The organism is Nitratidesulfovibrio sp. 1201_IL3209, assembly GCF_036763125.1.
GTDB lineage: Bacteria > Desulfobacterota > Desulfovibrionia > Desulfovibrionales > Desulfovibrionaceae > Cupidesulfovibrio.
Genome location: NZ_JBAIYT010000035.1, coordinates 1 through 40441, shown reverse-complemented (window position 1 = coordinate 40441; position 40441 = coordinate 1). Strand labels below are relative to the sequence as shown.

The 40441-nt window shown below is 66.5% G+C and carries 32 protein-coding genes, 1 tRNA gene, 1 other RNA gene and 3 pseudogenes; 27 read left to right on the top strand and 10 right to left on the bottom strand.

Annotation, left to right across the window (positions count from 1 at the left end; all coding sequences use genetic code 11):
- Positions 1–128 precede the first annotated feature (128 nt).
- The 4 genes and pseudogenes from tsaD to V6B97_RS14395 form a co-directional block, all read left to right on the top strand.
- Positions 129–1271, top strand: a pseudogene (tsaD, locus tag V6B97_RS14410) (tRNA (adenosine(37)-N6)-threonylcarbamoyltransferase complex transferase subunit TsaD); the annotation flags it as partial.
- Between the two features lie 328 nt (positions 1272–1599).
- Entirely contained in the window at positions 1600–1923 is a 324-nt protein-coding gene (trxA, locus tag V6B97_RS14405; RefSeq protein ID WP_309541912.1) for a thioredoxin, read from the top strand.
- Between the two features lies 1 nt (position 1924).
- The gene (locus V6B97_RS14400; RefSeq protein WP_333507206.1) at positions 1925–2848 is read left to right on the top strand and encodes an NAD(P)/FAD-dependent oxidoreductase; all 924 of its coding nucleotides are present in this window, start codon (positions 1925–1927) and stop codon (positions 2846–2848) included.
- Positions 2841–3581: an outer membrane protein assembly factor BamD gene (locus V6B97_RS14395; protein ID WP_333507205.1), complete on the top strand. Its 741-nt coding sequence runs from the start codon at positions 2841–2843 to the stop codon at positions 3579–3581. The genes V6B97_RS14400 and V6B97_RS14395 overlap by 8 nt, the downstream gene beginning before the upstream one ends.
- Positions 3582–3713: 132 nt before the next feature.
- Here V6B97_RS14395 and V6B97_RS14390 read toward each other — a convergent pair whose 3' ends face one another.
- Together V6B97_RS14390 and V6B97_RS14385 are read right to left on the bottom strand one after the other, a co-directional pair.
- Positions 3714–4316: a MarC family protein gene (locus V6B97_RS14390; RefSeq protein WP_333507204.1), complete on the bottom strand. Its 603-nt coding sequence runs from the start codon at positions 4314–4316 to the stop codon at positions 3714–3716.
- Positions 4317–4464: 148 nt separating this feature from the next.
- Positions 4465–5277: an SDR family NAD(P)-dependent oxidoreductase gene (locus tag V6B97_RS14385; protein ID WP_333507203.1), complete on the bottom strand. Its 813-nt coding sequence runs from the start codon at positions 5275–5277 to the stop codon at positions 4465–4467.
- A 408-nt stretch (positions 5278–5685) separates the two neighbouring features.
- Here V6B97_RS14385 and V6B97_RS14380 point away from each other — a divergent pair, with 408 nt between their 5' ends.
- From V6B97_RS14380 to V6B97_RS14340, 9 genes are all read left to right on the top strand, one after another.
- Positions 5686–6447, top strand: a complete 762-nt coding sequence (locus V6B97_RS14380) for a (Fe-S)-binding protein (RefSeq protein ID WP_333507202.1) — start codon at positions 5686–5688, stop codon at positions 6445–6447.
- Positions 6440–7867 (top strand): LutB/LldF family L-lactate oxidation iron-sulfur protein, encoded by a 1428-nt coding sequence (locus tag V6B97_RS14375; RefSeq protein ID WP_333507201.1) that lies wholly within the window; start codon positions 6440–6442, stop codon positions 7865–7867. Before V6B97_RS14380 ends, V6B97_RS14375 begins: the two co-directional genes overlap by 8 nt.
- Positions 7860–8516 (top strand): LutC/YkgG family protein, encoded by a 657-nt coding sequence (locus V6B97_RS14370; RefSeq protein WP_333507200.1) that lies wholly within the window; start codon positions 7860–7862, stop codon positions 8514–8516. Before V6B97_RS14375 ends, V6B97_RS14370 begins: the two co-directional genes overlap by 8 nt.
- 116 nt (positions 8517–8632) lie before the next feature.
- Positions 8633–8956 carry a DUF1653 domain-containing protein gene (locus V6B97_RS14365; protein WP_333507199.1) on the top strand — a complete coding sequence of 108 codons (324 nt, stop codon included), beginning with the start codon at positions 8633–8635 and terminating at the stop codon, positions 8954–8956.
- A 256-nt stretch (positions 8957–9212) separates the two neighbouring features.
- Positions 9213–10664, top strand: a complete 1452-nt coding sequence (locus V6B97_RS14360) for a cation-efflux pump (RefSeq protein WP_333507198.1) — start codon at positions 9213–9215, stop codon at positions 10662–10664.
- A gap of 521 nt (positions 10665–11185) precedes the next feature.
- A complete protein-coding gene (locus V6B97_RS14355) occupies positions 11186–13882 on the top strand; it encodes a hypothetical protein (RefSeq protein WP_333507197.1) in 2697 nt (898 codons plus the stop codon).
- 353 nt (positions 13883–14235) lie between these two features.
- Entirely contained in the window at positions 14236–14892 is a 657-nt protein-coding gene (locus tag V6B97_RS14350; protein WP_333507196.1) for a carbonic anhydrase, read from the top strand.
- Positions 14893–15254: 362 nt separating this feature from the next.
- The gene (locus tag V6B97_RS14345) at positions 15255–16469 is read left to right on the top strand and encodes a hypothetical protein (protein ID WP_333507195.1); all 1215 of its coding nucleotides are present in this window, start codon (positions 15255–15257) and stop codon (positions 16467–16469) included.
- Positions 16470–16720: 251 nt separating this feature from the next.
- Positions 16721–19108: an ATP-binding protein gene (locus tag V6B97_RS14340; RefSeq protein WP_333507194.1), complete on the top strand. Its 2388-nt coding sequence runs from the start codon at positions 16721–16723 to the stop codon at positions 19106–19108.
- A 185-nt stretch (positions 19109–19293) separates the two neighbouring features.
- Here the strand turns inward: V6B97_RS14340 and ssrA are convergent.
- Positions 19294–19646: a transfer-messenger RNA gene (gene ssrA / locus V6B97_RS14335) on the bottom strand.
- 237 nt (positions 19647–19883) lie between these two features.
- Complete coding sequence (locus V6B97_RS14330; RefSeq protein WP_333507193.1) at positions 19884–20510, bottom strand: hypothetical protein; 627 nt, start codon at positions 20508–20510, stop codon at positions 19884–19886.
- A gap of 228 nt (positions 20511–20738) precedes the next feature.
- Here V6B97_RS14330 and V6B97_RS14325 point away from each other — a divergent pair, with 228 nt between their 5' ends.
- Positions 20739–21149: a hypothetical protein gene (locus V6B97_RS14325; protein WP_333507192.1), complete on the top strand. Its 411-nt coding sequence runs from the start codon at positions 20739–20741 to the stop codon at positions 21147–21149.
- Between the two features lie 61 nt (positions 21150–21210).
- Here V6B97_RS14325 and V6B97_RS14320 read toward each other — a convergent pair whose 3' ends face one another.
- On the bottom strand, positions 21211–21405 hold the full coding sequence (locus V6B97_RS14320) for a hypothetical protein (protein WP_333507191.1): 195 nt from the start codon (positions 21403–21405) through the stop codon (positions 21211–21213).
- Between the two features lie 338 nt (positions 21406–21743).
- Here V6B97_RS14320 and greA point away from each other — a divergent pair, with 338 nt between their 5' ends.
- The gene (gene greA / locus V6B97_RS14315; protein WP_333507190.1) at positions 21744–22226 is read left to right on the top strand and encodes a transcription elongation factor GreA; all 483 of its coding nucleotides are present in this window, start codon (positions 21744–21746) and stop codon (positions 22224–22226) included.
- A 207-nt stretch (positions 22227–22433) separates the two neighbouring features.
- Positions 22434–23117, top strand: coding sequence for a phosphate signaling complex protein PhoU (gene phoU / locus V6B97_RS14310; RefSeq protein WP_333507189.1), 684 nt, complete (start codon positions 22434–22436; stop codon positions 23115–23117).
- A gap of 541 nt (positions 23118–23658) precedes the next feature.
- On the opposite strand, the gene V6B97_RS14305 is transcribed toward phoU, so the two are convergent.
- Together V6B97_RS14305 and V6B97_RS14300 are read right to left on the bottom strand one after the other, a co-directional pair.
- Positions 23659–23735, bottom strand: a tRNA-Met gene (locus tag V6B97_RS14305).
- Between the two features lie 148 nt (positions 23736–23883).
- Entirely contained in the window at positions 23884–24681 is a 798-nt protein-coding gene (locus tag V6B97_RS14300) for an undecaprenyl-diphosphate phosphatase (RefSeq protein WP_333507188.1), read from the bottom strand.
- 482 nt (positions 24682–25163) lie between these two features.
- Here V6B97_RS14300 and V6B97_RS14295 point away from each other — a divergent pair, with 482 nt between their 5' ends.
- The 3 genes from V6B97_RS14295 to V6B97_RS14285 are packed head-to-tail and all read left to right on the top strand — an operon-like array spanning position 25164 to position 27635.
- Positions 25164–25361 carry a hypothetical protein gene (locus V6B97_RS14295; protein WP_333507186.1) on the top strand — a complete coding sequence of 66 codons (198 nt, stop codon included), beginning with the start codon at positions 25164–25166 and terminating at the stop codon, positions 25359–25361.
- A 28-nt stretch (positions 25362–25389) separates the two neighbouring features.
- Positions 25390–26553: an LPS export ABC transporter permease LptF gene (lptF, locus tag V6B97_RS14290; protein WP_333507208.1), complete on the top strand. Its 1164-nt coding sequence runs from the start codon at positions 25390–25392 to the stop codon at positions 26551–26553.
- Positions 26550–27635, top strand: coding sequence for an LptF/LptG family permease (locus tag V6B97_RS14285; protein ID WP_333507185.1), 1086 nt, complete (start codon positions 26550–26552; stop codon positions 27633–27635). The genes lptF and V6B97_RS14285 overlap by 4 nt, the downstream gene beginning before the upstream one ends.
- Before the next feature lie 318 nt (positions 27636–27953).
- On the opposite strand, the pseudogene yihA reads toward V6B97_RS14285, so the two are convergent.
- Positions 27954–28532 (bottom strand): annotated as a pseudogene (gene yihA / locus V6B97_RS14280) (ribosome biogenesis GTP-binding protein YihA/YsxC); the annotation flags it as partial.
- Between the two features lie 277 nt (positions 28533–28809).
- Between yihA and V6B97_RS14275 the strand changes: the two are divergent.
- The 4 genes from V6B97_RS14275 (at position 28810) to lolA (ending at position 33728) form a co-directional block, all read left to right on the top strand.
- Entirely contained in the window at positions 28810–29298 is a 489-nt protein-coding gene (locus V6B97_RS14275) for a type II 3-dehydroquinate dehydratase (protein ID WP_333507183.1), read from the top strand.
- A 38-nt stretch (positions 29299–29336) separates the two neighbouring features.
- Positions 29337–29894 carry an elongation factor P gene (efp, locus tag V6B97_RS14270; protein ID WP_333507182.1) on the top strand — a complete coding sequence of 186 codons (558 nt, stop codon included), beginning with the start codon at positions 29337–29339 and terminating at the stop codon, positions 29892–29894.
- A gap of 278 nt (positions 29895–30172) precedes the next feature.
- Positions 30173–32791, top strand: coding sequence for a DNA translocase FtsK (locus V6B97_RS14265; protein ID WP_333507181.1), 2619 nt, complete (start codon positions 30173–30175; stop codon positions 32789–32791).
- Positions 32792–33026: 235 nt separating this feature from the next.
- A complete protein-coding gene (gene lolA, locus V6B97_RS14260; protein WP_333507179.1) occupies positions 33027–33728 on the top strand; it encodes an outer membrane lipoprotein chaperone LolA in 702 nt (233 codons plus the stop codon).
- Between the two features lie 170 nt (positions 33729–33898).
- Here lolA and V6B97_RS14255 read toward each other — a convergent pair whose 3' ends face one another.
- Positions 33899–34654, bottom strand: a complete 756-nt coding sequence (locus V6B97_RS14255; RefSeq protein WP_442935495.1) for a pseudouridine synthase — start codon at positions 34652–34654, stop codon at positions 33899–33901.
- A gap of 480 nt (positions 34655–35134) precedes the next feature.
- Positions 35135–35776, bottom strand: a complete 642-nt coding sequence (gene yedF, locus V6B97_RS14250; RefSeq protein WP_333507177.1) for a sulfurtransferase-like selenium metabolism protein YedF — start codon at positions 35774–35776, stop codon at positions 35135–35137.
- Positions 35777–35887: 111 nt separating this feature from the next.
- On the opposite strand from yedF, the gene V6B97_RS14245 reads away from it, so the two are divergent.
- The 4 genes and pseudogenes from V6B97_RS14245 to V6B97_RS14230 all read left to right on the top strand — a co-directional run.
- Positions 35888–37705: an ABC transporter ATP-binding protein gene (locus V6B97_RS14245; protein ID WP_333507176.1), complete on the top strand. Its 1818-nt coding sequence runs from the start codon at positions 35888–35890 to the stop codon at positions 37703–37705.
- Positions 37702–38355, top strand: coding sequence for a lysophospholipid acyltransferase family protein (locus V6B97_RS14240; protein WP_333507175.1), 654 nt, complete (start codon positions 37702–37704; stop codon positions 38353–38355). The genes V6B97_RS14245 and V6B97_RS14240 overlap by 4 nt, the downstream gene beginning before the upstream one ends.
- A 65-nt stretch (positions 38356–38420) precedes the next feature.
- Complete coding sequence (locus tag V6B97_RS14235) at positions 38421–39296, top strand: lysophospholipid acyltransferase family protein (protein ID WP_333507174.1); 876 nt, start codon at positions 38421–38423, stop codon at positions 39294–39296.
- A 1060-nt stretch (positions 39297–40356) separates the two neighbouring features.
- Positions 40357–40441: pseudogene (locus tag V6B97_RS14230) on the top strand (IS1595 family transposase); the annotation flags it as partial.

Genomic DNA, 40441 nt, shown 5'->3' with positions numbered 1-40441 from the left:
GCGGGTGGCTGCACCCCCTTGCCCAAAGGGGGTCCCACCGTCCCCCAAACCCCCTCCCACCTCCCCAAAACGTTTTCATTGGGTTGTGCGGGAAAATTCCCATCGCAATCTGTCAGGCTGGCAATTCCATGCTCTGTCTCGGCATAGAAACCTCGTGCGATGAAACCGCGCTGGCGCTGGTGCGCGACGGCGTGGTCGTGGCCGACGTCATGTCCTCGCAGGCCGACGTGCACGCCCTGTTCGGCGGGGTGGTGCCGGAACTGGCCTCGCGCGAGCATTACCGGCTCATCGGCGCCCTGTGCGACGAAGTGCTGCGCCGCGCGGGCGTGACCGCCGCCGACATCGACGTGGTGGCCGTGGCGCGCGGGCCGGGCCTGCTGGGCAGCCTGCTGGTGGGCATGGGCTTCGCCAAGGGGTTGGCGCTGGCCACCGGCGCGCGGCTGGTGGGGGTCAACCACCTGCACGCCCACCTGCTGGCGGCGGGCATCGCCAATGAGTTGCCGTACCCCGCGCTGGGCCTGCTGGTGTCCGGCGGGCATACCCACATCTACCGCATGGAATCGCCCCGGCACATGCCGCTGCTGGGCCGCACCCTGGACGACGCGGCGGGCGAGGCCTTCGACAAGGTGGCCAAGCAACTCGGCCTTGCCTATCCCGGCGGGCGCACCATCGACGACCTGGGGCGCAAGGGCAGGGTGAACCCGGCCATGTTCCCCCGGCCCTACGTGGACAACGACAACCTGGATTTCAGCTTCAGCGGCCTGAAGACCGCCGCCGGGCTGGCGGTGCAGGCCAACCCCGCCCTGGCCGATGCCGCGCGCGCCGTGGCCCATGGTTTCGTCCCCGGCGCTTCTGATGACGCTCCTGATGACGCGCCCGTTCCCGCCCTGCGCGACCTGTACGACCTGTGCGCCTCGTTCAACCATGCCGTGGCCGACACCCTGCGCATCAAGCTGGAGCGCGCCCTGGTGCGCGAAAACGGACCGTTGCCCGGCACGCCCGCCGTCCCGGCCAAAAAGAAGCGGAAGAAGGGCGGGGCAGTGGCGGCTGACGCCGGGGCGACCGCCGGGCAGGCCGTTTCCGGCCGGGATGCCGGGGCGGCGCGCGAACCCGTGCGGGCGCTGGTGGCCGCCGGAGGCGTGGCCGCCAACTCGTACGTGCGCGCGGCCCTGGCGGATCTTGCCCGGCGCGCGGGCCTGCCGCTGCTTTTGCCGTCGCCCGCCCTGTGCACCGACAACGGCGTCATGGTGGCCCACGCGGGCTGGCGCCTGGCGTCCCTCGGGCTGGGCCACGGCCTCGCGCTGGAAACCATCCCGCGCGGGCGGACGATTCCCGATGATTTCACCATGTTCCGGAGTATATAGAAGCGGGGTGTCCGCGCCGTCGTGCTTGACACGCCAGCAGCGCCCTACTATTTCTTCATAGGTTGGCAGGAGGCGGGGCAACCGCCGGGGCGACGCCGTGCGCGGTGCGCCGCGCAGCCCCCGCGAAACGTCGTTCCTGCCCATGCCGTTACCGGGTCCTGTCCGTATCGAGACCGGGCATTGACCGTCTCGTGTGCGGTCGCCGCATCGCATATATGACCAAAAGGAGTGCACCATGGCCGTTCAGATCACCGACGCCAACTTCGAAGCCAACGTCCTCAAATCCTCCCTTCCCGTGCTGATCGACTTCTGGGCTCCCTGGTGCGGTCCGTGTCGCGCGATGGGTCCCGTCATCGACGAACTGGCCGCCGAATACGACGGCAAGGTCCTCATCGCCAAGATGAACGTGGACGAAAACCCGGCCACCCCCTCCAAGTACGGCATCCGTGCCATCCCCACCCTGATCCTGTTCAAGGGCGGCGAAGTGGTCGAGCAGATCACCGGCGCCGTGTCCAAGAGCAGCATCAAGGACATGATCGCGCAGAAGGCCCTTGGCTAACATGAAGACATACGACGCCATCGTCATTGGAGGAGGGCCGGCCGGCATGACGGCCGCCCTCTATCTTTTGCGTTCCGGCGTAAGCGTCGCCTTCGTCGAAAAGCTGTCTCCCGGCGGCCAGGTGCTCATGACCGCCGAGATAGAGAACTACCCCGGCTTTCCCAAGGGCATCCAGGGGTGGGAACTGGCGGACCTGTTCGCCGCCCACCTCGAACGCTACCCCCACGACAAGTACAACGACGCGGTGACCGCGTTCGAACCCGCGCCCGGCGCCAACCGCGTGCGCGTGGGCGACGAGTGGATCATCGGCAAGACCGTGGTGGTCTGCTCGGGCGCCCGCTACAAGAAGCTGGGCCTGCCGGACGAAGACCGCCTGATCGGCAAGGGCATCTCGTACTGCGCCCTGTGCGACGGCAACTTCTTTCGCGGACAGAAGGTCGGCGTGGTGGGCGGCGGCAACTCCGCCCTCGAGGAATCGCTGTACCTCGCCAAGCTGGTGGCCAACCTGCGCCTGATCCATCGCCGCGACGAGTTCCGCGGCTGCAAGTGCTACCAGGAAAAGGTGCAGTCCGCGCCCAACATCGACATCGAGTATTCTTCCGTCGTCAGGAAGCTGCACGGCGACAACGCCCTCACCGGCGTCACCCTGGCGGACGTGAAGACGGGCGAAGAACGCTTCCTGCCGCTGGACGGGCTGTTCATCTTCATCGGCTTCGAACCCGTGGGCGACTTTCTGCCCGACGGCATCGACAAGGACCCGCAGGGCTTCGTCATCACCGATACCGAAATGCGCACCAGCCTGCCGGGTGTCTTCGCCGCCGGGGACATCCGGGCGAAGTCCTGCCGTCAGGTGACCACCGCCGTCGGTGACGGGGCCACTGCCGCAACAGCAGCCTTCACCTACCTGGAACAGCTCGATGCGTAACGCCCTTTCCCGTATCCTGGCCGTCGTGCCCCCGTTGCTGCTGGTGCTGCTGCTCTCGGGGTGCGGCATCATCGACTACTTCTACCTGCCCCCGCCGGAAGAAACCGCACAGGAACTGTTCGAGTCCGGCAACGACGCCATGCGCGAAAAACGCTACGGCGAAGCGGCGGAATCCTTCAGCAAGCTGAAGGAGCAGTTCCCGTTCAGCCCCTACACCATCGAGGCCGAACTTTCGCTGGCCGACGCCCACTTCCTGGACGAGGACTACCTGCTGGCCGGCGAAGCCTACAAGGAATTCGAAACCCTGCACCCCCGGCACGAGGCCATTCCCTACGTGCTGTACCAGGTGGGGCAGTCGCGCCAGAAGGCCTTCCTGTCCATCGACCGGCCCACCACGGGCCTGACGGAAGCCATCCAGTACTACCAGCGCCTGCGCGAAAGCTATCCCGGCACCGAATACGCCGAGAAGGCCAAGCAGCACATCGCCGAATGCCGCCGCCTGCTCGCCGAGCGCGAACTGTACATCGGCGACTTCTTCTGGCGTGCCGAGCGCTATGGCGCCGCTTGGCGCCGCTACGTGTACGTGGTGGAGAACTTCCCGGAAATCGAGGACCTGCGCGAACACGCCGAAGCCAAGGCCAAAGTTGCCTACCTCAAGTACCGCCAGCAGCAGTCGCAGCAGGTGCACGAGCAGCGCGAAGGCTCGTGGAGGCGCTGGTTCAACTGGCTGTAGGCTTCACGGTACCGCACGCAGCATGATGCATGAGGGCGGCCCCCCGCGAGGGAGGCCGCCCTTTCGTCTGTCTGGCGGCCGGTGAAGCCGCGCCGTGTGGCTGCGGGCCTGCGGGGCGCACGGGTCCACGGATCAGTTCAGGAACCCGCGCACGCCGGTGAACACGATCTGCGCGGACAGGGCGGCCAGGATCAGCCCGGTGATCTTGCTGAGGATGGAAATGCCGGTGCGGCCCAGCAGCTTTTCGATGGCCGGGCCGATGTACAGGAGCACCGCCACGCACAGCACGGCCGCCAGCAGGCCCAGGCTGGCCACCACCCGTTCCAGCGGGCCCTGCACCGTGGCGCCCATGACCATCAGGGCCCCGATGGTGGCGGGCCCCACGGTGATGGGGATGGCCAGCGGCACCACGCTGATGTCGCCGGTCACCTCCTGCACGCGCGAGGGCTGCGGGTCGCGCACCAGGGCCACGGCGGACAGGAACAGCAGCGAGCCGGACCCGATGCGGAAGGCATCCAGGGTGATGCCGAACAGGGTGAAGATGTACTCGCCGAAGAAGTACAGGCACATGCACACGGCGTACACGGCCATGCCCACGCGCACGGCCAGCCGTCGCTGCGTCTGCGGCGTCATGTCCCGGGTCATGGTCAGGAACATGGTCAGCACGAAGAACGGCGTCAGCAGAAAGAACATCTTGACGAGGGTGGTCACGAACAGGTTGACGATGGCGCTCATGGATGCCGCTCCGATGGGGTGGCAGGGTGTGCGTGCCGGGCGCCCCGCCGTGGCTGGCACGGCGGGGTGGGGCAGGCGGATTGTACAGCGCGGGCGGTTCGCCGGGAAGGGGGGATATCCGGGCGACCGCCCGGAGTTTCGGACGGTGCTAGGCGCGGTGCACGGGCAGCGCGCCGAAGGACTGGCTGGTGGGCATGACCTCGATGCGGCTCACGTTGACGTGGGCCGGGCAGGACACGGCCCAGGCGATGGCGTCGGCGATGTCCTGGGGGCGCAGGGCGGCCGCGCCCTCGTACAGTTTGGCGGCGCGGTCGGCATCACCGCCAAAGCGGACCACGGAAAACTCGCTTTCCGCCAGCCCCGGCTCGATGTTGGTCACGCGCACGCCGGTGCCGTGCAGGTCGGCCCGCAGGCCGCGCGAGAACTGCATGACGAACGCCTTGGTGCCGCCATACACGTTGGCCCCGGGGTAGGCATAGGTGCCGGTGATGGACCCCAGGTTGACCACGTGGCCGCGCCCCCGCTCCACCATGCCGGGCAGCAGGGCGCGGGTGACATGCAGCAGGCCCTTGATGTTGGTGTCCACCATGGTGGTCCAGTCGTCCAGGCTGCACCGGTGGGCGGGCTCCAGCCCAAGGGCCAGGCCCGCATTGTTCACCAGCACGTCCACGGCGCGCCACGCCTCGGGCAGGTTCGACGCATCGGAAAGGGCGGCCTGCACCGCCTCCGCGTCGCGCACGTCGAAGCACAGCGGCAGGCAGTTGCCGTCCCCCAGTTCCGCCGCCAGCGCGTCAAGCCGGTCCTGACGCCGCCCGGTGGCGATGATGCGCCAGCCGTCGGCGGCGAAGCGGCGCGCGGTGGCCGCGCCGAACCCGGCGGTGGCCCCGGTGATGCAGACGATGCGCCCGCCGGATGCGGGCCGGACAGGTGCGGGGCGGGTGGTGGCGGCAGTGGCGGTCATGGTCATATCCTGTGGGCTGTGGTGTTCCTGAAGGGGCCGGAATGCCCACGATTCCGGGGCGGTGCGGCCCATGCCGGGCCATGCCCCCCAAAAAAAGAGGGGGACGGCGGCACGGAGGCGCATACTAGCCCCGGCGCGCCCGTCAGGCAAGCCGTTCGTCCGCACAAACGGTGGCACGCACCCGGCCGAAGGTCCGCACGGATTCGTTGCATGCGCCGCACGTGCATATCGACATGGAACGCGCCCCCGTGCTAGGCTTTGCACAAACACCGCCGCATTCCGGTGCGGCGGCCCAGCGGTGCCGGTGCGCCTTCCGGCGCCGATGCCTCTTCCGGCCGCGAGCGGCCGTACAGGACCATCCCCGCGCCGTCCCCGGCGCACGTCCAACCGCAACCTAGGAAGGCACACATGGCCCATACGTTCACCTATCCCCGCGACGTGAAAACCGTCTACTACTTCGGCACCTGCCTCGTGGACATGTCGTTCCCGCAGGCGGGCATGGCGGGCATTCACCTGCTGCGCCGCGCCGGGGTGGAAGTGGTCTTTCCGCAGGAACAGTCGTGCTGCGGCCAGCCCGCGTACAATTCCGGCTTCCTCGAAGAGGCCAGGGCCGTGGCCAGGGCGCAGATCAAGGCGTTTTCGAAAGCCGACTGGCCCATCGTGGTGCCCTCGGGTTCGTGCGCGGGCATGATGCGCCACCACTACCCGGAGATGTTCGCCAACGACCCGGAATACTTCGACGTGCGCAAATTTTCCGAACGGGTCTTCGAACTGGGCGATTTTCTGCACAACGCCCTGCACGTGCGGTACGAAGACAAGGGCAAGCCGGTGAAGGTCACCTGGCATTCCTCGTGCCACGCCATGCGCGAAATGGGGGCCACGGCTGCGGCCAAGGCGCTCATCGGCCAGCTGTCCAACGTGGAGCTGGTGGAGATCGAGCGCGAATACGAATGTTGCGGCTTCGGCGGCACGTTCTCCATCAAGCAGCCGGAAATCTCGGCCGCCATGGTGGCCGACAAGGTGGAGGACATCCGGGCCACCGGCGCCTCGGCCATCCTCTCCGGCGACTGCGGCTGTCTCATGAACATCGGCGGGGCCATGGAACGCACCGGCGTGCCCGTGGCGCCCCGACACCTTGCCGAATTCATATGGGAGCGCATCAATGGGTAGCCAGCACCTCGACTTCACGGCCAACGTCACCGAGGCCCTTGCCGACCGCCAGTTGCGCGCCAACTTCAAGTCGGCCCTCACCGGTCTGATGAAAAAGCGCGTGGCCGTGCTGCCAGACGCCGAAGAAATCGAACGCATGCGCGACGACGCCGAGGCGGCCAAGCGCAACGCGCTCGCCAAGCTGCCGGAACTGCTGGAACGGCTGGAACGCAAGTGTACGGAAAACGGCATCATCGTGCACTGGGCCGAAACCACGGCAGAAGCCAACGACATCATTCTGGGCATCATGCGCAGCCACGACGCCACCAGGCTGGTGAAGGGCAAGTCCATGGTCTCGGAAGAGATGCACCTGAACCACTTTCTCGAAACCCACGGCATCGAGGCCTTGGAGACGGACCTTGGCGAGTTCATCATCCAGTTGAACCACGAGCCGCCCTCGCACATCATCGTGCCCGCCGTGCACAAGAACCGCCAGCAGGTGGGGCGCATCTTCGCCGACAACCTGGAAGGCATTCCCTACACCGACGTGGTGGAAGAACTGAACGCCATCGCCCGCAAGACCCTGCGCGAAAAGTTCCGCACCGGGCACGTGGGCCTTTCGGGCGTGAACTTCGCCGTGGCCGAGACGGGCACCCTGGTGCTGGTGGAGAACGAGGGCAACGGCCGCATGTGCACCACGGTGCCGCCGGTGCACGTGGCCGTCATGGGCCTGGAAAAGGTGGTGGAATCGCTGTCCGACCTGCCGCCCCTGCTGCGCCTGCTCACGGCATCGGCCACGGGCCAGCTGGTCACCACCTACGTCAACTGCATCACCAGCCCCCGCAAGGAAGGCGAAAGGGACGGCCCCAAGGAAATCCACCTGGTCATCCTGGACAACGGCCGCTCCAGGATGCTGGCCGACGCCCAGTTGCGCCGCACCTTGCAGTGCATCCGCTGCGGCACCTGCCTGAACCATTGTCCGGTATACATCCGCATCGGCGGGCACGCCTACGGTTCGGTGTATCCCGGCCCCATCGGCAAGATCCTCACCCCGCAGATCGACGGGCTGGCGGAGAAGGGCGTGCTGGCCACCGCATCCAGCCTGTGCAACGCCTGCGAAGAGGTGTGCCCAGTGCGCATCCCCATTCCGGGCATCATCCGGCGCATGCGCACGGAAGCCTATGACGAAAAGGGCGACGGCGTGGTCAAGGATCACGGCGCCAAGAAGAACCTGCTGGAAACCCTGGTCTGGAAGGGCTGGGAACTGACCTACCGCATCCCCGCGCTGAACAGGTTCGTGGTGTCCATGCTGGGCAAATTCGGCGACAAGCTGCCCAACGTCGGCCCGCTGAAGGCCTGGACCAGCGTGCGCACCGCGCCGCGCTTCGCGCCCAAGAGCCTGCATCAACTCGCCAAGGAAGAGGGGATCCGCCATGAGTAGCACCGCCCGCGATCGCATCTTCGCGCGCCTGCACGCGGCGCGCACCACCGTTTCGCCCTACGTGCCGCAGGGCGGCAGTTGGCAGGCCCCCATGCTGGACAAGGCCCAGCGCATCGAACTGCTGAAGAAGCGCATGGAAGCCGTGCGCTCGGAAGTGCACGTGGTGCCCGAGGCGGAATGGCCCGCCAAGCTGCTAGAAGTGCTGAAGGCCCGCGAACCGAAAACCATGGCTTACGGCCACGACGCGTGGTTCGGCGGCACCCTGCGTTCCAAGGTGAAGGGCAAGGGGCTGCCCAAGCTGGTGCCCTACGGCGAAAACGTGGAAGCCTTCCGCGACGAACTGTTCGGCATCGACGTGGGCATAACCTCGACCCTGGGCGGCATTGCCGAGAACGGCACGCTCATCGTCTGGCCCACGCCGCAGGAACCGCGCCTGCTCTCGCTGGTGCCCACGGTGCATGTCGCGCTGCTGAAGGCCGACGCCATCTACAGCACCCTTGCCGAGGCCATGCGCGAGATGCGCTGGGCCGAGAACATGCCCACCAACGCGCTGCTCATCTCCGGCCCGTCCAAGACGGCGGACATCGAGATGACCCTGGCCTTCGGGGTGCATGGGCCCAAGGAAGTGATCGTGCTGGTGCTCGATTAGCCGAAAGCACGCACCGCACGTAACGACGCCATAACCAGCGCGCCGGGAAGGGGGATTCCCTTTTCCCGGCGCGCCGCGCATGGTGCGGCGGAGCATCCGCCGCAAAAGAGGGAAACATGCCGGAGAACGCCATCCCGAGCGGCCATGCCGCCGACCACCATTCCTTTTACGGGCACGCCTTCTACAGGCATTTCAAGGGCCGCTACTATCAGGTGGTGGGCGAGGCGTTGGACACGGCCACCGAGGGCAGGGTGGTGGTCTACCGCACCCTGTACCCGTCGGGCCATGCGCTGTTCACCCGCTCGTACGACGAATTCCACGGCTGGAAGGAAAACGCCGACGGGCAGCGCGTGCGCCGCTTCACGCCGGTAGGCTATGCCGACCTTCCCGCTGACGCCCGCGCCCACGTCATTGCCGCGCTGGACCTGACGGCCGGATAGACAGCCTTTTCGGCCAGGCATCCCCCGCCCCGTTGCCACGCCCGCCTGAAGTCGATGTTCATCATCAATGACGGCGGGATGCGCTCTTTGCTGGTCACGCCGGAATGGCCGTGATAGGATATCGTGCGCCTGTTCCCCGGTCATTGCCAGGGCGGCCCCCGTGCCGCTGCGGCAACAGCGGGAGAGAAGGCGCACGCCCTGCACGTCTGCATGGCGTGCGGAACCGCATCCGCAACGCACGGTCCCCGGAGGCGTCATGCAACCCCACGACTACGAAACCGCCCTGCGCGAAAAGAACGCCGCCGCCCTGTCATCGGTGCTGGCCGCCGTGCTGCTGACCTCGCTCAAACTGGTGGTGGGCGTCTCCACCAACAGCCTCGGCATCCTGTCGGAGGCGGCCCACAGCGGGCTGGACCTGGTGGCCGCCGCCGTCACGTGGTTCGCGGTGCGCATTTCGTCCCGCCCGCCCGACGCGCGCCACCCCTACGGCCACGGCAAGGTCGAGAACCTTTCCGCCCTGGTGGAAACGCTGCTGCTGCTGGTCACCTGCGGGTGGATCGTGTGGGAGGCCATGCACCGGCTGTTCGTGGAGCCGGAAACGGTGGTGCCGTCGGTTTGGGGGCTCGGGGTCATGGTTGTGTCCATCGTGGTGGACATCTCGCGTTCGCGCATGCTGCGCCGCGTGGCCAAAAAGTACAACAGCCAGGCCCTGGAGGCCGACGCGCTGCACTTTTCCACCGACATCTGGTCGTCCGCCGTGGTCATCGTGGGCCTGCTGGCCCTGCTGGCGGCGGACCTGCTGCCGGAAGGCTCGGCCCTGCGGCCCCTGCTGGAGCGCGCCGACGCCGTGGCCGCCCTTGCGGTGTGCGCCATCGTGGTGCACGTCAGCCTGGGCCTTGGCCGCCGGGCCGTGGACGCCCTGCTGGACGGCGGCGACGCAGGGCTTGCCGGGCGCATCGAGGCGGCCGTGGCCGCGCAACCCGGCGTGGTGCGGGTGGACCGCACCCGCGTGCGCGAAAGCGGGCCGCACGCCTTCGTGGACATGACCGTCATCGTGGCGGCCGGACTGTCGCTGGAGGCGGCCCACGAGATCACCCGGCAGGCGGAAGCCGCCGTGCGCAAGGTGGCCCCCGGCGCGGACGTGACCATCCATTTCGAGCCGCAGCAGGCGGCGGAGCGGGACGTGACGGCCCGCATCCGCTGCGTGGCCGCGGCCCACGCGCTGCCGGTGCACGCCGTGGAGGTCATCGACGCCCAGCCCGATGCCGCAGCCCCGCACGACCTGATGGTGGAACTTCATGTGGAGCTTGAAGGCCGGATGCCCCTGGCCGACGCGCACGCCCGGGTCACCGCCTTCGAGGAGGCCCTGCGCGCCGAACTGGGGCCGCTGCACGTGACCACGCACATCGAGCCCGCACAGGATACCGCCGTCACGGCCGGGCAGACGCCGTCGCGGATGATGGAATCGCCGCGCATCCAGGCCGCCGTGCAGGCCGCCACCGATGCCGAACCCGGCGTGCGCGACTGCCACCACGTGCACATCCGCAGGCACGGCGAGGACGTGTCCCTCAGCTTCCACTGTCGCATGGCCCCGGAAACCCCGGTCAGCGAGGCGCACCGCGTGTCCGCCGCCATGGAGGCCCGGCTGCGCGCCAGCCTGCCCGAACTGCGCCGGGTGGTGGTGCACATGGAGCCGGAGGGGGAGTAGGCGGACAGTCCGCCCCCTTCTCCAGTTGTCCGGGGTTCAATTCCCTCCTCAAATCAAGCCGCGGCAAGAGTGGCCAGGCGAGCTGCGTACCGTGCCATTCTTGCCGCTACAAGTTCCCCCCATGAAGATAAACGGCTTGACCTGACAGTAGCACTTTGCAGAAGCAGAGCGCCGATGCAAACGCTCCTTGATGGAAAAACGCTCTGGAGAGAAAAGACCGGACAACTCCGCTGGAATAACCATTGACTTTCTTATAGCATTTCTTGCCCTACCTTTTCTTCATCCCCCTGTCAGGTAAGGATATACTCTTTTCTCCTCCAAACAGAGGAGAATTTTTTTTATCGCTTCCTTCATTTTGATGTATTGCGGTGCGCCATTTTTTCCACATACGGTGCCCATGAATAGAATTGTGTCCATAGTCATGGAAAATACTATGGCAGCAGAAAAAACATACATCCCAGGACGTAGCTGTTCCTTTACCGGATTGCCGCCCAGCCCTCTCATCATGCGACGAGACATGCATGCGGCGGAACCTGTTTTTGAAGATGGCTGAACGGCGCAAGGAGGAAGCCATGACCACACGCCATACGTCACGTACCAATGATACCCGGCAGCGGTCTGCTTCTTTGCCTGCGCAGGCGGAACCCGGTTCTTCCTTGGCTGCGGAACATGCTCATCCTGCACCCCACGCGACCCCTGACGAGTTGTGGCAGGAGGCCACGAGCCTGGACGGCATCATTGCCGACGAGGATCTGTTCCATCTGAAAGAACTTGTGCCTGCTGAAGACAATTACGACCCTGATGATCTTTTTTTCATGCTCGACGAGGAAGGCCGCATACCAGGAGAGCCAATATGGGGAAGCGGCATCGGGGAGTATGAAGACAATGCCGGAACGCTGCTTGACGGGGTGTCTTGGCTACAGGCCTTGGCCGGCGTCATGGCAACGCCACAGGCCTTTGCCGCGGCGGCTGCGGTAAACGCCTCTCGCGCCTCCTGGTCCAGTGACGCCCAACATGATGATAATGGCGGCGGCGGTGGCGACGAGGCGGCAAAGGATTATGTTGTTCGCGGGGTGTTGCTGCAACTGGGTGACACGGCCCAGGTGCTGGAACTGCCCATGTTTTATGAGCGCGCCCTCATAGACCCCAATGGACACAGTGTACAGGTCAGCAGCTACAAAGAGGGCGTTTTTGACCAGCTTCCCGCAGAGGACTACGAGATTGCTTACAATCCGCTCACCGGGGGGTACACCTTTTCGCTCACCGCCTCCGGGCTTGCCCGCATGGCCTCTTGGCCCGAACCACACCAGCAGGTGTGTTTTATGGTGACCATAGACGGCAAAAGCTATGCCTTGCAGGTTGTGGTCAGCAAGGATGGTTCGTTCAGCAGCACAGACCAGACCCATTACGACCATATGGACGCCACGGTCGATTTGTGGGGCGAACGGTATTGCGCCGACTTCAGTCTGCCGGATAACGGCGCCCCTCGTGCGCCGCTGGTCATAACCGGGGCACGGTTCAACAACGACATGGTGTTTACCAATTCTTCCGGCACCACTCTTGTGGCGGGCAGCCACATCAGTCTGGGCGAGGGGAAGAACAGCCTGCGCGTGGAAAGCCACGCGAGCCTGAACAACCATTTTGGCCACGCCATGAAAAACGGGCACATAGAGGTGGGGAACGGCGACAATACCCTTGACTTCTCCAGTGTGTACACAGGCAGCTATGGTGCCGGGGGCTCAACGTCGTACGGCAGCATAGACAACAGCACCATACGTATCGGCAACGGCAACAATGCCATGACCGTTACCGCCACAGGCAATGAGGCCGGCAATGCCCGGGGCGCGGCCATACTCAGCAGCGATATTCTTTTCGGGGACGGCGATAACACACTGACAGCCACTGGCAGCTATTATGCCATAGGCGGCAGCCACGTTACCTTTGGCGATGGCGATAACAGGCTCGATCTGCAAGGCGAGCGGGTCATATCAGGATATTACGCCACAGGGCTACCCCAAATAGCGCCGAGCGTGCTCACCTTTGGTGATGGCGACAATACCCTGACCTTGCACGCTGTCGGCATAACCGGCGGCCCAAGCCTGGGGCTCTTGGGCAGCACCATCACCATGGGTGACGGGGACAATCATGTCCACATCCATGGCGGTACCTATGGACTGAATGCCTTGCAGATTTTTGGCATTCCCGCATCGTACACCGCCTCGAAAATGCAGTTTGGACATGGCGACAATACGCTCATTGTTGACAGCAGCTCAGAAGCCCTGGTGGGGCAGGCTGTTGTCGAGTTTGGTGATGGCGCGAACTCCGTGCACATACGTTCGGCCACCAGCAGCGCCGTGAATGGTTCGAAACTGATTCTGGGTGACGGCGACAACAACATCGTCCTCACTTCTGTCAGCGGGAACGCTGTGAGCGAAGGAGCACGGGTCATAGCAGGCGATGGCAACAATACCATCACCATTTCTTCCCAGAACGGACACGCCATTACCGGGTACCAAAGCGTTGTCTACGCAGGCAATGGCGATAATGAAATAACCATCAATGGCGGTATGTACGACGTTTCAGGATTCGCTCACTTGGGCGTAGGGTCGGGCAGCAATACCATTACGGTGCACGGCAACTTCAATGGCAGCATCAATGTCGGCTCCGACATGCTCGACCCGCCGGACGCTTTCCCGACCTTCCCGGGCTTGCAGGGCTGCGGCAATAATCATGTCTGGATAGACGGCGCCTTTCACAACTACGGGCGTGTGTTTTTTGGCGATGGCAATGATACGCTCCGCCTGACGGGAGCAATAACAAGCAGCAACGTCGGCATGCGCGGGGGGCTTGGCTTTGATGTGCTCGAACTGGCCCGCCCTGGCGGCGGCTATTCCCTGAATGGGTATAATTTCACCGGGTTTGAACATATCAAAATGGACAATGGCGGGCAAGATACCCTTGATATCGTGTACTGGAACCTGTTTGACAATGGCGGCACCATTGATTCGCTCCTCAACATTGACGGTGTGGGAGAGCACCCGGTGCTCTACATTGATGCCGACGCCAACGATATTGTGAAGCTCACCGGAACCCATACCAATGTAGGCACGCATGTATATGATTCCGTCACCTACGATGTGTACTTGTGCCATGACAGCATGACCCCAAGCTACGGTGAACTGTTTGTGCTGCTTGGCGGCGACGCCTCGCTGCTGTAAGGGGAAGAGACGCAAGGAACGAAAACCGGGCGCATCCCCCTGAGCGGGGGAGGTGCTTTCCTACCTCCGCACCCCGTTCGGATGCAGGATCGCTTCCTGTCGCCTCCCCCCGTTGGACTACCTTGCGTGCCTCCCCCTTTTCTTCCGCACCGTCGCGCGCGTACCATGACCGGAAAGGGCAGCACGGCGCATGAAAACGCAAGCGGTTACTCGCGTCGGGGTTGCGCGGCGGACAAAATGACGTACAATCCCCAGTTACCCGGTGGCTGCGGCGCTCGTCGCATGCCGGGGCCTGTACGTTTCCGCATCCCGCAGCACCGCATCCCGTCCCGCACGGCCGTTCCGGAGCATTCATGTCCGCACCCGACCTTGGCCGCTTCATCGCCGGTTTCCGGCGTTTTCAGAAAAGCTGGTTCTGCCGCGACCACAACCTGTTCGAAAACCTGGTGGAGGAGCAGTCGCCCAAGGCGCTGGTCATCGCGTGCAGCGATTCGCGCGTGGACCCGGCCCTGCTGCTGGACTGCAACCCCGGCGACCTGTTCGTGGTGCGCAACGTGGCCAACCTGGTGCCCCCGTACGAGGCGCACACCACCACCCAGCACGGGGTCAGCGCCGCGCTGGAATTCGCCGTGCGCAGCCTGAAGGTGGAAGACATCATCATCCTGGGCCACGCCCGCTGCGGCGGCATCAAGACCTTGCTGTCCGGCGCGGCAGGGGGCCGGGACGACACGGAGTTCTTGTCGCGCTGGGTCAGCATCGCCGCGCCCGCGCAGGAGCGGGTGCAGGAAAGCTGCCCGCACTGTTCGGAGCAGGAACTGCACCGCGCCTGCGAGCAGGAATCCATCCTGGTCTCGCTGGAAAACCTGATGACCTTCCCCTGGCTGCGCGCGCGGGTGGAGCGGGGCGAACTTTCGCTGCACGGCTGGTTCTTCGACCTGGAAAAGGGCGAACTGCTGGGCTGGGACGCGGCCACCGACACCTTCCAGCCCATGGTGCGCGAGTGCGTCTGACGCCGCGCCCGGATTGACATCCCGCCCCGACAGGCGCGGATTTGCGACATCCCCGGCTACCTGCCCACGGCGTGGATCCGCGCCAGCCGCGCCCGTTACGCCATGGCGCGGCACGCCCTGCCGTCGCGCCGCGCTGCCCGCGCCGTATTCCTTCCTTCGAATACCTTGAGAAAAGCCGCCGCGCATCGTATGATGGCAGACGGAGCAAAGGCGCTCCTGCCGCCCCGCGCGCGCCAGACGACGTCGCGACCGGCGGAAGGCGCCCCCAGCCCGCGTCATGCGTCGGCCGGGGGCGTTTTCCCGTCCCTCCGGGCACCCACGCACGAGACAACACGGCACCGCCGTCGTACGGATATTCCCGCATGTTCTTCTCGAAATTCTTCTCCGGCTCGAGGAACGAACCGGAGGCCCCCACCCGCGACGCCAACGCGTCCACCGACGCCCCTTCCGCCGCCCCCGGCGCCGACGCCGGTTCCGGCCAGGCCCCCGGCAATGGCGGCGAGACGCCCGAATCCCCCGGCCAGTCACCCGGACAATCACCGGACCAGCCCCACGAGCCGGGCCGTTTTGGCGGCCTGGGCGACCTGCTGGGCGAGCAGGAGCGCAAGTACGTCCTGGCCTACATCGTCATCGGCATCGTGCTGGTGGAATTTCTGGTGGCCATCGTGGCCATCTGGCAGGGCGTCGCCAACGTGCAGAGCATGCCCGACGGCACGGTGCGCTTCCGCTTTCCGTGGGGCGGCTATCTGGTTTCCGTGGCCGCCGCGCCTGTGGTGGTGCTGCTGGTGTTGCAGGTCATCGCGCTGGGCTACACCCGCCTGATCAAGGGCGACCCGGTGCTGACCGAGGCCCAACTGCGCCAGTTGCCGCCGTGGCTGCAAAAGATGCTGGCCGCGGTCAACGGCGTGCCCACCTTCCTGCTGATGCTGGGCGTAACCCTGCTGGCCGTGGTGATCTACTACTTCGACCGGGTGCTGGGCTTCGTCATCCGGCTGGGCGAATCCACCGAACACCTGGTGCTGTGGGTGGGCGGCGGCGTGCTGGCCGCGTGGTGCGTGGGCTACCTGGGGCGGATGTGGTTCGCCTACAAGGTGCGCCGCATGCAGGAGGAATACGCCTACCGGCGCGAAGTGCTGGACCGCACCGGCATGATCATCGTGGACCAGCGCAGCATGCTGGCCCAGTTGCCCGGACACGTCGATCCCATGACGCCGCGCGCCCTGCCGGGCACCATCGACGTATCGCCCTCCGGCGGGATGCAGGCCCCCCGAGTTCTGCCGCCCGCCCCGCCTGCGCCATCAGCACACGTCACCGAGGCCCAGGACGCGCCCCCCGTGTCCCCCGCGCCGCCCGCCACCCCCATGGTGGTGGATGCACCGGCCGGTGACGCGGGCGCGACCCACGTGGTGGAGGTGTACGACGCCACCGCCCCCGATTCCGCCAGCGAACCCGAAGGCGAAGTGATCGAGCCGGGCCTGCACGAACCGTCCTCCCGCAAGCCGGTCCCCCAACCGATCCCTCAAAAGCCCGCCCCGGCGCCCAAAAAACCCCGCACGCGCAAGAAGGCACCGGAATAGCAGGGAACCGGAAGGACGGGACTGCGGAACAGCCCCCCAAAAAAACGAAGCCGGGTGGCATCGCGCGACGCCACCCGGCTTCATGATTTCGTGCGGGCGCGGTTCCCGGTCAATACTGCCGGGCGGCTACCATCGTCAAAAGAAAAGGGGCCATGCGTCCTTTTTCGGCGGCCCCTTGCAATGACGGCCGGTTTTGGGCCAACATGCCCGGCACATACCCTACGCCGGTCTTTCAGATGTGGAGGTGCACCATGGCGGACATGCAGGGATACGAGCAGTTGGGGCTCTTCTACCTGGGGCGGGAACTGGACATGGACAGCGGCGAGGCGGCGCGGACGCCCCTTCTGTTCAGGAACAAGGACCTCACCACCCATGCCGCCATCATCGGCATGACCGGCAGCGGCAAGACCGGCCTCGGCATCGGCCTGATCGAAGAGGCCATCATGGACGACATCCCCTCGATCATCATCGATCCCAAGGGGGACATGGCCAACCTGCTGCTCACCTTTCCCGCGCTGTCGCCCGCCGATTTCCAGCCCTGGATCGACCCCGCCGAGGCCAGCCGCAAGGGGCTGTCCGTCGAAGCCCACGCCGCGCAGGTGGCGAAAACGTGGGAGGACGGCCTGCGCGGCTACGGCCAGACACGGGAACGCATCGCCGCCCTGCGGCAAAAGACCGGCTTCACCCTCTACACCCCCGGTTTCGGGCTGGGCGTACCCGTGTCGGTGCTGGGCGATTTCGCGGCGCCACCGGCGGACGTCCTTGCGGAAAGCGACATCCTGAACGCCCTGGTCGGCTCCACCGCCACCAGCCTGCTGAGCCTCATCGACGTGCACGGCGATCCCCTGCAAAGCCGCGAGCACATCCTGGTCAGTTCGCTGCTCCTGCACCACTGGCGCAAGGGCGAGGGACTGACCATGGAAAGCCTCATCGGCGGCATCGTCAGCCCGCCGTTCACGAAGATCGGGGTCTTTCCCATGGACGGCTTTTTCCCGCAGAACGACCGCCTGGCGCTGGCCATGCGCCTGAACAACATCATCGCCAGCCCCACCTTCGCCGCCTGGACGCAGGGCCGCCCGCTGGACATCCAGCGCATTCTCTACGGCGAGGACGGCCGCCCGCAAACGGCGATCTTTTCCATCGCCCACCTTGCCGAGGCCGAGCGGATGTTCTTCGTGACCATGCTGCTCAACCAGGTCATCGCCTGGATGCGCCGGCAGCAGGGCACGGCATCCCTGAAGGCGCTCTTGTACATGGACGAGATATTCGGCTACTTCCCGCCCACGGCCAACCCGCCGTCCAAGAAGCCGATGCTCGTCCTGCTCAAGCAGGCGCGCGCCTTCGGGCTGGGGGTGGTCCTCTCCACCCAGAACCCGGTGGACCTCGACTACAAGGGGCTGTCCAACATCGGCACCTGGTTCGTCGGGCGGCTGCAAACCAGCCAGGACCAGGAGCGGGTGGCCGGGGGCATTGCCGGGGCCAGCGACGGAAAGCTGGAACACGGCCAGGTGAAGAGCCTGCTGTCGCGCCTGAAGGGGCGGCAGTTCCTGCTGACGTCCGCGCACCTGGAAGCGCCCCTGCTGTTCGAAACCCGCTGGACCATGTCCTATCTGAAAGGCCCCATCGCGGGCGACGACATCAGGCGGCTTGCCGGGGAAGGGTGGACGCCGCCGGACCAACGCGTTGCCGCGCCCCTTGCGGCGCACGGGGAACGGACCGGCGGTCCCGGCGGGCATCCGCCCTTGCTCGCGGACACCATCGAGCAGCTCTATTACCTGCACCCCGTGCCCAGCGACGCGCCGGTGTTCGCCCCCTGGCTTTCCGCCCGCGCGACGCTGCGCTTTCACAACCCCGGCAGGAACATCGACGAAAGCCGGGACATCGCCCTGCGCCTGTATCTCGACGACCGGTTCGTCCGGCCCGAGTGGGCGGACGGGGAGGACATCCCCTTTCCGGAGACCGACTGCCTGCGCCAGCCGCCCGCGGGCAGCCGTTTTCACGAGGTTCCGGAGGCCATTACCCGGCTGAAGGACCTGAAGCCCCTGCACAAGTCGTTCATCGACTTCCTCTACCAGTCCCGGCAACTGGAACTCTTTCGGGCGGCGTCGCTGAAAATGGAATCCCGCCCCGGCGAAACCCTGGGCGATTTCAAGGTGCGCGTGGCGGACGCCCTGCGCGGGCGCAAGGACGCGGCGCTGGACGACCTACGGCGGAAATACGCCGTGCGCCAGAAAAGCCTGGAACAGAAACTGCTGGCCGCCCAAGGCAAGCTGGAGCGGGAACAGGGCGACGTGCAGTCGAAAACCGCCGACGCCCTGATTTCCTTCGGGGCGGCGGTGGTCGGCGCTTTTCTGGGGCGCAAGACGTTTTCGGCGGGCAATGTTTCGCGGGCGGCCACCGGTTTCAGGAGCGCCGGTCGGGTGATGAAGGAACGGGGCGACGTACAGCGCGCCGAAGAATCCATCGCCCTCTTGCAGCAGGAACAGGCGGACCTTGCGGCGGAAATCGAGGAAAAGGCGCGGCAACTGGCGGCGGCCCACGATGTGGAATCCTGCCCCATCGAATCGTTTACCCTCAAACCCCGACGCAGCGACATCTTCGACGTTCGCCTGTCCCTGCTCTGGGAAATGGCCCTGTAGCCGCTGCCCGGAACAACGGCCTGACAACGCCGGAGCCCGTCACGCCGCGTCACGTCGCGTCACGTCGCGCCAGGGGGGTGACAGGGGGTGCCGGGGGGCGGGCGGGCAGGGGATGGAGCCCGCTGCGCGACCGGGTCCGAAAAAGATTCGGGCCGACCCGCTGCAAGGCAGGTCGGCCCAAAAATTGGTGGAGGCGGCGGGAATCGAACCCGCGTCCGAGAACATTCCACGCGAAACGTCTACAGGCTTATGTCGGGAACAATTGTCGTCACGGGCTTGGCCCCCGACCGGGCGGCCCTAGACCAGCTCACCTGTAGTTCTTACATCCGCAGCGGCGAGCGCCCTTGGATGCCAGCCCGATGAAGTTACACCTCGCCGACGTATCGGGCGTCGGACGGTTCGGCGTGGCCACTAATTAGGCAGCCAGTGCGTATTCGTAATTGTTGGCAATTACTTTTGGTGCCGCTTTTTACGAGGCCAGCGGCGCCTCGGCCTGCAGTTCCGGCTTCCACATCCCCGTCGAAACCAGGGCGCCCCCGTACGTACGGCGGTGTCCGGCGAACGGCGTGTCGTGCCGTGATGCGGTGCGGGCCACCATCCCGCTTCGCATATGATAATGCCGTCTCCGGCAAAGGCAAGGTGTTGCGGGGCATATGCGCCTGGCGAGTCGCGCCCGCTTCCCCGGCCCGACCGAAACAGGGACTATACGGGCTTTTGCGCCCGGTGGCAAGGGATGCGCGCCGCAGGGGCCGGGCAACGCGGGAAGGGGGGGCGGCTAGGCGTTTCTGCCGAAATAGAAGTGCGACATGGCCCCCTTCAGGCTGACCCGGTAGGCGGATGCGGCCCCTTCGGATGCGCCGTCCGCCGTCACCGCGTCCACGGCGTCGTAGGCTGCCGCGCCCACGCGCGCGGTGACCACCCGGCGCAGGTTGCGGATGTCGCGGATGATTTCCGACTGCGAGGCCAGTTCCCCGAAGGCGGAAGAGAGCTCCGGCGCGCCGGACAGGGTCTGCTGGATGCGCGCCTTGTCCGGGTGGTCGCCCAGCACGGACAGCGCCCCCTCGTCGTCCATGGACAGGGTCAGCTTTTCGTCCAGTGACACCCCGGCCTCGTCCAGCCGGGCGGAAAGGGTGTCCAGAAACCCCTCCTGAAGGTCCGCGACGTTCTGTTCCAGCGTTTCCAGCACATTGCCGCCGCGCTCGGAAATATCTTCCAGCGTGGACCGCAGTCTGGGGCTCAACGCGGAAAGGCTGGCGCTGTCGGTCAGGCGCGCAAGGCCGCCGTCCGCCGTCTGCGCCTGCTCGGACCCGGACGCGGTGCGTCCTGCATCGGCGTCCTGTCCCGTGGTGCGGTGGACAACCATCATGCTGCCGAGATTGTTGTAGATGCCGTCTATGGCCACGCCCGCCTCCGTCGTGCAGAAATTTCCCTTCCCGTGTCTGGGGCGGAAATGAGCAAGATCGGTGCCAGCCTGCGGCGCGTGCGGCAAGCACGCCCCATGGTAAAAGGCAACGTGCCGGAACGCCCGCGGGACAGGGCGCTCCGATACGTTGACAGGGGCGGGGCTTTTGCCGGAATCTGCGGGAAAGACCGGGGTTCCGCCACATGCGGGCCACGGCGGGAGAACGCCATGCTGGACAACGACATGACGACGAACGACATGACCGGCAGCCATGCCGGATGCCCCGGCGGCACCGGATACGGAACGTCGGCCGCCCGTGGCCGGACCGGCGCGCGCCACCTGGTGGTCGCGCTGCTGTGCATCGCCCTGGGGACCGCGCTTCCGGGCGGCCTGCCAACGTCCGCGCGGGCCGAGGCCACGCAGTTGGGGGGCGACTACCCCGACGCGCAGTGCACCTCGCCCATGCGCCCCTTTGCGGGGGACAAAGCCTGGGAATGGGACCTGTACCGGCAGAAGATGGGCGCCTACCGGGCCTGCGTGGATGCCTACGTGCGGCGCGCCCGCGCGGATATCGAGATCATCCAGGGCAAGATCGACAAGGCCGTGCGCGAATACAACCGCGAGGTGACCATGCCCTGAGTGAGGGTGCCCCTGAACGGCGTTACGGCGCGGCGGGTGAAAGGGCAGGGGAGAAACAGCCCTAGCCGGGGCCGTTCCAGTGCCCGCAATTCTCGCAGGCAAAGCCGGAAAAGTCCGCCGCCCCGGCATCGTCGGTCCACACCTCCACTTCGTTGACGTGGCCGCAGTTCTCGCAGGGGATGCGGGCCAGGTGCTCCTCGGGGTCGTAGTCGCATTCCTCGCCACGGATCAGCAGGGTAGTGGTGTACTCGGGCATGGCGGCCTCCGGGATGTGCGGTGCCGGGCAACGCCACAGGCGCGCGGCCCGCGTGTTCGGGGGGATGGTCCATCCTGACGATGCAGCAGGTCCGGCGCGCGGTCAACCCCTGCTGGGCAAGCCGGGCCAGGCGTCCCGCCGGTTGCGGGGCGGCGGCGGAAGCGGCGCGTGGTCCGGGTTTCCGGCATCTTGACCGGCGCGCCCGGCTGGCCTATATTGTTCAACGTGCCGCCGGATGGCGGCGCCGAACTGTGCCGCTGTGCGGGGTTTGCCCCGACGGCGGGACACTTTCTTTTTGCCCGGCAACAGACCATGCCCAGATATCGCAAGGAACGAGCATGAGCAGCATCCCCATCTCCACCGAAGGCTACGAACGACTGAAGAAGGAACTGGAACGCCTGAAGTCGGAACGCCCGGCGGTCATCCAGGCCATCAAGGAAGCCCGCGAAGAGGGCGACCTGCGCGAAAACGCCGGGTACGACGCCGCCCGCGAACGCCAGGGCATGCTTGAGGCCCGCATCTCGTACATCGAATCGCGCATGGCCCAGTTCAACGTCATCAACCTGGACTCCCTGTCCGGCGACAAGGTGATGTTCGGCGCCACCGTGGAGATCGAGGACCTCGACAGCGGCGAGGCCAAGCGCTACACGCTGCTCGGCCCGGACGAGGCGGACTACGCCCAGGGCTCCATTTCCGTGCTTTCGCCGGTGGCGCGCGCGCTGCTGGGCAAGGAAGAAGGCGACGAGATCGTGGTGGAGGCCCCGCGCGGCCGCATCAGCTACGAGATCATCTCCATCGCCTTCGAGGGTGTGCGCCGTTAGCGCCGGGCTCGCCACACGCCTGCACCGACGCCCCGGCCCACCGCCGGGGCGTTTCCGTTCCCTGGGGCGGCGGACCTGCCGCCGCGCCTTGGGGAAACAGGCGGGAAGGGGGTTTCGCCCCGCCCGTAAAGATGGCATGATCCACGTGAAAGAATGCACATGCGGGTTCGCATCCGGAATGCGACCCGGCAACGGAAGGAGCGCGCCATGGCCAACGCCCGGAACCTGACCACCGACCGTCTCGACGCCTTGCGCCACAAGCTGCTGGCCATGCTCGCCACGGTGGAGCAGGCCATCGACAGTTGCATCGAAGCCTACTGCCAGCGCGACGAGGCCAGAGCCTGGTCCGTGGCCTCCCACGACCACGCCATCAACGAAATGGAAACCTGCATCGACGAAATGGGCATGCGCCTGCTGGCCCGCGAAAGCCCGCTGGCCCAGGATCTGCGCACCGTGCTGGCCACCATGCGCATCGCCAACGACATAGAGCGCATGGCCGACGAGGCCGCCAACATCGCCGAACGCACCATGCCCCTGGTGGCCCTGCCGCCGCTGCCCTTCGACGAGGACTTCAAGGCGTACGTGCCGCTGGTGCGTAACATGGTGCACCAGGCCGTGCAGTGCGTGGTGGACATGGATGCGGACCTGGGCCGCAGGCTGGCGGAACTGGACGAGGGCGTGGACTGCGCGCTGCGCCAGCTTACCCTCAAGGTCATCCAGCACATGAAGGCCAACCCCGACAAGGTCGAGGCGGCGCTGTCGTTCCTGATCATCTGCCGTCGGCTGGAACGCATCGGAGACCTTTCCACCAACATCGGCGAAAGCGTGTTTTTCGCCGTGCGCGGGGTCAACGCCAAGCACAGCCACTTCGAGGACGACTGCAACGCATGATGTTGTTGCGCAGCACAACGCCATGCGCGTGAACATATCAGACAATACCGCAGAACGCTTTGGATGCAGTGCGGGAAACGTCTTTCCGGCGTTCCATCCGTCGGCGACGCGTAGCTCTGACCGAAAAACAGTTCCCGCGACAAGAGGGCGTTGAGCGCGACCACAATGAGCGAGACACCCCCCAGCCATGGACGGCGTCACCCAGCCGTGCGCCGCGGCACGCCAGTCCAACGGGCACGAGGGGCATTCCGACGTGGCCAGGACGTCCTTCAGGCGTCCCGTCAGAAGCGGAGGAGGGGGCGGGCTGCATGGGACCTCTTGCGGGAAGGGGCGCGGTTCACCGATGCGGGCAGACTGGCACGGAGCATGGTGCGCGTCACCACGGGCGGCCCGCAAAAGGGACGCAGCGCGGCTTCCGGCGTGGACCGGACTGGGGGCAGGGGGGGCAGGGGGGCGTGGACCGGCACCCCTGAAAGACGTGGAAAAATGGACAGCGCGGAAAATGAAAAAGGCCCCGCATGCGCAGGGCCTCTTGTATTCCTGGTAGCAAGGGAGGGACTTGAACCCCCGACACTGCGGGTATGAACCGCATGCTCTAACCAACTGAGCTACCTTGCCAAGTCCAGCGCCGCACGGGGTCGTTCCCGTTGCGACGGATGGTTTCTCTACCGGACACGGGGTGCCTTGGCAAGCGTTTTTTGAAGACTTCCGAAAAAAGTCCCTGCAATCCGCGCCCGCCAGGGCGTGGCGCCCGCACCTTCCCGCGTCAGTTGACCATGAACCAGAACACCAGCGGGGCCACGGCCAGCCGGTACCAGGCGAAGGGCGCCAGGGTCACCCGGCCCATGAGCCCGATGAACACCTTCACGGCCACCCACGCGGAAAGGAACGACACCACGAACCCGGTGGCGAAGAAGGGCAGGTCCGCCGTGGTGAACAGGGCATGGTTTTTCAGCAGATCGTAGCCCGTTGCCGCGAACATGATGGGCACCGCCGCGATGAACGAGTATTCGGCGGCCAGGCCGCGCCGGGCGCCCAGCAGCATGCCGCCCATGATGGTGGCGGCGGAACGCGAGAAGCCCGGCCACAGGGCCAGGCACTGGAACAGGCCGATGCCCAGGGCCAGGGCGGGGGTCATGTCGTCCAGGCCCATGTAGACGGGGCGGTGCCTGCGCCGCTCCACCAGCAGCATGGCCACGGCGCCCACGGCCAGGGCCAGGGCCACGGTGGCCGGGCTGAACAGGTGTTCCTTGATGTAATGATGCGTGGCAAGGCCCAGCAGGCTGGCGGGCAGCGAGGTGATGCCCAGCAGCACGATGCCGCGCACCCCGGCGAAGCGCACGTACGGCTTCGGCCGCAGCAGGCCCCAGAAGCGGTCCCAGTACAGCACCACCACGGCCAGGATGGCCCCGAGCTGGATGGCCACCTCGAAGGTGGCCGCCTTGGGCCCGGTGAAGCCCAGCAGGTCGCCCGCGATGATCAGGTGCCCGGTGGAGGACACCGGCAGGAATTCGGTCAGCCCTTCGACGATGCCGAGGATGACGGCGGAGAGGATGTCGTGCATGGATGGCTTTCGGCCCGGTGCGGCCGCGCGGCTGGGGTGGACGGGGTGAACGGGGTGAACGGGCAGGGCGTCCCGCGTGGGCCAGCGACGTGATGACACGCGAGGACGCGAAAGGACGCCACGGATTGCGCGGGGATACCGCATGGGCCGCCGAGTTGCAACCCCGCCGGGGTTGATGTAGATTCCACGCCGCGCGAACGGCCGCCCCGTGCGGCGGCCTACGCACCATCGGCCCCCGGGGCCGACACCCGTCCGGGGGGCGGAGACGGTGCCCGCGCCGGAACATCGCCGGGCCGCCCCGGCACATCCGCTTCGGCGATCCGCCAGGGGCTGTTGCTAAATCAGGATTTTCGTTCGTTGGCAAGGAAAACAAGCCTGCCATGAGGGAATATACTCTTCTTGTATTTGACCGAAATGGCAGGCGAAGTTTGACGCCGCCAACGGGCGAAAGGACAATTTAGAAACAGCCCCTAGGGGGAACCATGACCACCATCATTCCGCACAGCGAACTGGTGAAGCGCGCCGCCGCCTGGGTGGCCGAACGCCGGGCCGAACAGCCCTCGTGCCCGCTGACCGACCTCGTGGACGAGGCGGGCGCGCGGTTCAACCTCGGCCCCATGGAAACCGAGATGCTCCTCGACCTGTTCCGTGCCTGCCACACCGACCATACACAGGGATAATCCTCTGCGCCTTCCTCTCAATACCCTGCTGCAACGCCAGTTGTTCGGCGAACTGCTGCACCTGTTCCTGCTCTGTCTGGGCTCGCTGCTCACGCTGGTGCTCATCGGCCGCGGCCTGCAACTGCGCGAACTGTTCCTGGGGCTGGACCTGGGCCTGGCCGACGCGGTGCTGCTGTTCGTCTACCTGACCCCGTTCTTCATGCTGCTGGTGGTGCCGGTGGCGTGCATGCTCAGCGTGTTCCTGACCTTCCTGCGCATGAGCACCGACCGCGAACTCATCGCCCTGAAGGCGGGCGGCGTCAGCCTGTACCAGATGCTGGCCGCGCCCCTGCTGTTCTGCGTGCTGTGCACCCTGCTGACCCTGGGCATTTCGCTGTACGGGCTGTCCTGGGGCATGTCCAACTTCCGCGCCACGGTCATGGACATCGCCAACAGCCGCGCCCGCGTGGTGGTGCAGCCCGGCGTGTTCAACAAGGACATTCCGGGGCTTACCCTGTTCGCGCGCCAGGTGGACCCGGCCGACAGCACGCTGTCGCAGGTCATCGTGGAGGACCGTTCGCACAAGGATTCGACCCTGACCATCCTCGCGCCCACCGGGGCCATCGCCACCGACGAGGCGCGCGGCGAACTGCTGTTCCGCCTCCAGAACGGCCGCCTGTACAAGACAGAGGGGCAGCAGGTTTCCGTGCTGGGCTTCGGCGAGTACGTGGTGCGCATCGACCTGGGGCAGATGTTCAAGGGGCTGGACCTTGGCGAGATCAAGCCCAAGGAGCTGTCCTGGTCGCAGTTGCGCGCGTTGCCCCTGGACGAGGCCAAGGCCTCGCTGGGCGACAAGTACCTGCGCAAGGTGGCCGTGGAACTGCATAAGCGCTGGGTGTTCCCGGCGGCCTGCCTGGTGCTGGGGCTGTTCGCCATGCCGCTGGCCTGCGCCTTCGAAGGGCTGCACCGCCAGTTCGGCGTGGTGCTGGCCCTGCTGATGTTCCTGGTCTACTACAGCCTGCTCTCGTTCGGCCTGACCACGGGAGAGGCGGGCACCATCCCGCCCGTGGTGGGCCTGTGGACGCCCAACGCGCTGTTCCTGGCCACCGGCCTGTGGGGCCTGCGGCTGGCCGCGCGCGAGCGCACGCCCGCCGTGGTCAGCCTGTTCTCGCACAGCCGCCTTGCCCTGCGGCGCAAAAGGGCATCCGCATGAGCCTGCTTTCGCGCTACCTGTTCCGCAACAACCTGATGCTGATCCTGCCCACCCTGGCCATCGGCACCGGGCTGTACATCCTGTCCGACCTGTTCGACCGGCTGGACGACTTCCTGGAGGCGGGCGTGGGCTTCGGCGTGGCGGCCTGGTACTTCGTGGCCAAGACGCCGCTGATCATCTCGCAGATCCTGCCCGCCGTGTTCCTGCTGGCCACCCTGGCCCAGCTCTGCCTCATGTCGCGCGGGCGCGAGCTCATCGCCCTGCAGGCGGGGGGCATCTCGCTGGGGCGGGTGGCCCGCAACCTGGTGTTCTGCGGCGTGGTCTGGGCCGTGGTGCAGCTTGGCTTCTCCCAGGTGCTCGGCGTCTCGGGCGAGGTGGAGGCGGCGCGCATCTGGAGCGAGGACGTGCGCGGCAAGACCGAGGCCACGGCCACCCTGCGCAACGTGTGGTTCACCGACGGCCCCTATGTGGTCAACCTGGCCCAGGTGGTGCCCGCCAAGGGGCAGGGAAGCGGCCTTGCCGCCTATGAACTGTCGTCCGACGGCATGGCCATCGCCCGCGTGATCCGCGCCGGTTCGTTCACGGCCAGCCACGGGAACTGGGAACTGCGCGACGTGACCGTGTTCGACCCCACGGGCTACCTCAGCACCCGCCACGACACCCTGTCCCTGCACCTGCGGCAGGACGTGCAGGCCTTCCTGGTCACCGCGCGCAATGCCGACCCCTCGCGGCTGCCCCTGTGGCAGCTGGGCGACGCCATCGACCGGCTGTCGGCGTCGGGCTCCAACGTGGAAGGCGTGCGCACCGCCTGGCACATGAAGCTGGCCTACGCCGCCTCGCTGGTGGTCATGGCCGTGGTGGCCGCGGCCGTGGTGACCTGGCGCGACAACATCTACCTGTGCATCGGCCTTGCCCTGGTCATCACCTTCCTGTTCTACACCATGTTCACGGTGGGCGGCACGCTGGGCCAGAAGGGCATCGTCCCGCCGCCGCTGGCCGCGTGGGGGGCCGACGCACTGATCCTGTCCATCGCCACGGCCCGGCTGGCCTGGCACCTGAAGCCGCGCTTCAAGGCCGGTTGATCCGGCCACGGCCACGCGCACGAAGGAACGACGCCCCGGCATGCATGGCATGGCCGGGGCGTTTCGCGTGCGCGGAAAAAAGGAGGAGGGACGGGCAGGGGCGGGGCGGTTGGCCTACCCCTCGTGTTCGTCGTGTCCGCCGGATGTGGCGGACGTGGCGGGCGCCGCGCCCTGCCGCAGGGCCGGATCACCCGGTGAGGCGTCCGGACCATCCTGCGGCGTGGCGTCCGCTCCGGAAGCATGCCCGGCGCCGTCCGCCAGCGGCACGTCGCGTTTGGCGCTGCCGAAGGGGTCCAGCAGGGCGGAACCCTGCACCTCGCCCACGGTGGCCACCTTGCGCAGCGAGGCCCACAGGTTGTCCACGCCAAGGCCGGTCTTGGCGGACACCACCAGCGGGGCGATGCCCCCCAGGATGTCGCGCCACTGGCGCTGGCGCTCGGCGCGCTCGCGCTGGGTGCACTTGTCGGCCTTGGTCAGCACCGGCAGCAAGGTGATGCCGCTCTTGCGGGCGAACGAGGTCAGGTCCAGGTCCAGGCGCTGCGGGTCCAGACGGCTGTCCAGCAGCACGGCAAGGGCCTTCAGGGTGGGGCAGGTGGTCAGGTAGCGCTCGATGAGCGTGGCCCATTTCTGCCGCTCTTCCTTGCTGCACTTGGCGTAGCCGTAGCCGGGCAGGTCCACCACGTAGAAGCCGTCCGGCTTCACGCGGTAGTAGTTGATGGAGCGCGTCTTGCCGGGGGTGGCGCTGATCTTGGCCAGCGCCTTGCGGCGGGCCAGGGCGTTGACCAGGGACGATTTGCCCACGTTGGAGCGCCCGGCAAGGGCGATCTGCGGCGCGTCGAAGGCGCGCATCTGTTCCAGGGTGTAGACGGTGGCTTCAAGTTCAAGCACTGGTTGCATGGTCGTATCCGGTGGCGCTGGGCGCCGTGTGTCTGGGGTATGCCCGATGGGAGGGCGTGACGGGCGTCGTGCGGGGCGACCGCCGGGGCGCGTGGTCCGACAGGATACGTGATCCGACAGGATGCGTGATCCGGCCTCGGCTTCATTGTTGACAACGGGCCGCCGTTGGGAAAAAATATTCTGTTACCCGATGCGGGCGCATGGTGTCCAGTCCGGCCGCCTTGCCCGTTCCGCCGCAACCGGCCCTCGCGCCGCCAACCCTCGGAAAGGACGCCGCATGGCCCGCTACCGCATACTGGTGCTGAACGGCCCCAACCTGGACGCGCTGGGCGTGCGCCAGCCCGACATCTACGGCAGCGTGGGCATGGACGCCGTGCCCGGCCTGGTCGGGCAGGTGCTGGGCGCGCGTACCGGCGAGGTGGAACTGGAATTCTTCCAGACCAACGGCGAGGGCGCGCTCATCGACCGGCTGGAACAGGCCCGGCGCGACGGGGTGGACGGCGTGGTGCTGAACGCGGGCGCGTACACCCACACCAGTCTTGCCCTGGCCGACTGCCTGGCCTGGATCGGCCTGCCCTGCGTCGAGGTGCACCTCAGCAACGTGCTGGCGCGCTCCGAACCGCTGCGCCAGAAGAGCTACATCGGGCGCCACGTCATCGGCGTGGTGGCCGGGTTCGGCATCGCCAGCTACGCGCTTGCCGTGCAGTCGCTGGTGCTGCACCTGGACCGGCTGGACGCTCAACCGTCCGCCGCGACACCGGTGTAGCCCCGCATATCCTATCAGACCATCATTCCGGAGGCTTCATGTATTCGACCACCGATTTCAGGAAGGGGCTCAAGATCGAAATCGACGGCACGCCCTTCGAAATCGTCGAGTTCCAGCATTTCAAGCCCGGCAAGGGCGGGGCCATGGTGCGCACCAAGCTGCGCAACCTGCTGAACGACCGCGTGGTGGACAACACCTTCCGCTCCGGCGAAAAGGTGGGCCGCCCCGACATGGAAACCCGCGAAATGCAGTACCTGTACCGTGAAGGCGACGACCTCGTGTTCATGGACCTGACCACCTACGAACAACTGCACATCGCGGAAGACACCACCGACGGCAAGGCCGGGTTCCTCAAGGAAGCCCAGCAGGTGCGCGTGCTGCTGTACAACGGCAAGCCGCTGGACATCGACCTGCCCGTGTCCCTGGTGCTGGAAGTGACCGACACCGAGCCCGGCGCCAAGGGCGACACCGTGAGCAACGTGACCAAGCCCGCCACGCTGGAGACCGGCATCGTCATCGGCGTGCCCATCTTCGTGAACATCGGCGACCGCGTGAAGGTCGATACCCGCAGCCGCGAATACCTGGGCCGCGAATAGCCCGGTTCCGCGCGCGACGCGCCGCCGGACGATTCCCCCCCTGTCCGCCTGGGGGAGGGAGGGGACTACGGTCGCCAGTCCGGAGCGGCGGGGCCGTGTGGACGGGAACCCTCGAGTACGGTAAGGGATATGGCCGATACGGTCATATCCCTTTTCCTTGCGGGCCGCCCCGCGCCAACACGCATTCCGCGACAATCAGGGAGGGTGCCGCCACGGACGGCAACAAACTGGCCCGCGAACTCTTCGGGCTCTTCCTCATCTTCTGGGGGCTGCTGCTCTTGCTCAGCCTCGCCACCTTCGACGCCCGCGACCCCAGCCTGAACCACGTGGTCAGCAATGCCGCGCAGGTGCGTAACAGCGCCGGGCTGTTCGGATCGTACCTTGGCGGCATCCTGGTGGATCTGTTCGGTTTTTCCGCCTTCCTGTGGCCGTTCGGGTTCATGGGCATCGGCGCGCGCTACGTGGTCATCCCCTTCGACGTGCCGTGGTGGCGCTGGCTGGGGCTGATCCTGCTTGGGGCCTGCGTGGCCACCATGGGCGCGGGCTGGAACCTGGCCATCGGCGATGTGGGCGGGGGCGGCTTCTTCGGCATCATCCTGCACAATTTCGCGGCACGCTATTTCAGCCCGCGCGGCTCGGCGCTGGTGTGGGTGTTCCTGTTCCTGATCTCGGCGCAACTGGTGCTGGGCCTGTCGTGGCCCGCCATGGGCCGTCGCATTCTTGAAGGACTGCGTGAAGGTTTGACGCCCCGGCCCAAGCCCGCCGCAAAGCTGGAAATTGCCGCACCCCGCCCGGCGACCGAAGTACCCGCCGCGCGCCCGGTGATCGTGGCGGGTGACGAGGGCCTGCCCGGTTCCACCGACCCCACCGGCCCCGCTCGCGCATCCCGCCCTTCCCGCCCCTCCTGTTGGTTGAAACTGCCGGGCATGGGCGTGTTCCAGTTCCTGTGGAACCGCAAGCGGGGGGCCAGACAGGGCCAGGTGCTGGACGTCACCCCCGCGCCGCTCCCCGCCGGGCGCGGCGTGCAGGGCGCGCCCCGGCCATACCGGCCCGCTGACGGTGGCCTGGAAGCGTCCCCCCGCGTGCTGGAGGACGACGACGCCTACGCCCACGCCGTGCACGATGCCGCCCGGCAGGCGGGCCGTGGCGGAGGCAACGGAGCCGCCATGCCCGGCGCTGCCGTTGGCGGTCACGGGGGGCAGGGGGGCAGGGGAGCCCGCGCCAGCGTCGGCGATCCCTTTGCGGGCGGCGACTTCGGCCCCGGCGCCATGGGCCTTGGAGACGACCTTGTGGATGAACCGGCGGACGGCCTGCCCAATGGTCTGCCTGACGGTCTTGCCGACGACCTCGTGGACTACGCCGCGGGCGAGGCGGGCCCCACCTGGCTGGAAGGCGCGTTCGGCGACGACCCGGCCCGCGAAGGGCAGCCCTCCGCCCCGGCGAAGCCGCCCCGGCCCCGCAAGGCGCGCAGCAAGCTGCCCGGCCTCGACCTGCTGCATTCCGTGGCGGGCGGCGACACCAAGCCCGCCCGCCAGTTGCTGGAGGCCAAGGGCCAGAGCGTCATCACCTGCCTGGCCGACTTCGGCGTGCAGGGCGAACTGACCCGCATCACCCCCGGCCCGGTGGTCACCATGTTCGAGGTGCGCCCCGCCCCCGGCGTGAAGGTGAGCCGCATCGCCAACCTCAGCGACGACCTGGCGCTGGCGCTGAAGGCCATCGCCGTGCGCATCCAGGCCCCCATCCCCGGCACGGACACCGTGGGCATCGAGATTCCCAACGAGGCGCGCGAAAACGTGTGCTTCAAGGAACTGCTGGCCTCGGACACCTTCCGCTCGGCCCCGTCCATGCTCACCATGGCCATCGGCAAGGACATCGCGGGCAACGCCACCGTGGCGGACCTGGCCCGCATGCCCCACCTGCTGGTGGCCGGGGCCACCGGCGCGGGCAAGAGCGTGTGCCTGAACTCCATCCTGCTCAGTTTCCTGTACAAGGCCCGCCCCGAAGACGTGCAGATGCTGCTGGTGGACCCCAAGCGCATCGAACTTGCCGTGTACGCCGACCTGCCGCACCTGGTGCACCCCGTGGTGACGGAAATGGCCCTGGCCAAGAACGCCCTGGACTGGGCCGTGCAGGAGATGGACCGCCGCTACCAGGCCATGGCCCGCCTGGCCGTGCGTAACATCGCGGGATACAACCAGAAGCTGGCCGACCTTGGCGCGGACCTGCCGCCGGAACTGGCCGACCTGGAACGCATGCCGTACCTGGTCATCGTCATCGACGAACTGGCCGACCTCATGCTCACCGCCGCCAAGGAGGTGGAAACCAGCATCGTGCGCCTGGCCCAGCTGGCGCGCGCGGCGGGCATCCACATGATCCTGGCCACCCAGCGCCCCAGCGTGGACGTGGTCACCGGGCTGATCAAGGCCAACTTCCCGTGCCGCATCTCGTTCCAGGTCACCTCCAAGCACGATTCGCGCACCATCCTCGACACCGTGGGCGCGGAACACCTGCTGGGCAAGGGCGACATGCTCTTCAAGCCCAGCGGCGGCAAGTTGCAGCGGCTGCACGGGGCCTTCGTGGGCGACGACGACGTGGCCTCCGTGGTGGAATTCTGGAAGCGCCAGCAGGCCCCCAACTACACGGTGGACTTCGCCGACTGGGGCAACGAGGGCACGGGAGACGGCGCCAACGGCAACGGCGGAGGCGATCTTTCCGACGACCCCATGTACGCCGAGGCCGTGGAATTCGTCATCGGCCAGGGCAAGGCGTCCATCTCGCAGATCCAGCGGCGCTTCCGCATCGGGTTCAACCGGGCGGCGCGCTACGTGGAGCAGATGGAGCACGACGGCATCATCGGCCCCTCGGACGGCAGCAAGCCGCGCATGGTCATCCGGTAGCGGACGGGGCGCGGGGCAGGGGGGCAGGACCATCGGTCTCCGGCCCGGCGGCGCTTCCGTTCACGCCACGGGCCACAGCACGCCGCGAGTTGACGCGGCCGGGCAGTCCTGCTAGCGCAGCCCCGATGGCCCGGCCATAAGCGCCTCGCCACGTTCCCGCCCTGCGGGACATCGCCGCAAGGCCGCGCCCCTGAAGCCATTCCATCCCGACAGCAATCCCTCACAGGAGGATTCCGTGAAGCGTCCCCTTTCCCTCCGCGTATTGGCCCGCCGTTGCGGGCTTGGCGCGCTCTGCCTCGCCATGCTGCTGTCCGCCGTCCCGGCCCGGGCCGCGGGCGAACTGACCAACCGGCTCCAGCAGCGCTACGACGCCACCACCACCCTCAAGGCGGACTTCACCCAGGTGCTGCTGCACCGTGAAAGCGGGGCCAGGGAAACCCGGCAGGGAACCCTGCACTTCCGCAAGCCGCTGCTGGTGCGCTGGGAGACCAAGGCCCCCCACGCCGAACTGCTGGTGGTGACGGCCAACGAAATCTGGAACTACCTGCCGGACGAAGAGGTGGCCTACAAGTACCCGGTGGAACTGGTGCAGGACTCGCGGTCCATCATCAAGGTCATCACCGGCCAGGCCAGGCTGGAGCAGGACTTCGACGTGGCCGAGGAAGCCGACGACAGCGGCATGGCCCGCCTGCACATGTACCCCAAGGAGCCCACCCCGCAGCTCACCGAGGCCTTCCTGTGGGTGGACCCGGCCACCAACCTGATCCGCCGCGCCAAGATCATCGACTTCTACGGCAACGAGAACGACATCACCCTGAACAGCCTGGCCACCGACGCCGGGGTGCAGGACAGCACCTTCCGCTTCGCGCCGCCCAAGGGCGTGGATGTGGAGGACCGGACCAAGCAGGGGTCGCCGGAGAAGCAACTGTTCAATTAGGGGCGCGCGGTACGTTGGGCTGCTGACGACGCCGGGCATTGCCAACAGCCCAGGAGTTCTCCCCTCAAGGGAAACGCCCTCCTTCAAGTTCAACTTGAAGTTCAGGAAAACGACAACGCCTCCCGCATCATCGCGAGAGGCGTTGTTCATATTTCAGGGAAAACAGACGGTTACACCTCAAGCCCTGCGGCGCGGCGCAGGGCCGCCACTTCGTGCGAGGTCAGGCGGCGGGCCGCGCCCTTGGGCAGTTCGCCCAGTTCCAGCGGCCCCTGCCTGATGCGCCGCAGCAGCAGCACCGTCAGCCCCAGGTCGCGGCACATCCGGCGAATCTGACGGTTCACCCCCTGGTGCAGGGTCATCTCGATGAGGCTGGCCTGCCGGTCCGACTGGAGCAGGCGCGCGTCCACCGGGGCCAACCGCTCGCCCTCGGCCAGGGTCATGCCTTGGCGCATGGGGGCAAGGGTGGCCTCGGTCACATGGCCGCGCACCTTGACCAGGTACACCTTGGGCAGGTGGTAGCGGGGATGGGTGAGCCGGTTGGTCAGGTCGCCGTCGTCGGTGAGAATCAGCAATCCCTCGGAAAAATAGTCCAGCCTGCCCACGGGGTACAGCCGCCCGCCGCGCAGGTCCGGCGGCAGGATGCCCAGCACCGTGGCCCGCCCCTGCGGGTCGCGCACGGTGGACACCACCTGCACCGGCTTGTGCAGCATCACGTAGGTAAACGCCGAGGGCGCGGCGTCCAGTTCCAGCAGTTGCCCGCGCACCTCGATGCGGTCGCGTCCGGGCACCACGCGCACACCGGGGGTGTCCACCACCTCGCCGTTGACCCGCACCACCCCCTGCTGTATGAGGTCGTCCGCCTGACGCCGCGAGCATACGCCCGCACCGGCAATGGCCTTGTTCAGGCGCACCTCGCCGGTCTGCATGGCCGGTTCCGTCGTCGCCTGCGCGTCGGGCTGGCGGACGGTTGCCGGTTCCGCCTCGGGGCCGGGCCTGCCGGAGGCCGGACGTACCTGCTCACGGGAGTCTTCAGGGCGCTGCGAGCGCCCGGTCGAGGGCTTGACGGGACGGGACGGGGACGAAGGGCGGCGCTGGGTCATGAGGTTCCGGGCCGGAAGGCTTCCGGCGGGCTGAAGTTTCGGGACAGCGGGCGTTGGACAGTGTCTGCGGGCATGACGGTGACTGAAGGCTCGACGGACCGGAAGGCATGCAGCCGGACGCGCTGTCCTGCGCGCGACCGGTTGCGCCGTGCCCATCCCCGTCAGTCTATCCCGGTCGCCCGGCAAAGAAAACCGCCCGGCGCATCCTTTCGGCGGCGCGCCGGACGGCATCCCGGACACATTGCGCGGCGCGGGACCGGCAGTGGGGCACATTGCGTACTCCGGGCCGGGCGCGCGCCCGGCCGGTTACGGCCGGATGATCTTGGTGGCCAGTTGCAGGCTGGTGACCACGTCGAGCATGTTGGTGGTCTGGCCTACGGCCTTTTGCTCCAGAAGCCCGAAATGGTCAAGGCAGGTGCCGCAAACCAGTACCGTGGCCCCGGCCGCCTCCAGCCGCTTCAGATGGGGCAGGGCGGGGCTGTCCGCGGCGGAAAGGCGCACCGCGCCGTTCAGCATGACCACGCGCCACAGTTCCGCGCCCAGTTCGGGCAGGGTGGCCAGGAAGTTCTGCATCAACCTGGCGCCCAAGGCGTCGTCGCCCCCGCCGATGACGTCGGAGGTCAGGAAGACCACGACCTTCTCGCCCATGCGGCGCAACTGTTCCTCCGTCATCACTTCGCAGACCTCGCAGTCGTCGTCTGCGGAGACGGGCGCATCGCCCTTCGTGCCGCGCAGCCGCCACAGGCCGTCGCCCGCGTCCGGTGATACGGCTTCGGCCTGCACGGCATAGCCTTGGGTGGACAGGAAGCGCGTCACGTTCTCGCGCGCGGCCTGGTTATCCACGACCACCACCAGCGATGCGGGCGATTGCTCGTCAAGGCAGCGCTTGCAGCGCAGCACGGGCTGGGGGCAGGGAAGATTCTGGCAGTTCAGTTCGATTTCTGGCATGGTGAGCCTCCTTTTCCGAAGGAACACCACACCGCACGGCCGGTCAAATCGAAAACATCCGTGCCGCACCGCGAAACACATTTACAAAACCAATAGAAGACCTCGCACCACATGGCCGACGCCCCCAAGAATGACCAGCCCCCCCAGGGTCAGAGCCTGCACCTGCTCAAGCGTTGCTTGAAGTATTTCCGCCCCTACAAGTGGCAGATTTTCCTTTCCATGCTGGCCATGGGCGTGGTGTCGCTGAGCACGGCCGGGTCCGCCTGGCTGGTCAAGCCCGCCCTGGACGAAATCTTCATCAACAAGGACGAGCAGGCGCTGCTGTACGTGCCGCTGCTGTTCTTCGTGCTCACGCTGGTGAAGGGCGCGGGCCGCTACGTGCAGAACTACTTCATGCAGTACAGCGGCCTGCGCGTGCTGGAAAAGCTGCGCTCGGAACTGTACGACAAGATCATCTACCTGCCGCTGCAATTCTACGAGGAATCGCAGGTGGGCATGCTCATGTCGCGCATCATCAACGACGTGACCATGATCCGCAACAGCCTGCCGTCCATCGTGATGATGGTGCGGCAGTTGCTGACCATGCTGGGGCTGGTGGGCGTGGTGTTCTACCAGAATCCGCGCCTGGCGGTATGGGCGGTGCTGGTGCTGCCGGCGGCGCTGTACCCGCTGGTGTGGTTCGGCCGCAAGCTGCGCAAGTACGGCCGCCGCAACCAGTCAAAACTGGCGGACATTTCCGTGGTGCTGCAGGAAGTGTTCAGCGGCATCCGGGTGGTCAAGGCGTTCGCCACCGAACGGCACGAGGCGCGCCGCTTCGACGACGAGAACGAGCGCCTGGCCCGGCTGTACCTGAAGCAGGCCAGCGTGTCCGAGCTTTCCTCGCCGGTCATGGAACTGATCGGGGCCGTGGGCATCGGCCTGGTGATCTGGTTCGGCGGGCGCGAGGTCATCTCCGGCGAGACCACGGCAGGCACGTTCTTCTCGTTCGTGGCCGCCCTGGCCATGATGTACGACCCTGTAAAATCGCTGAATTCCTACAACATGGATGTGCAGCGCGCCCTGGCCGGGGCCGAGCGGGTCTTCGAGATCCTCGACGCGCCGGAACTGGTGGTGGAGCAGGGGGGCGACACCCCCTTCGCTGAACCCTTCCGCGAACTGCGCTTCGAGGGGGTCACCTTCACTTACGGCGGCAAGGCCGCGCCCGCGCTGGACAACGTCAGCCTTACCGTGCGCGCGGGCGAACGGGTGGCCATCGTGGGACCCAGCGGCGCGGGCAAGAGCACCTTCGTCAACCTCATCCCCCGCTTCTACGAGCCGCAGCAGGGGGCCATCGTCCTCAACGGCCGCCCGGTGGCCGACTACACCCTGGAAACCTTGCGCCGCAACGTGTCCATGGTGTCGCAGGACACCTTTCTGTTCAACCTCTCGGTGCGCGACAACATCACCTACGGCCTTTCCGGGGCCATCGACGAGGATGCCGTGCGCGCCGCGGCCACGTCCGCCTATGCCGACGAATTCATCGCCGAACTGCCTGAAGGGTACGGCACCCTGCTGGGCGAGCGCGGGGTGAAGCTGTCCGGCGGGCAGAAGCAGCGCCTGACCATCGCCCGGGCCATCATGAAGGACGCGCCGCTGCTCATCCTGGACGAGGCCACCAGCGCGTTGGACTCCGAAGCCGAGCGCATCGTCCAGAAGGCCCTGGACAACCTGATGGAAAACCGCACCAGCATCGTCATCGCCCACCGGCTGTCCACCATCCTTTCGGCCGACCGCATCCTGGTCATGGAACAAGGCCGCATCGTGGACGCCGGCCGGCACGAGGAACTACTGGGCCGGTGCACCCTGTACGCCCGATTGTACGCCATGCAGTTCGCCACCGAAAAGGCGGAGCAGGACGTCGGCATCCCCTCCGCCGGAGCCACCGCGTGAAGCTGCCCCCCGCCCTCATCGCACCGCCGCTGTACGGCCTGTACAAGGCGTGGTGCGCCACGCTACGCTACACCGTGGCCGGGCGCGAGGCCGTGAACGCGCTGTGGCGCGACCGCACCCCCATGGTCTTCGCGCTGTGGCATGACGAACTCTTTCCGCTCATGCACGTGCGGGACGATCTGGAGATCGTCACCGTGGTCAGCCAGAGCCGCGACGGCGAATACCTGGCCCAGGTGCTGCAACGGCTGGGGCTGCGCACGGCGCGGGGCTCCAGTTCGCGCGGCGGGGTCAAGGCGCTGATCGGCGCGGCGCGGCTGATGCGCCGCGAAGGGCTGTGCGGCTGCGTGACCGTGGACGGCCCGCGCGGCCCGCGCCACAAGGTCAAGCCGGGGGCCATCTTTCTGGCGCAGCGGGCGCGGGCGCCCATCGTGCCCATGCGCATCTTCATGGACCGCGTCAAGGTGTTCGAGCGCGCCTGGGACCGCTTCCAACTGCCGCTGCCGTTTTCCCGCGTGCGCGTGGTGTTCGGCGAGCCGTACCGGCTGCCCGAACCGGACGCCACGGACACGGAAGAGGGCGGGCAGGGGGCCGATGCCGCCCTGGACGCCGCCTGCGCGGACCTTGAAATCCGGCTTGAGGGATTGCGATGAGCCTTCCGGAATCCGGCGCACCCGCCGCCCCTACCGCTGCGGAATCCCCTGCCCACAGGGGTCTGGTGTCGAAGCTGCTGCATGCGCTGGCCCGCCGCCTTGCGGCAGGGGGCTTCGATGCGGTCGCCCGGCATGGCGACAGGTTGGGAGCCTTGCTGTGGCATTGCCTGCCCGGCAGGCGGCGCCAGGCGGCCCAGGCAATAGCCCGGCATCTCGGCGTCACGCAGCAGGAGGCCGAACGCATCGCCCGGGAGAGCTTTGCCCACAACGCCCGGTCGTTCCTCGAACTGGTTCTGGTGGACCGCTTCGGCTTGGAACAAACGGGCACCCGCCTGATCATCGACAATCCCGAACTTTTCGCCAGGCTGTACGGGAGCCAGCGCCCCGTGGTGGCGGCCACGGCCCATCTGGGCGCGTGGGAGTTCATGGCCTCTTTGCTGGGACAATGGCGCCCCGACCATCCCCGCATGGTCGTGGTGCGCCGTAACGGCAACCGTACCCTCAACGACTTCATCTTCGCCATGCGCGGGGCGCAAGGGGTGCAGGTGGTGGACCACCGCAACGCCGTGTTCACCGTGCTCAAGGGGCTGAAGCGCAATGGGTGCGCCGGTTTTCTGGTCGATCACAACTGCCGCCGCGACGAGGCCATCTTCCTGCCGTTCCTGGGCGAGACCGCCGCCGTGAACATGGGACCGGCACTGCTGGCCGTGCGTGCCGAAGCGGAAGTCTGGCCCGCCTTCCTCGTGCGCGAGTGCGACCGCTACCGGCTGCTGATCGACGAACCGCTGGACACCGCCACCCTGGACGGCGACCGCGCGGACAAGGTCGAAGCCGTTGCCCGGTTCTATACCGAGGCCGTGGAGCGGGCGGTACGCGCCCATCCGGAACAGTGGTTCTGGATGCACAAGCGCTGGAAGACCCGCCCGAAGCAGGGCGATTGATTCCGCCTCACTCCTGCCTGTCCATCCCACGTCCATCGACCGAAAAACGCGATTGATCCGCCCCGACGCACTGCGGTCCGGCACAGCGCCGAGGCTTTGGCAGTTGCGTTGCCCATGCCCGCCAAATCGCTCCTGACGATATCAATAGTCGTCATCCATCCTTTTCGATACCTATCCAGGCTCAGCAAGCAGAGCAGAGCAAGGCCACTCCGCATGTCCACGTTGCGAAGTGGTGGAGAGCTTGCCTTGTCCCTGTGCGTCATGGTCGGCTCAATCGTTCATAGAACGCTACCAATCGTCCATACAGATTGAAGGACCATCCTAAACAACGCACCGGCATCCCGCCTGAGCGGCCCGTAACCGGGGCAACCTGAACAGAACTTCATCCCGAATCGAAAACGAGCCCCATGCGGCGCGTCCCGAATCGCTCTTTTCGGGCAGGGTAGATCGGAAAGCCACCGGTTGTTTCACATAGAATCGGAAATTCATAACAGACTGGAATAAAGAAGCTCTCTGTACTCAAAAGTTAACATAATTTACATTATGAGACATAAACCCAAATAAGAGAATCCCGGAAAACCACCTCTTCGGGCACCGCAACCGGCACCCCCGCGTGGCGCCGTGTTTCGGCCGGAACATCACCGCCGTCATCCACTGCCCACGCCGCTGTAGCTTGTCGGGCACGGTTTCTGTGCGACACCCGGCCTTCAATCGAAAAACACGATCGATTCCGCCCTTGAACATGCCTTTCCGCCTGCGCAGTTCACGCGTCGGCATGTCCTCTTTCGGCATGTCCGCTTGATGACCCGCCAAGTCGTCACCACGTCGGCATTCCGAAACAGTGACGGGAATCGCACCGGCCCTCTTTTTCCCTCTGAAGGCACGGGCTGGTCCAACGCTCCTTCCCTCCCCGTCTCCCTCCCTTCATAGTATTCCTTATATAACACATACACGCATATCACCGCTTTCCCCCAAAACAGACGGCGCTCACGCCCCAATTCTCAGCCCCGAAATTTCAAAGGCTCTAGACCATCAGGCCAAGCCCTGATAGGCTAGAATCATGTTTAAAAACAGCAAATTAAGCCGCTACAAAATCGGAAAAATTGCTGAATGCTTTTGCATCGATATTGATGCCACCAAAACTG

Bases quoted from the DNA above. Each gene is read 5' to 3' on its own strand.
- V6B97_RS14400 (WP_333507206.1), top strand. From the start codon at position 1,925: ATGAAGACATACGACGCCATCGTCATTGGAGGAGGGCCGGCCGGCATG.
- V6B97_RS14325 (WP_333507192.1), top strand. From the start codon at position 20,739: ATGCTGGACAACGACATGACGACGAACGACATGACCGGCAGCCATGCC.
- V6B97_RS14390 (WP_333507204.1), bottom strand. From the start codon at position 4,316: ATGAGCGCCATCGTCAACCTGTTCGTGACCACCCTCGTCAAGATGTTC.
- V6B97_RS14350 (WP_333507196.1), top strand. From the start codon at position 14,236: ATGTCCGCACCCGACCTTGGCCGCTTCATCGCCGGTTTCCGGCGTTTT.
- efp (WP_333507182.1), top strand. From the start codon at position 29,337: ATGTATTCGACCACCGATTTCAGGAAGGGGCTCAAGATCGAAATCGAC.
- V6B97_RS14355 (WP_333507197.1), top strand. From the start codon at position 11,186: ATGCGGCGGAACCTGTTTTTGAAGATGGCTGAACGGCGCAAGGAGGAA.
- V6B97_RS14245 (WP_333507176.1), top strand. From the start codon at position 35,888: ATGGCCGACGCCCCCAAGAATGACCAGCCCCCCCAGGGTCAGAGCCTG.
- yedF (WP_333507177.1), bottom strand. From the start codon at position 35,776: ATGCCAGAAATCGAACTGAACTGCCAGAATCTTCCCTGCCCCCAGCCC.
- V6B97_RS14340 (WP_333507194.1), top strand. From the start codon at position 16,721: ATGGCGGACATGCAGGGATACGAGCAGTTGGGGCTCTTCTACCTGGGG.
- V6B97_RS14395 (WP_333507205.1), top strand. From the start codon at position 2,841: ATGCGTAACGCCCTTTCCCGTATCCTGGCCGTCGTGCCCCCGTTGCTG.
- greA (WP_333507190.1), top strand. From the start codon at position 21,744: ATGAGCAGCATCCCCATCTCCACCGAAGGCTACGAACGACTGAAGAAG.
- V6B97_RS14360 (WP_333507198.1), top strand. From the start codon at position 9,213: ATGCAACCCCACGACTACGAAACCGCCCTGCGCGAAAAGAACGCCGCC.
- V6B97_RS14385 (WP_333507203.1), bottom strand. From the start codon at position 5,277: ATGACCGCCACTGCCGCCACCACCCGCCCCGCACCTGTCCGGCCCGCA.
- trxA (WP_309541912.1), top strand. From the start codon at position 1,600: ATGGCCGTTCAGATCACCGACGCCAACTTCGAAGCCAACGTCCTCAAA.
- V6B97_RS14375 (WP_333507201.1), top strand. From the start codon at position 6,440: ATGGGTAGCCAGCACCTCGACTTCACGGCCAACGTCACCGAGGCCCTT.
- V6B97_RS14345 (WP_333507195.1), top strand. From the start codon at position 15,255: ATGTTCTTCTCGAAATTCTTCTCCGGCTCGAGGAACGAACCGGAGGCC.
- V6B97_RS14300 (WP_333507188.1), bottom strand. From the start codon at position 24,681: ATGCACGACATCCTCTCCGCCGTCATCCTCGGCATCGTCGAAGGGCTG.
- V6B97_RS14285 (WP_333507185.1), top strand. From the start codon at position 26,550: ATGAGCCTGCTTTCGCGCTACCTGTTCCGCAACAACCTGATGCTGATC.
- V6B97_RS14370 (WP_333507200.1), top strand. From the start codon at position 7,860: ATGAGTAGCACCGCCCGCGATCGCATCTTCGCGCGCCTGCACGCGGCG.
- V6B97_RS14365 (WP_333507199.1), top strand. From the start codon at position 8,633: ATGCCGGAGAACGCCATCCCGAGCGGCCATGCCGCCGACCACCATTCC.
- V6B97_RS14275 (WP_333507183.1), top strand. From the start codon at position 28,810: ATGGCCCGCTACCGCATACTGGTGCTGAACGGCCCCAACCTGGACGCG.
- V6B97_RS14255 (WP_442935495.1), bottom strand. From the start codon at position 34,654: ATGCAGACCGGCGAGGTGCGCCTGAACAAGGCCATTGCCGGTGCGGGC.
- V6B97_RS14380 (WP_333507202.1), top strand. From the start codon at position 5,686: ATGGCCCATACGTTCACCTATCCCCGCGACGTGAAAACCGTCTACTAC.
- V6B97_RS14320 (WP_333507191.1), bottom strand. From the start codon at position 21,405: ATGCCCGAGTACACCACTACCCTGCTGATCCGTGGCGAGGAATGCGAC.
- V6B97_RS14295 (WP_333507186.1), top strand. From the start codon at position 25,164: ATGACCACCATCATTCCGCACAGCGAACTGGTGAAGCGCGCCGCCGCC.
- phoU (WP_333507189.1), top strand. From the start codon at position 22,434: ATGGCCAACGCCCGGAACCTGACCACCGACCGTCTCGACGCCTTGCGC.